The organism is Enterobacter sp. 186315 (assembly GCF_053290175.1).
The window spans coordinates 1-55,799 of sequence record NZ_JBPTTK010000021.1; the positions used below are offsets into that span (position 1 = coordinate 1).

General features: G+C 55.6%; 60 protein-coding genes (1 of these 60 running past the window's edge). 41 read left to right on the plus strand and 19 right to left on the minus strand.

Annotated elements, in window-relative coordinates; translation table 11 throughout:
* The 5 genes from ACSVHP_RS18685 to ACSVHP_RS18705 form a co-directional block, all read left to right on the plus strand.
* Positions 1 to 446, plus strand: a 446-nt coding sequence (locus tag ACSVHP_RS18685) for an RHS repeat-associated core domain-containing protein (RefSeq protein ID WP_447552673.1), incomplete at its 5' end; no start/stop codon positions are given.
* Positions 443 to 955, plus strand: a complete 513-nt coding sequence (locus ACSVHP_RS18690; protein WP_447552674.1) for an Imm15 family immunity protein — start codon at positions 443 to 445, stop codon at positions 953 to 955. The genes ACSVHP_RS18685 and ACSVHP_RS18690, both read left to right, overlap by 4 nt.
* Before the next feature lie 430 nt (positions 956 to 1,385).
* Positions 1,386 to 1,973: an RHS domain-containing protein gene (locus ACSVHP_RS18695; protein ID WP_447552675.1), complete on the plus strand. Its 588-nt coding sequence runs from the start codon at positions 1,386 to 1,388 to the stop codon at positions 1,971 to 1,973.
* Positions 1,900 to 2,430 carry an RHS repeat-associated core domain-containing protein gene (locus ACSVHP_RS18700; RefSeq protein WP_447552676.1) on the plus strand — a complete coding sequence of 177 codons (531 nt, stop codon included), beginning with the start codon at positions 1,900 to 1,902 and terminating at the stop codon, positions 2,428 to 2,430. Before ACSVHP_RS18695 ends, ACSVHP_RS18700 begins: the two co-directional genes overlap by 74 nt.
* Positions 2,427 to 2,873, plus strand: coding sequence for a hypothetical protein (locus ACSVHP_RS18705; RefSeq protein ID WP_447552677.1), 447 nt, complete (start codon positions 2,427 to 2,429; stop codon positions 2,871 to 2,873). Before ACSVHP_RS18700 ends, ACSVHP_RS18705 begins: the two co-directional genes overlap by 4 nt.
* 1,639 nt (positions 2,874 to 4,512) lie before the next feature.
* Here the strand turns inward: ACSVHP_RS18705 and ACSVHP_RS18710 are convergent.
* From ACSVHP_RS18710 to ACSVHP_RS18720, 3 genes are all read right to left on the minus strand, one after another.
* Entirely contained in the window at positions 4,513 to 4,887 is a 375-nt protein-coding gene (locus ACSVHP_RS18710) for a MysB family protein (protein ID WP_234673513.1), read from the minus strand.
* A gap of 97 nt (positions 4,888 to 4,984) precedes the next feature.
* On the minus strand, positions 4,985 to 6,223 hold the full coding sequence (gene mdtG / locus ACSVHP_RS18715; protein WP_447552678.1) for a multidrug efflux MFS transporter MdtG: 1,239 nt from the start codon (positions 6,221 to 6,223) through the stop codon (positions 4,985 to 4,987).
* 139 nt (positions 6,224 to 6,362) lie between these two features.
* Positions 6,363 to 7,289: a Kdo(2)-lipid IV(A) acyltransferase gene (locus tag ACSVHP_RS18720; protein ID WP_447552679.1), complete on the minus strand. Its 927-nt coding sequence runs from the start codon at positions 7,287 to 7,289 to the stop codon at positions 6,363 to 6,365.
* 223 nt (positions 7,290 to 7,512) lie between these two features.
* Between ACSVHP_RS18720 and trhO the strand changes: the two genes are divergently transcribed.
* Complete coding sequence (gene trhO, locus ACSVHP_RS18725; RefSeq protein ID WP_447552680.1) at positions 7,513 to 8,562, plus strand: oxygen-dependent tRNA uridine(34) hydroxylase TrhO; 1,050 nt, start codon at positions 7,513 to 7,515, stop codon at positions 8,560 to 8,562.
* Between the two features lie 34 nt (positions 8,563 to 8,596).
* On the opposite strand, the gene ACSVHP_RS18730 is transcribed toward trhO, so the two are convergent.
* The 9 genes from ACSVHP_RS18730 to mdtH form a co-directional block, all read right to left on the minus strand.
* Complete coding sequence (locus tag ACSVHP_RS18730; RefSeq protein WP_447552681.1) at positions 8,597 to 9,172, minus strand: YceI family protein; 576 nt, start codon at positions 9,170 to 9,172, stop codon at positions 8,597 to 8,599.
* A gap of 1 nt (position 9,173) precedes the next feature.
* Complete coding sequence (locus ACSVHP_RS18735) at positions 9,174 to 9,740, minus strand: cytochrome b (RefSeq protein ID WP_447552682.1); 567 nt, start codon at positions 9,738 to 9,740, stop codon at positions 9,174 to 9,176.
* A 228-nt stretch (positions 9,741 to 9,968) separates the two neighbouring features.
* Entirely contained in the window at positions 9,969 to 10,082 is a 114-nt protein-coding gene (locus ACSVHP_RS18740) for a DUF2770 family protein (RefSeq protein WP_234673519.1), read from the minus strand.
* Positions 10,083 to 10,138: 56 nt separating this feature from the next.
* Complete coding sequence (solA, locus tag ACSVHP_RS18745; RefSeq protein ID WP_447552683.1) at positions 10,139 to 11,257, minus strand: N-methyl-L-tryptophan oxidase; 1,119 nt, start codon at positions 11,255 to 11,257, stop codon at positions 10,139 to 10,141.
* A gap of 114 nt (positions 11,258 to 11,371) precedes the next feature.
* On the minus strand, positions 11,372 to 11,626 hold the full coding sequence (gene bssS / locus ACSVHP_RS18750; RefSeq protein ID WP_234673521.1) for a biofilm formation regulator BssS: 255 nt from the start codon (positions 11,624 to 11,626) through the stop codon (positions 11,372 to 11,374).
* A gap of 280 nt (positions 11,627 to 11,906) precedes the next feature.
* Positions 11,907 to 12,152, minus strand: a complete 246-nt coding sequence (gene dinI / locus ACSVHP_RS18755; RefSeq protein ID WP_234673522.1) for a DNA damage-inducible protein I — start codon at positions 12,150 to 12,152, stop codon at positions 11,907 to 11,909.
* 75 nt (positions 12,153 to 12,227) lie between these two features.
* Entirely contained in the window at positions 12,228 to 13,274 is a 1,047-nt protein-coding gene (pyrC, locus tag ACSVHP_RS18760) for a dihydroorotase (protein WP_447552684.1), read from the minus strand.
* Between the two features lie 127 nt (positions 13,275 to 13,401).
* Positions 13,402 to 13,962, minus strand: coding sequence for a lipoprotein (locus ACSVHP_RS18765; protein WP_234673524.1), 561 nt, complete (start codon positions 13,960 to 13,962; stop codon positions 13,402 to 13,404).
* Positions 13,963 to 14,082: 120 nt separating this feature from the next.
* Positions 14,083 to 15,291 (minus strand): multidrug efflux MFS transporter MdtH, encoded by a 1,209-nt coding sequence (gene mdtH, locus ACSVHP_RS18770; RefSeq protein ID WP_447552685.1) that lies wholly within the window; start codon positions 15,289 to 15,291, stop codon positions 14,083 to 14,085.
* A gap of 237 nt (positions 15,292 to 15,528) precedes the next feature.
* Between mdtH and rimJ the strand changes: the two genes are divergently transcribed.
* The 4 genes from rimJ to murJ all read left to right on the plus strand — a co-directional run bounded on the left by rimJ (position 15,529) and on the right by murJ (position 19,360).
* Positions 15,529 to 16,113, plus strand: a complete 585-nt coding sequence (gene rimJ / locus ACSVHP_RS18775; RefSeq protein WP_234673526.1) for a ribosomal protein S5-alanine N-acetyltransferase — start codon at positions 15,529 to 15,531, stop codon at positions 16,111 to 16,113.
* A gap of 9 nt (positions 16,114 to 16,122) precedes the next feature.
* Entirely contained in the window at positions 16,123 to 16,770 is a 648-nt protein-coding gene (locus ACSVHP_RS18780; protein WP_447552686.1) for a YceH family protein, read from the plus strand.
* Positions 16,771 to 16,772: 2 nt separating this feature from the next.
* Positions 16,773 to 17,696 (plus strand): Gfo/Idh/MocA family protein, encoded by a 924-nt coding sequence (locus ACSVHP_RS18785; RefSeq protein WP_234673528.1) that lies wholly within the window; start codon positions 16,773 to 16,775, stop codon positions 17,694 to 17,696.
* Between the two features lie 128 nt (positions 17,697 to 17,824).
* On the plus strand, positions 17,825 to 19,360 hold the full coding sequence (gene murJ, locus ACSVHP_RS18790) for a murein biosynthesis integral membrane protein MurJ (protein ID WP_447552687.1): 1,536 nt from the start codon (positions 17,825 to 17,827) through the stop codon (positions 19,358 to 19,360).
* Between the two features lie 59 nt (positions 19,361 to 19,419).
* Here the strand turns inward: murJ and flgN are convergent, their stop codons facing one another.
* The 3 genes from flgN to flgA all read right to left on the minus strand — a co-directional run bounded on the left by flgN (position 19,420) and on the right by flgA (position 20,896).
* Positions 19,420 to 19,845, minus strand: a complete 426-nt coding sequence (flgN, locus tag ACSVHP_RS18795) for a flagella biosynthesis chaperone FlgN (protein ID WP_447552688.1) — start codon at positions 19,843 to 19,845, stop codon at positions 19,420 to 19,422.
* Positions 19,846 to 19,849: 4 nt separating this feature from the next.
* Positions 19,850 to 20,143: a flagellar biosynthesis anti-sigma factor FlgM gene (gene flgM / locus ACSVHP_RS18800; protein WP_234673531.1), complete on the minus strand. Its 294-nt coding sequence runs from the start codon at positions 20,141 to 20,143 to the stop codon at positions 19,850 to 19,852.
* Positions 20,144 to 20,236: 93 nt separating this feature from the next.
* Positions 20,237 to 20,896: a flagellar basal body P-ring formation chaperone FlgA gene (gene flgA, locus ACSVHP_RS18805; RefSeq protein WP_447552689.1), complete on the minus strand. Its 660-nt coding sequence runs from the start codon at positions 20,894 to 20,896 to the stop codon at positions 20,237 to 20,239.
* Positions 20,897 to 21,054: 158 nt separating this feature from the next.
* Here flgA and flgB point away from each other — a divergent pair, with 158 nt between their 5' ends.
* The 11 genes from flgB (at position 21,055) to flgL (ending at position 30,966) form a co-directional block, all read left to right on the plus strand.
* Positions 21,055 to 21,471: a flagellar basal body rod protein FlgB gene (flgB, locus tag ACSVHP_RS18810; RefSeq protein WP_234673533.1), complete on the plus strand. Its 417-nt coding sequence runs from the start codon at positions 21,055 to 21,057 to the stop codon at positions 21,469 to 21,471.
* Between the two features lie 3 nt (positions 21,472 to 21,474).
* Positions 21,475 to 21,879 (plus strand): flagellar basal body rod protein FlgC, encoded by a 405-nt coding sequence (gene flgC / locus ACSVHP_RS18815; RefSeq protein ID WP_234673534.1) that lies wholly within the window; start codon positions 21,475 to 21,477, stop codon positions 21,877 to 21,879.
* An 11-nt stretch (positions 21,880 to 21,890) separates the two neighbouring features.
* Positions 21,891 to 22,595, plus strand: coding sequence for a flagellar hook assembly protein FlgD (flgD, locus tag ACSVHP_RS18820; protein ID WP_234673535.1), 705 nt, complete (start codon positions 21,891 to 21,893; stop codon positions 22,593 to 22,595).
* 26 nt (positions 22,596 to 22,621) lie between these two features.
* Positions 22,622 to 23,890, plus strand: coding sequence for a flagellar hook protein FlgE (gene flgE, locus ACSVHP_RS18825; RefSeq protein ID WP_447552690.1), 1,269 nt, complete (start codon positions 22,622 to 22,624; stop codon positions 23,888 to 23,890).
* Positions 23,891 to 23,910: 20 nt separating this feature from the next.
* Positions 23,911 to 24,666 carry a flagellar basal body rod protein FlgF gene (locus ACSVHP_RS18830; RefSeq protein WP_447552691.1) on the plus strand — a complete coding sequence of 252 codons (756 nt, stop codon included), beginning with the start codon at positions 23,911 to 23,913 and terminating at the stop codon, positions 24,664 to 24,666.
* 11 nt (positions 24,667 to 24,677) lie between these two features.
* On the plus strand, positions 24,678 to 25,460 hold the full coding sequence (gene flgG, locus ACSVHP_RS18835; protein ID WP_008500810.1) for a flagellar basal-body rod protein FlgG: 783 nt from the start codon (positions 24,678 to 24,680) through the stop codon (positions 25,458 to 25,460).
* 57 nt (positions 25,461 to 25,517) lie between these two features.
* The gene (gene flgH / locus ACSVHP_RS18840; RefSeq protein WP_234673538.1) at positions 25,518 to 26,216 is read left to right on the plus strand and encodes a flagellar basal body L-ring protein FlgH; all 699 of its coding nucleotides are present in this window, start codon (positions 25,518 to 25,520) and stop codon (positions 26,214 to 26,216) included.
* A 12-nt stretch (positions 26,217 to 26,228) separates the two neighbouring features.
* On the plus strand, positions 26,229 to 27,326 hold the full coding sequence (locus ACSVHP_RS18845; protein ID WP_447552692.1) for a flagellar basal body P-ring protein FlgI: 1,098 nt from the start codon (positions 26,229 to 26,231) through the stop codon (positions 27,324 to 27,326).
* Entirely contained in the window at positions 27,326 to 28,282 is a 957-nt protein-coding gene (gene flgJ / locus ACSVHP_RS18850; RefSeq protein ID WP_417315960.1) for a flagellar assembly peptidoglycan hydrolase FlgJ, read from the plus strand. Before ACSVHP_RS18845 ends, flgJ begins: the two co-directional genes overlap by 1 nt.
* A gap of 75 nt (positions 28,283 to 28,357) precedes the next feature.
* Entirely contained in the window at positions 28,358 to 29,998 is a 1,641-nt protein-coding gene (gene flgK / locus ACSVHP_RS18855) for a flagellar hook-associated protein FlgK (protein WP_447552693.1), read from the plus strand.
* Positions 29,999 to 30,012: 14 nt separating this feature from the next.
* Complete coding sequence (gene flgL / locus ACSVHP_RS18860) at positions 30,013 to 30,966, plus strand: flagellar hook-associated protein FlgL (protein WP_417315962.1); 954 nt, start codon at positions 30,013 to 30,015, stop codon at positions 30,964 to 30,966.
* 80 nt (positions 30,967 to 31,046) lie between these two features.
* Here the strand turns inward: flgL and ACSVHP_RS18865 are convergent, their stop codons facing one another.
* On the minus strand, positions 31,047 to 32,258 hold the full coding sequence (locus ACSVHP_RS18865; protein WP_447552694.1) for an MFS transporter: 1,212 nt from the start codon (positions 32,256 to 32,258) through the stop codon (positions 31,047 to 31,049).
* 109 nt (positions 32,259 to 32,367) lie between these two features.
* Here ACSVHP_RS18865 and ACSVHP_RS18870 point away from each other — a divergent pair, with 109 nt between their 5' ends.
* Positions 32,368 to 33,303, plus strand: coding sequence for a LysR family transcriptional regulator (locus ACSVHP_RS18870; protein WP_447552695.1), 936 nt, complete (start codon positions 32,368 to 32,370; stop codon positions 33,301 to 33,303).
* A gap of 40 nt (positions 33,304 to 33,343) precedes the next feature.
* Here ACSVHP_RS18870 and rne read toward each other — a convergent pair whose 3' ends face one another.
* On the minus strand, positions 33,344 to 36,511 hold the full coding sequence (gene rne / locus ACSVHP_RS18875) for a ribonuclease E (protein ID WP_447552696.1): 3,168 nt from the start codon (positions 36,509 to 36,511) through the stop codon (positions 33,344 to 33,346).
* Positions 36,512 to 37,080: 569 nt separating this feature from the next.
* Here rne and rluC point away from each other — a divergent pair.
* Complete coding sequence (gene rluC / locus ACSVHP_RS18880; RefSeq protein WP_234673546.1) at positions 37,081 to 38,028, plus strand: 23S rRNA pseudouridine(955/2504/2580) synthase RluC; 948 nt, start codon at positions 37,081 to 37,083, stop codon at positions 38,026 to 38,028.
* A gap of 75 nt (positions 38,029 to 38,103) precedes the next feature.
* On the opposite strand, the gene ACSVHP_RS18885 is transcribed toward rluC, so the two are convergent.
* Positions 38,104 to 38,688: a Maf family protein gene (locus ACSVHP_RS18885; RefSeq protein WP_447552697.1), complete on the minus strand. Its 585-nt coding sequence runs from the start codon at positions 38,686 to 38,688 to the stop codon at positions 38,104 to 38,106.
* Between the two features lie 140 nt (positions 38,689 to 38,828).
* Between ACSVHP_RS18885 and yceD the strand changes: the two genes are divergently transcribed.
* The 14 genes from yceD (at position 38,829) to ptsG (ending at position 51,151) form a co-directional block, all read left to right on the plus strand.
* Positions 38,829 to 39,350, plus strand: coding sequence for a 23S rRNA accumulation protein YceD (yceD, locus tag ACSVHP_RS18890; protein ID WP_417315973.1), 522 nt, complete (start codon positions 38,829 to 38,831; stop codon positions 39,348 to 39,350).
* A 16-nt stretch (positions 39,351 to 39,366) separates the two neighbouring features.
* Positions 39,367 to 39,540, plus strand: a complete 174-nt coding sequence (rpmF, locus tag ACSVHP_RS18895; protein ID WP_003857964.1) for a 50S ribosomal protein L32 — start codon at positions 39,367 to 39,369, stop codon at positions 39,538 to 39,540.
* A gap of 80 nt (positions 39,541 to 39,620) precedes the next feature.
* Positions 39,621 to 40,655, plus strand: coding sequence for a phosphate acyltransferase PlsX (plsX, locus tag ACSVHP_RS18900; protein ID WP_234673549.1), 1,035 nt, complete (start codon positions 39,621 to 39,623; stop codon positions 40,653 to 40,655).
* A 6-nt stretch (positions 40,656 to 40,661) separates the two neighbouring features.
* The gene (locus ACSVHP_RS18905; protein WP_447552698.1) at positions 40,662 to 41,615 is read left to right on the plus strand and encodes a beta-ketoacyl-ACP synthase III; all 954 of its coding nucleotides are present in this window, start codon (positions 40,662 to 40,664) and stop codon (positions 41,613 to 41,615) included.
* A gap of 15 nt (positions 41,616 to 41,630) precedes the next feature.
* Positions 41,631 to 42,560, plus strand: a complete 930-nt coding sequence (fabD, locus tag ACSVHP_RS18910) for an ACP S-malonyltransferase (RefSeq protein ID WP_447552699.1) — start codon at positions 41,631 to 41,633, stop codon at positions 42,558 to 42,560.
* Between the two features lie 12 nt (positions 42,561 to 42,572).
* A complete protein-coding gene (gene fabG, locus ACSVHP_RS18915) occupies positions 42,573 to 43,307 on the plus strand; it encodes a 3-oxoacyl-ACP reductase FabG (protein ID WP_234673552.1) in 735 nt (244 codons plus the stop codon).
* Positions 43,308 to 43,461: 154 nt separating this feature from the next.
* Positions 43,462 to 43,698 carry an acyl carrier protein gene (gene acpP, locus ACSVHP_RS18920; protein ID WP_003857954.1) on the plus strand — a complete coding sequence of 79 codons (237 nt, stop codon included), beginning with the start codon at positions 43,462 to 43,464 and terminating at the stop codon, positions 43,696 to 43,698.
* Between the two features lie 89 nt (positions 43,699 to 43,787).
* Complete coding sequence (fabF, locus tag ACSVHP_RS18925; protein WP_447552700.1) at positions 43,788 to 45,029, plus strand: beta-ketoacyl-ACP synthase II; 1,242 nt, start codon at positions 43,788 to 43,790, stop codon at positions 45,027 to 45,029.
* A 118-nt stretch (positions 45,030 to 45,147) separates the two neighbouring features.
* Complete coding sequence (pabC, locus tag ACSVHP_RS18930; protein ID WP_447552701.1) at positions 45,148 to 45,963, plus strand: aminodeoxychorismate lyase; 816 nt, start codon at positions 45,148 to 45,150, stop codon at positions 45,961 to 45,963.
* Positions 45,960 to 46,982, plus strand: a complete 1,023-nt coding sequence (yceG, locus tag ACSVHP_RS18935; RefSeq protein WP_447552702.1) for a cell division protein YceG — start codon at positions 45,960 to 45,962, stop codon at positions 46,980 to 46,982. The genes pabC and yceG overlap by 4 nt, the downstream gene beginning before the upstream one ends.
* Positions 46,972 to 47,613: a dTMP kinase gene (gene tmk, locus ACSVHP_RS18940; RefSeq protein WP_447552703.1), complete on the plus strand. Its 642-nt coding sequence runs from the start codon at positions 46,972 to 46,974 to the stop codon at positions 47,611 to 47,613. Before yceG ends, tmk begins: the two co-directional genes overlap by 11 nt.
* Positions 47,610 to 48,614: a DNA polymerase III subunit delta' gene (holB, locus tag ACSVHP_RS18945; protein WP_447552704.1), complete on the plus strand. Its 1,005-nt coding sequence runs from the start codon at positions 47,610 to 47,612 to the stop codon at positions 48,612 to 48,614. Before tmk ends, holB begins: the two co-directional genes overlap by 4 nt.
* Before the next feature lie 10 nt (positions 48,615 to 48,624).
* Entirely contained in the window at positions 48,625 to 49,419 is a 795-nt protein-coding gene (locus ACSVHP_RS18950; protein ID WP_417316049.1) for a metal-dependent hydrolase, read from the plus strand.
* A 298-nt stretch (positions 49,420 to 49,717) separates the two neighbouring features.
* On the plus strand, positions 49,718 to 51,151 hold the full coding sequence (ptsG, locus tag ACSVHP_RS18955) for a PTS glucose transporter subunit IIBC (protein ID WP_234673559.1): 1,434 nt from the start codon (positions 49,718 to 49,720) through the stop codon (positions 51,149 to 51,151).
* Between the two features lie 140 nt (positions 51,152 to 51,291).
* Here ptsG and fhuE read toward each other — a convergent pair whose 3' ends face one another.
* A complete protein-coding gene (fhuE, locus tag ACSVHP_RS18960) occupies positions 51,292 to 53,511 on the minus strand; it encodes a ferric-rhodotorulic acid/ferric-coprogen receptor FhuE (RefSeq protein ID WP_447552705.1) in 2,220 nt (739 codons plus the stop codon).
* Between the two features lie 353 nt (positions 53,512 to 53,864).
* On the opposite strand from fhuE, the gene hinT reads away from it, so the two are divergent.
* The 4 genes in view from hinT to thiK are tightly spaced (at most 13 nt apart) and all read left to right on the plus strand, a layout consistent with a single transcriptional unit that may run on beyond the window.
* Positions 53,865 to 54,224 carry a purine nucleoside phosphoramidase gene (hinT, locus tag ACSVHP_RS18965; RefSeq protein WP_006809243.1) on the plus strand — a complete coding sequence of 120 codons (360 nt, stop codon included), beginning with the start codon at positions 53,865 to 53,867 and terminating at the stop codon, positions 54,222 to 54,224.
* A gap of 1 nt (position 54,225) precedes the next feature.
* Positions 54,226 to 54,600 (plus strand): YcfL family protein, encoded by a 375-nt coding sequence (locus ACSVHP_RS18970; protein ID WP_447552706.1) that lies wholly within the window; start codon positions 54,226 to 54,228, stop codon positions 54,598 to 54,600.
* Between the two features lie 13 nt (positions 54,601 to 54,613).
* Complete coding sequence (lpoB, locus tag ACSVHP_RS18975; protein WP_447552716.1) at positions 54,614 to 55,264, plus strand: penicillin-binding protein activator LpoB; 651 nt, start codon at positions 54,614 to 54,616, stop codon at positions 55,262 to 55,264.
* Positions 55,245 to 55,799, plus strand: the 5' portion of a protein-coding gene (gene thiK, locus ACSVHP_RS18980; protein ID WP_447552707.1) for a thiamine kinase. It continues 270 nt past the right edge of the window; only the first 555 of its 825 coding nucleotides appear in the window; the start codon lies at positions 55,245 to 55,247; its stop codon lies beyond the right edge, outside the window. Before lpoB ends, thiK begins: the two co-directional genes overlap by 20 nt.

The window sequence follows — 55,799 nt, forward strand, 5'->3', positions numbered from 1 at the left end:
GCCTGCGTTTTCCGGGGCAGTACGAAGATGCGGAATCAGGGCTGTACTACAACCGCTTCAGGTACTATGATGCTGATTCGGGTCAGTATTTGTGTGCGGATCCGATTGGATTGGATGGTGGAATTAATCCTTATGGGTATGTGCCGGATCCGCTGAGTTGGATCGATCCTCTTGGATTAGCCAAGATATGTAGTGGTGGCTCACCAAAAGATGCGCAGAAAAAAATTGATAGAGGGCAAGGGCCAAAAGATATTAAACGTATAGATGAGCCAGAGCCTGAAAGTGTGCCTGGTAGTCAGTGGCATGCTCATCAAAAAAAACCTGTTAAAGGGAAAAACCCAGCATTGAATCAGGATGGTTCGACTCATGATGGTCCACCATCATTTTCAAAAAAAACACTTAGATGGTTGAAAGATCATGGATGGAATGTGGATGATTGGCTATGAGTAAATTAGATTCTAAAATAAAAAAGATCATACAAAATGAAGGGTTTACTAATGATGAAATATTTTATGCTGACTATGATTCATTCGAAGAGATACCCTTGTTTTCTAGATGGAAAAGCATTGCCTTTTTGAAAAAAACACCATTTGATGAGAATAATAAATTGTTAATCTTACATGCGGTTAAATTGGCAGAGCATGCTAGGGAAATTGCATTTATTAATACAAAAGAAGATGTTCACAAGGATTTTTTTTGTTGTGTAACGCTAACGAAATGGGATTGCATAGACGAAATAAATTGCATTACTCCAAATATCTATATAACAAGAAGACGAAAATGGCTTTTCACATATGTGAAACTTAAGCAAACCTCTTCTGAAGAAGAAATGCTGGCAATGAAATATATTAATGAACTTGGTTTAACTAACTATAGTGTGTATATTTCAGAGGGTAATGGTAATGGTAATGGTAATGTTAGTAGGGTGTATATTATAAATAATACATATGGGTAAATTAAAATCTCTATTGAAATTATTAGAACACTCCTTTAAAAAATCTTGATTGTTTTAAGGGGCATGGTTGAATACTACCTAAGTGAGGTTTTTTTTAAAGATATATAGTTATCCCCTCAGGCAATGAACATATAAATAGCTGCGCCGAATCGTGGATCATTTTGAGGGAACTTTGGCACGATGCTTCGAACTGAGCAGTCGCTAAAAAGGAACAAACCATAAACCGGACTGGTAAATGACTATTAAGCAGCAATTGCCTTAATGAACGACTCCTAATGCGAAAAGTAATCAGTAACGAACAATAAATTTATGTCAGCAGGCAAGCCTTTATGCTGATATTGCATTGGTAAGTATTCCCGTACCCTTTATAGAGTGCTGGATTAGGGGGTTTGCACTATATACCACCTCCCGCATCTACCCCGGCAGCGGAATGCCCGAATCCGGCAGGTTCGTCCGGGTCATCCGCGACGAACGGACCACATGGAAATACGACGTTAACGGCCGCCTGGTGGAAAAACAGGTCGACAAAGGGGGCTACCGCCCGCTTATCTGGCGCTACCGCTGGGATGCCAAAAGCCAGCTCACCGGACTGGAAACGCCTGAGGGAGAGCGCTGGTCATATCAGTACGACCCGTTCGGACGGCGCATCAGCAAGCGCTGCATCAACCGGGACAGGCCGGGCACGGATTTTCACTGGAACGGCGACCAGCTGTGTGAGGAAATCCCGGTCGGGACGGACGGGACGCCGCTGTATAAAAGCGCCATCCGCTGGATATACGAGCCGGACAGCTTCACGCCGCTGGCGCGCCATGAGAACGGGGAGCTGCACTATGTGGTGACCGATACCCTCGGGCGCATCCAGGAGCTGCTGCGCGAAGACGGCACCCTCGCGTGGCGCGGGGAGCAGCAGCTGTGGGGCCGGGAAACGGGCCGCCAGAAAGCGGATGCGCCTGCGTTTTCCGGGGCAGTACGAAGATGCGGAATCAGGGCTGTACTACAACCGCTTCAGGTACTATGATGCTGATTCGGTTCAGTATTTGTGTGCGGATCCGATAGGATTGGATGGTGGGATTAATCCTTATGGGTATGTGCCGAATCCGCTGAGTTGGATCGATCCGCTGGGTTTAAATGGAGAATCGATAGGCAGTGAGAACAATCCATTTGATTCTTCTCGCGCTGCTCGTCGTGAAGCTATGAGGCAAGCAGGAATACCTACAAGTCAGCAGCCGATCGGCCAATCACAAAATAGCTCTGGGCGAGAATATTCTTACGAAACACCAAAACCAGGTGGTGGCACTGGCTTATCATCCGTACAAGAGCAAACGATGGATATTAGTCATCCAGATAAGCCTCATTGGGAAGCAGGAAAAGTTAAAACAGATGACTTTGGGAATCCTCGAATGAATAAATATGGGCGGCCTCAATTGCGTAATGGTAAAGGGAAAGCATATTATGGTAAAGGAGGATGCAAATGAGAGTGTCTGAATACAAACGAGCACTGCTCTATAGAAAAGCTCAGGCTAATATATGCAAAAATGATTATTTTAATAAAATACAATCATTTACAAATAATATTGTTATAGAGAGTGATTTTCTTACCTTAGAAGAAACTGATAATATTATAAAACATCTTAACGACAAAAAAATAAATTCAAAGATTAAGGTGGAGATTGATAACTACCAGCAAGTTGTTGCATTTATCAAAGAGAAAGGTGCAGGCTTTTCATCTTATTTATTAATTGATGGAGAATGGAAACTTTGTGGAATGTATAAGTTAAGTAGTCAGCTTTCAAGTGATTATAACTTTGATGAATTACATTCAGACGAGATAAGATTAATATCTTCCGATCTATCTTTTCAGATTCAAATAGACTACGACCACAACCAAATAGAGTGTGAATATATCATGTATGAATAATGTTAGATTGAATATGGATTCATGTGTAATATCTTTTCACTGAAAATATTTTAACTACCCAGTCAATGACCCTTGAGGTTTTGACTGGGATTATGCGAATATACGGTAGAAATTTTGATCTTACGATTGATATGGGCCATACCTACACAGCCAACTTTAAGACAGCTCTGGCTTTGAAATTTTTTTTACTTAATCAAATGATTTAAAACGAAAAAACATTACTGAAAGCTCAACTTATAAGGGTGTGAGTATTAACTAAGATGCAAAGAGTTTGATAATTTACATACGAAAAATGACTGCACTATCCACCTTTCAGTTCAACTTAAAAAGCTCGAACATCTTCCAATCATAGGGGCGGTATTAATGATGTCCATAAGGTACCCCAAGCCACGGTAAAAGGCTATCGATTGGCTTAAAGGGCATGGATGGTAGCCCCCCTGAATAAGGATATTCCTAATGAAGTATAAGGTTAATTATCTGAAAATGAAGCTGTAATTTCTTTGAAAGAATTTACGCTGCAAGCATCAATTGACGAGCTAAATAAACTGGTTAATTTTATTAAAATATAATTAATTTAATGGAAAAATATAAAAACTTTGGAATTTAACTTTTAGATTTTTTTATTAAAATCATCTGAGGCAATGGTTAGTAACACAGTCCATTGAATTAAAGTAATATAAAAAAGAAAGGTGTCTTCATCTTCCCGGCTTATATTTTTCCATCTTCATTTGAAAGGTTGGCGCGTCTTTGAACTGCTCATCAAAAATTTAGAGCTAATGAAGCTACTCATATTGCACTTGCACCTTTTTATGGCCAACAATCAGCACAATATTTGGCTTTTGGTCTGCATAATTTAACTCATTCCCGTGCCCATTTGAGCCAGCAGATATCAGCATAGACAATATACTGACATCAGAACCAACCATAATGTATTTAAACCGTCCTGCGTATGCCCTGCGTCCTATCCTCGTATCACGAAGATAGGGGAGGTGGTGATGGTCATTCCCTCCGTTAAATTTACGGATGCTCCGCTGTTATTCTCGATACAAAGCATGACTCCTCAGGCACATGACGACAAAATTAGGGTGGCAAAAACGATTAGTAGCGGTATCGTTGGTTACATTTGCTAGCCTCATGAGCAAAGTCATTTAGTGCTGTTTGGCGATAAACTCGTGCAGCGGTATGATAATTTAATAATTAATCCCTCATAAACAAACGGTACACCATCAGTCTGATTATTGGTCAACATATTACAAGAGGGATGACCTTCTATGAATCGAAAACAGAAAAGGAATGAAAGTAGCGGTGCGCTACAGACAGGGCTGGATCTTATCAGCTTTATTCCCATTTTCGGTATTTTTGCCGACTATGCTTCATGGGGTATAAGGGCAGGGAGGGATGACTTTGTCTATGCGGCATTTCATTATTTGCGGCCATTTCGAGGGTGGCGGTGCTGCCGCCGCCAATAAGGTGCTGATGAAAGTACAGAAAACGGTAAAAGCCGCCCCACGTCAGAAAGGCGGCAATTCGTAATTGCTTCGAAGAAAGCATATCCAGAATTATATAAAGCTAAAGTGAATATCCATCTTAATTCCGGACACGCTGGTATTCGCACAGCACGGCCCTTACGAATAAGAGCTTACCGCTCGTCCCACTCATCAGCTGCGGTCTGGCCTTCTTCGGTATCCAGCGGAGGTTCGAGCTGGAACTCACCTTCATCCCACTCGTGCAGGGTATTCTCCTCCAGCCACTCCTGACGCAGTTCGATTTCGTCGTAGTCGCCGTCGAACACCGCCTGCGCGCCTTCACCGCTCAATACCGGCAAACATTCCCCTTCATCGCCATCGTCGGCGAAGAATTCGGCCTGCCACATAATATCCCCGTCCTGAAGGACATATTTTTGAATATTGAGCTGCTGCACGTCGGCGTCTTCTTCCTCAACGCCCGGATTATTGGCGAGGAACTCTTCGCGTGCGGCATCAATAGCTTCTTCCAGCGTGGCGTACATGGTCATCGTTTGCTCCCTGTTTTCGATAGGTATTCAGGGAAAGAATAGCTGATTATCCGATCCTGCAAGTATGAATGAGACAAATTGCCGTCACGCATTCAGCTTATTCCTGGACAGGTGCCTTGCGTCCGCCTGCCGGGCGCAGGGTTCTGGACAGGCTAAACCACGAGTAGACGGCATTGAAAAGCACCACGCCTGCCGTGACCAGAAAGACCGCGCGGAAGCCGAAGCTGGCGGACACGCTCGCCCCCACCAGCGGCCCGGTAACGTTGCCGATATCGCGAAACGACTGGTTATAGCTAAAAATACGTCCGGCGATCTGGTTGGTGGAGTTATAGACCAGCAGGGTCTGCACGGCGGGAAGCAGCGCGCCGTCCGCCGCACCCAGCAGGAAGCGCAGCACGCCAAGCTGCCACGGGGCTTGCACAAACGACATCGGGACCAGCAGCAGCACGGAAATCACCAGCGCGCAGATCAAAATCTTCTCGGGGCCAATCCTGTCCCCCAGTTTTCCCAGCCGGGGGGCGCTTAACAGCGCGGCCACGCCCGGCACGGAGGCAATCATTCCGCTAATGAACGCGATGTTATTCACGTTTCCGGCCAGATCGCGAACGTAGAGCGTCAGTATCGGCGCAATGGATCCGGTGGCGACCTGAATAATCATGGTGGTGATAAACAGGCTCAGCACCAGCTTAGGATTTTTGAGCGAGGCCAGCACATCGCGGGCGTGCAGCATCTCTTTTTTGGGCACCGGGGTGAAATTCTCGCGGATGCAGAGCAGGGTGACGATAAAACAGATGAATAATACGGCGGCGGTAATAAAGAACACCGGGCGTAAGCCGTAGCTGTCCGCCAGTAACCCTCCCGCAAGCGGGCCAAGCAGCGCGCCGCTGACCGCACCTGTCGAGAGTGTTCCCAGCGCCCAGCCGCTCTTATGGCGGGGGATTTGCGTGGCGATCAGGGCGTTAGCGTTCGGGACAAACCCACCGAGCAGGCCCAGCAGCGCGCGCAAAATTAAGAACTGCCAGACGTTTTGCGCCACGCCCATCAGCAGCATGATGACGGACATCCCCAGCGCGGAGCGCAGCAGCATGATTTTTCGGCCTTTACGGTCGGCAAGGCCACCCCAGAACGGCGATGCGATAGCAGAAAACAGAAACGTAATGCTGAACACCAGGCCAGACCACATGTTTAGCGCGCTGTGGCCCGTCACGCCAAGCTGTTCGACGTACAGAGGCAGGAAGGGCATAACCAGGCTAAAGGCGGCGCCGGTAAGAAAACAGCCGAGCCAGGCAACGGTGAGGTTTCGTTTCCAGTTTATGGGGGCATCTGAGGGTGACATAACAATCCGCATAAGGAGGTGCAGGGCACAATTGAGTGAGGTAATAAGCCTGCTAATTATGCGCCTGGGTTATGATTGTCGCAATGCGGGGGAGCTTTTAAAGCTAAAACGCGATGCGGCCACGAGGGCCGCATGAGGATCAGTAGCGAGAGGGCATACCCTTAGGGCGGGTCTTGAAGCGGCGATGCAGCCACATGTACTGTTCCGGTGCTAGCATAATGCACTGCTCCACGATGCCGTTCATCCAGCGTGCGGTGGTTTCGGCGTCGTCCAGCGGCGGCGTCATTTCCGGTTCGAGCATGATCAGCTGATAGCCTGAGCCATCCGGCTTACGGCGCGGCACGAAGGGAACAATCGCCGCTTTGGACATGCGCGCCAGCATCCAGGTGCCGGTGGTGGTGGCCGCCTCGCCAACGGCAAAGAAGGGGACAAACACGCTGGCCTGCGGGCCGTAGTCGTGATCGGGCGCATACCACACCACTTCGCCGGACTTGAGCGCGCGGATCATGCCTTTCAGATCTTTACGGTCAATCATGCTTTTATTGGAACGCATACGGCCATTGGTCTGAACCAGATCGATAACCGGGTTATCGTTAGGGCGGTAAACGCCAATGCCGGGTGCCTGCATCCCGAACATGTGCGCGCCGATCTCCAGGGTCAGGAAGTGAACGCCAATCAACAGCACGCCGGTTTGATTCTGCTGTAATGTATTCACCGGATCCATGCCTGTGCCGCAGACTTCGGTCCAGCGCGCCATGCGCTTGTCTGACCAAAACCACGCCATGCCGGTTTCCAAAAGTCCCATACCGACGGACTCGAAGTTTTTTACCACCATTTCATGACGCTCTGCCTCGCTCATCTGCGGAAAGCAAAGCTCAAGGTTGCGGTAGGCAATCCTGGCGCGACGCTTCATCACCATCAGCGCCAGACGGCCCAGCCCTTTACCAAGGCGGAAGAGTATCGGATAAGGGAGTTGTACAAGAAGCCATAAAAAGCCAACGCCAAGCCAGGTCAACCAATATCGCGGATGCAAAAGGGCGGCAGTAAATTTGGGTAACTGGGTCATGTCTTTCCTGTTTTTTTTACGTCCTGAAGGTCTATTGTCTCATTTTTTAAGAAATAGCCAAAATGTCTAACAGCGAAACGCGCAGTAATGCGGCAATTGTTAAGTATGATTTAATCAGACCGGATGAAATGTAGCGTAAATTGTGTGGATGTAAATTGTTATTGTTTGCTATATGATGCGGACCGCTTTTTCTTTCTCCTAACGATTGCAGGACTTGTACACCATGCCAGTGTTACACAACCGCGTATCGAACGAGATGCTGAAGGCGCGCATGTTGGCTGAAACCGAGCCGCGCACCACCATCTCGTTCTACAAATACTTCACGATTATCGATCCACAGGCGACCCGCGACGCACTCTATCAGGCCTTTACCGCGCTGAACGTGTTCGGACGCGTCTATTTAGCGCGTGAAGGGATCAACGCCCAGATCAGCATTCCGGAAAGCAACGTCGACGCCTTCCGCGAGGTGCTCTACGCCTTCGATCCGGTGCTTGACGGCCTGCGCCTGAACGTGGCGCTGGATGATGACGGTAAATCCTTCTGGGTGCTGCGCATGAAGGTGCGCGAGCGCATCGTTGCCGACGGCATCGACGACCCGACCTTCAACGCGGCGGACGTGGGGGAATACCTCAAGGCCGCAGAAGTGAATGCGATGCTCGATGACCCGGATGCGGTGTTTATCGATATGCGTAACCACTACGAATATGAAGTCGGTCATTTCCAGAACGCGATGGAAATTCCGGCGGACACCTTCCGCGAACAGCTGCCAAAAGCGGTTGAGATGATGCAGGAACATAAAGATAAAAAGATCGTTATGTACTGCACCGGCGGGATCCGCTGCGAAAAAGCCAGCGCGTGGATGAAGCACAACGGCTTCAACAAGGTGTGGCACATCGAAGGTGGGATCATTGAGTATGCCCGCCGCGCCCGCGAGCAGGGGCTGCCGGTGCGCTTTATCGGCAAGAACTTCGTCTTCGACGAACGTATGGGCGAGAGGATTTCAGACGACGTGATTTCCCAGTGCCACCAGTGCGGTGCGCCGTGCGATACCCACACCAACTGCAAAAACGATGGCTGCCATCTGCTGTTTATCCAGTGTCCGGCCTGTGCCGAGAAGTATCACGGCTGCTGTAGCGAGCTGTGCAGCGAAGAGAGCGTGTTGCCCGAAGAGGAGCAGCGCCGCCGCCGCGCGGGTCGTGAAAACGGCAATAAGATCTTCAATAAGTCCCGTGGCCGCCTGAATACCCGCCTGGGCATTCCCGACCCGGAATAATGAAAAAGGCCCGACGCACTCGCCGGGCCTTTTTTTACTTCTGCTGAACGCCTTCCACGGAAATAATCAGCTCCACATCCTGAGAGGCCGGGCCTAAATCGGTGGTGATATTAAAGTCTTTCAGATGAATTTTGCCGCTGGCTTCAAAGCCCGCACGTTTACCGCCCCACGGATCGTCACCCTGACCGATTAATTTCGCCGCCAGCGTCAACGGTTTGGTTACGCCGTTCAGGGTCAGGTTGCCGGTAATATCCAGCTGCTCACCCTCTTTTTTTACCGCCGTTGAGGTAAACGTCGCCTGCGGGAATTTCGTCACGTTAAGGAAATCCGCACTGCGTAAATGTTTATCGCGCTCGGCGTGGTTGGTATCCAGGCTGTTGGTATTAATGGTCACGTTCACTTTATCGGCAGCAGGATTTTTCTCATCGAAGGTGAATGTCCCGTCGAAATCCTTGAAGGTGCCATATAACCAGCTGTAGCCAAGATGCTGAATACGGAAATTGACGAAGGCGTGCTGACCCTCTTTATCAATTTTATAATCAGCGGCTACCGCAGAGCCGGTGGTAAATAACAGCGAACCTAAGGCGATACCCAGCAGGTGTTTTTTCATTTTATGCTCCAGAGTCAATAGACGAACGACCGAGCATCCGCTTCAGCGTGTCGTCTTTATCAATAAAGTGATGTTTCAGGGCGGCAAGCCCGTGCAGGACGGAAAAAATCACCACGCTCCAGGCGAGCCACAGATGGACAACGCCAGCGATATCGGCCTGAGCGCCGGCATCGCTCAACGTCGCGGGAACCTCGAACAGCCCGAAGACGCTAATCGGTTTACCGTCCGCCGTGGAGATCAGATAGCCGCTGATCAGGATGGCAATCAGCAGGGCGTAAAGAGCTATATGGGCGCTGGTAGCGGCCAGGCGCGTCATTTTACCGTGGCTTTTGGGGGCCGGAGGCGGCGGGGAAACATGTCGCCAGATAAGGCGAAACACCAGCCCCAGCATCAGCAGTACGCCAATGCTTTTGTGCAGCTCCGGGGCCTGGTGATACCAGCCGTCATAATAGCTGAGCGTCACCATCCAGAGCCCGAGACCGAACATGGCATACAAGGCCAGGGCAAATACCCAGTGCAGCGTCATGGATATTATGCCGTAGCGCGAGGCAGAATTACGCAATTGCATAAGAATGACCAACAATAAATTAACCGTGCGCTAAAATGGCCTGTGTAAGAGGATATTGCAACTGAAATAATTGAATAACGATTATTAATTAATTTATTTCAGCAATTTTGAAAAGGATCGCAAAAGGTAATTCAACTGGTTCGAGCAAGGGAATTAAAATAGAAAACAAGCCGTTTGTCGGATATTAAATTAATCCATATTTGTGTCAATAATTGTCAGCGATGATGCTCAATAAAAGACAATATACGCCACGTCGATGGCGGCAAGTAATAGCCACAGCAAAATATAGAGCATTAAATGCTCGCGAATATTATTGATGAGATAGCCAACGATCCTGCGCATAATTCCCCATAAAGCGTAATGATAAAAGGCTCCGACGAGTCGGAGCCTGTCGGGTATTATCCGTTAAAACGGGCGAGGGAGAAGGGGGCCAGATCAAACTGAGGGGTAATCCCCTGCGCAAACTGTGCGGCAATTTCACCGAGCACCGAGGCGAATTTAAACCCGTGACCGCTCAGGCCGGTGACGAGCAGCGTATTGGGGTGGCCCGGCAGGGTATCGATAATAAAGTCTTCGTCCGGCGTGTTGTCGTAGGTACAGGCCGCGCCGTACAGCAGCCCGCCGATGCCCGGGAGGATATTACGCAGGAAGGTAAAGGCTTCCGAACCGTCCGTCGGGTAAGCGCCGAACGGCTTGCGCTCTTCCGCAGAGGCAATAGCCTGTCCGCCGTTGTGCTTGCCAATCTTGAGCGCGTCTTTCTCGGACGGGAAACCGTAGAACTGATCGCCGTTCGGCAGCTCGCCGGTGAAGGCCGGGAATTTGTTCTGGCTGCTGTATCGGCCGTCGGCCTGGAACCAGGAGAAGACCTTACGCACCGGCTGAACCGGCAGATCGGGCAGCAGTTTTGTCACCCAGGTGCCCGCGCTGATCAGCAGGCGCGACGCGGAATAGTCCCCGTCCGGGGTGGTGACGGTCACGCCGTCCTCATGATGGCTGATGGCCTCTACCGGGCAGTTAAACAGCTGCGCGCAGCCTGCCTGCTCGGCCAGATCAACCCAGGTTTTGATGGCGTTTTCGCAGTGCAGCACGCCGGAGTTGGCCTCAAACAGCCCGATATAATCGTCCGGCACGCGGATTTCGGGCCAGCGCGTCATGATGCCCGCAGCGTCAAGACGCTCTACGTCCAGGTTAAACTCCCGCGCGCTCTGTTCCACCGTGGCGAGAAACGCGGAGTGCGCCGGACCGAGGTTAACGACGCCGGTCCGCTCGAAGATACGTTCCTCGGTCTGGCGAGCCAGCTCATCCCACAGCGTCTGGGCGCGTAACACCAGCGGAACGTAGCGTTCACCTTCGCCGTAAGCGTGACGGATCAGGCGGGTATCGCCGTGGTGGCTGCCCTCTGAATGCGGCGGGCGATGGGCGTCGATCATCAGTACTTTCAGACCCGCCTGAGTGGCGTAATAACCGGCGGCAGAGCCAACCGAGCCGCTACCAATAATGATTAAGTCGTATTTCATAGGGATCTCTTCACTAACGCTTTGTTAGCAGAGTAATTAACATCGGAGGGTTACACAAGGGAGAAATAAATAAGGCACCGCGAGGGTGCCTGTTGAGTGAAAAGTGGGCAAAGACTAGTGCCGTTTATACTCATTTTCCTGGTAATCGCCAGATTCTATTTTTGCAATGCCTGCTTCCAGAATAGAAATAAACTGACGTGCAACGTCTGTGGTGAGCCACAGCGTCTGGCCAATTTCCGCTTCATCACGGTTTGGCTGATTCGGGGTCTGGTAGTGCAAACGCAGCATCAGGGCATCGTAGCTATCTACGGTACTGATATCCCAGCCGACAAGCGGGTGGGTCTGGATGACTTCGCTATTCTTTTCCATTATAACCCCCTTAATACGTGTTTAAAGACAACGACTTTGAGGTTCAATGCATGTTTTTCTAAAAGCAATTTCAGTATATCAATAAATAAGGGCGCGTAACGAAAAATTAAAGGGTTAGCGGCAAAAATACTGATTTTTAGGATTATTAGAGCCATTAAATGCGAAAAAGCCCGCTTTGTTCACGCTTTTTTAAGAAGATGCTGAATTAATTTGAACTTATTTATTCTGGACGAAAAAAAGCCGGGGCGACCCGGCAAAAAACACAATGAGGGAGCACGTTTTAATCTGTGATGAACCAGTCGTCGGCGCTTTCCCAGGTTTCCTGGAGGATTTCGCTGATGCGCTCTTTATCTTCTCTGGCGCCGCCAATGACGGACAGATTATTCGCAGCGGCGTAACGGACGGTTACGGCGCTGTCGTTTTCGGGAAAGCTGTGGTGAATACGGCGGGATAGTTCACCCACCAGCGCATCCAGCGCGCCAGCAGGCAGAACGGTTGTTTTGGCAATGGTCACTTCAATACGCATAAATGCCCCCTGTGTAATATACTGTTTATTTATACAGGTATATTATAGGTTTGACAACAAGGGGCTGCGAATTTTTTAGCGTTTAACCGTCCAGTTCACGGTTTCCCCGGCCAGGAACGGGATCAGCGTATCATCCGTCAGGGCAATAGATTCCTCCACCTGGCTCGCTTTACGCTCCAGTTCGATAAAGCTTTCATTCACCGGAAGACCGTAGAAACGTGGGCCGTTCAGGGAGCAGAAGGCTTCAAAGTGCGCCAGCGCGTTCATCTCGTCGAACACCGTCGCGTAGCTGGCAAGGGCGGTCGGGGCGTTAAAGCAGCCCGCACAGCCGCAGCTCGCCTCTTTACGATGACGCGCGTGCGGCGCGGAGTCGGTGCCGAGGAACGCGCGGGTAAAGCCGCTCGCCACCAGCTCACGCAGCGCCTGCTGGTGGATATTGCGCTTGAGGATCGGCAGGCAGTACAGATGCGGACGCACGCCGCCCACCAGCATGTGGTTACGGTTGAACATCAGGTGCTGCGGGGTGATGGTCGCGGCAATCAGGTCGTTGCCGTCGCGAACGTATTCGGCGGCGTCTTTGGTGGTGATGTGTTCAAACACCACCTTCAGCGCGGGCAGACGCTGGCGCAGCGGCTCCATTACGGTCTCGATAAAGCGCGCTTCACGATCGAAAATATCAATCTCGGCGTGGGTGACTTCGCCGTGAACCAGCAGCGGCATTCCCAGCTTTTGCATTCTCTCCAGCACCGGCATGATGGCGTCGATGCTGGTGACGCCGTGGCTGGAGTTGGTGGTGGCGTTCGCCGGGTAAAGTTTGGCGGCGGTGAACACGCCTTCGTTAAACCCGCGCTCCACTTCGTTGGGGTCCAGTGAATCGGTCAGGTAGCAGGTCATCAGCGGGGTAAAGTTATGTCCCGCCGGAACGGCGTCAAGGATACGCTGGCGATAGCTGATTGCGGCATCCACGGTGGTGACTGGCGGAACCAGGTTAGGCATAACAATCGCGCGGCCGTAAATTTCGCTGGTATAAGGCACGACGGTTTTCAGCATATCGCCATCGCGCAGATGGATATGCCAGTCGTCAGGGCGGCGGATTTTAAGAACCTGGGATTGTGCAGTCATGGAAGCTCCGGCTTGTGAGAAATCAGTCATTAGGCTGGCTGTTTTTGCCGGACACAAATCATATGCGGAAACGTTTTCGTTTGCACTTTATTCCGTAAAAAAATAGGGCGCCTGAGCGCCCCTTAGGTTAATCGGTGAAGGGAATGACAATCTCTCCCGGCTTCACCTCTATCCCTTTCGCGTATTTCTTCGCCAGGGATTCGCCCTTGCTCTTGTCTTCGCTCAGCACATAGGCGGGCTGCTGGTTGAAGTAGCTGCGCAGCGACTGGTTCAGGTAGGGCATCAAAGTCTGGATCACCGGTTTCATTTTCTCCGGCGTCACCTGCGCGTCCACCACCTCCATCTCTTGCAGGAAGATTGCACCTTTCTCTTTATTAAACACCGGCAGCGCTTTGAGCTTCAGCTTGATATTGGCTTTCTGATTGCCAAACAGCGAGGTCATATCCAGATCGGCATCCCCGGAAAGGGTGACTTTGTTCGGCTCTTCGCGGCCAATCTGACTGCTCAGTTTGCTGAGCACGATATGCGCGTCGGCTAAGCCCGGCACGCCAATGTCTTTAGAAAAGTTATTATGCTTTTCCAGCGCCTGATTAATCTCCTGCTCGCTGACGGTATATTGCGTAAGCTGGTTACAACCCACCAGCAGGCCGCTGACGACTAAGGCTGCGGCAATGACAATCTTCTTCATGGGGTTCCTCAAAATGAAGGCGCTTCTGTCCTGTTGCGACAGTATGTCAGTGTGAAATGGCGCAGACCAGCAGAAAAAACTGATAAACGGGGCGGGAGAGGCTCCCGCCGAAAGGAAAGGTTATGCGCCGGGTTCGAGCATTCCGCTGGCGCTGCGCTTCTGGCTGAACTGCCACCACAGGGCGAGAAGCGTAATAAAGCCCACCACGCCGAGCATTACCCACGGCAGCTCAGGCTGGTGCAGCGCTTTACCGGCGTCAAATAGCCAGCCGCCGCCCGTGTAGCCCAGCGCGCCGCCCAGAGCCAGCCCAAGACGGCTGAACCCCATGTAGCTCCCCCGCGCCCGGGCATCCGCCAGCGACGCGCTCAGGGTTTCACGCGCCGGTTCGGCGATAATCGAGCCGATGTAGAAGGTGCAAATCAGCATAAAGAGCTGTTGCAGGGTACTCACCAGACCGATGGGCATCATGCTCAGGGTCATCAGCAGCAGGCCCGCCATCAGGCGGTGCTCCAGGCGAAAGCGGCGTTCGCTCCAGCGGGCAATCGGGTAGAGCAGCGTCAATGACAGACAGGCTTCAATGGCGTACATCCATTTCACCGCCGCCGGGGAGCCCGCAATATCGTTGACCATAATCGGCAGCATCAGCATCACCTGTACCGCCAGCATGTAGTACCCGGTCAGGGTCAGCACGTAGGTGACAAAGCGTTTGTCGTGCAGCACCCGGCCCAGACCTTCGCTGACCGGCGCTTTCACCGTCGAGAGCTTCCACGCGGGCAGGAACAGGCCGTTAAAGAGCGCGCAGAGGATAAACAGCACCGCCCCGGTGGCGCAGACCAGGCGGAAATCGTATTGCAGCAGCCAGCTTCCCAGCAGCGCGCCGATCACCGCCCCGGCGCTGTCCTGCATCATCAGAATAGAGAAGAAGCGACCCCGGTGCTGCGGGCGGATCAGTTTAACCACCAGCGCGGTACGCGGCGGGTCGAACAGCGTGCCGCCAATGCCGGAGAGGAAGCAGGAGAACCACAGCAGCCACGGCTCGTGGGCGATCCCCATCGTGGCAAAGCCTGCCGCGCGAAGCAACATGCCGGTGACGATCATCGGTTTTGCGCCAAAACGGTCGGCGATGGCTCCGCCAAATACCCCCAGCCCCTGCTGAACAAACTGACGCAGGCCGAGCGCGATGCCGACCATTAATGCCGCCCAGCCCATTTGATCGACAAAGCGAATCGAAATAAGCGGGAACACGACAAAAAAGCCGAGCACAACCAGCATGTTATCGACTAACAGGAAATATTTACCCAGGCTCCGGGCCTGCGATACGCGGGACATTTCCCCTCCAGGGAAAAGCAGATGGTGAGCACGCTAATATATTGCGGTGTTGCAATGCCTTTTCCCACCCCGCCAGCGACAATATTTTTTTATCAAAAAGGTGCTTTGATAGAGAGTTCTCATCGAAAAAAGAGAAAACAGGTGAAAATGGTATGTCACTGTTTTCACAGACGGCGAAGGCGCAGGTATAGTAAAGCTCATGGGGTTGTACAGAATCGACGGGAAGGAGTGGTATCGATGTTTGGCTATCGCAGTAATGTGCCAAAAGTGCGCCTGACGACGGACAGGTTAGTGGTTCGTCTGGTGCACGAGCGTGATGCCTGGCGGCTGGCGGATTATTACGCCGAGAATCGCCAGTTTTTAAAACCCTGGGAACCCGTTCGGGATGAGAGCCACTGCTACCCTTCAGGCTGGCAGGCGCGGCTCAGCATGATTGCGGAATTTCACAAGCAGGGCAGCGCGTTCTACTTTGCGCTGCTGGATCCGGAAGAAAAAGAGATTATCGGCATCGCCAACTTCTCCAACGTGGTGCGGGGCTCCTTTCATGCCTGCTATCTCGGCTATTCCATTGGTCAGAAGTGGCAGGGGCAGGGGCTGATGTTTGAAGCGCTGACCGCCGCCATCCGCTACATGCAGCGCACCCAGCATATCCACCGCATTATGGCCAACTACATGCCCCACAATAAGCGCAGCGGCGATCTGCTGGCGCGCCTGGGCTTTGAGAAAGAGGGATACGCCAAAGATTATCTGCTGATCGATGGTGAATGGCGCGACCACGTGCTGACGGCGTTAACCACCCCAGACTGGACCGCAGGGCGTTAAGGAGAAAAGATGAAATATCAGTTAAGCGCTGGTGAAGCGCGCGTGATTGGCTGTCTGCTGGAAAAACAGGTCACCACCCCGGAGCAGTACCCTTTGTCCGTTAACGCGGTGACGATGGCCTGTAACCAGAAGACCAACCGCGAGCCGGTGATGAACCTCAGCGAACATGAGGTGCAGGATATTCTCGACGCGCTGGTCAAGCGCCACTATCTGCGCACCGTCAGCGGCTTTGGCAACCGCGTCACCAAGTACGAACAGCGCTTTTGCAACTCCGAGTTTGGCGATCTGAAGCTCAGCTCCGCCGAGGTGGCGCTGATTGCCACGCTGCTGCTGCGCGGGGCGCAAACGCCGGGTGAACTGCGCTCGCGCGCCTCGCGAATGCACGAGTTCAGCGACATGCAGGAGGTCGAGCAGACGCTGGAAGGGCTGGCGACGCGCGAAGACGGCCCTTACGTGCAGCGTCTGGCGCGCGAGCCGGGCAAGCGCGAAAGCCGCTTTATGCACCTGTTCAGCGGTGACGTTGCCGAACTGCCAGCGGACGCGGAGGAACCTGCGTTATCCAGCGACAGCCTGACGGCGCGCGTGGAGGCGCTGGAAGAAGAGGTTGCCGGGCTGAAACAGCGTCTGGATGCACTACTGGCTCATTTGGGGGATTAACGGTGACAAAACTACGCATTGGCGTTGTCGGACTCGGCGGCATCGCGCAAAAAGCCTGGCTGCCCGTTCTGGGCGCGTCGACCGACTGGACGCTGCAAGGCGCCTGGTCACCGACGCGCGAGAAAGCGCAGCGCATCTGCGAGACCTGGCGCATCCCGTATGCAAGCTCCCTACAGGATCTGGCCCGCGACTGCGATGCGGTCTTTGTGCATACCTCCACGGCGACCCACTATCAGGTGGTGAGCGAGCTGCTGAACGCCGGGGTTCACGTCTGCGTCGATAAACCGCTGGCGGACAACCTTCAGGACGCCGAGCGCCTGATTGAACTCGCGGCCCGCAAAAAGCTGACGCTGATGGTGGGCTTCAACCGCCGCTTTGCGCCGCTCTATCAGCAGCTTAAGGCGCAGTCCGGGGATCTGGCTTCGCTGCGCATGGATAAACACCGCACCGACAGCGTCGGGCCAAACGATCTGCGCTTCACGCTGCTGGACGATTATCTGCACGTGGTCGATACCGCCCTGTGGCTGACCAACGGCAATGCCCGGCTGCAAAGCGGGATCCTGCGAACCAACGACCGTGGCGAAATGGTTTACGCCGAACATCACTTCGCGCTGGATCATGTGCAGGTGACGACCAGTATGCACCGCCGTGCGGGCAGCCAGCGCGAATCCGTGCAGGCCGTTACCGACGGGGCGCTCTATGACATCACCGACATGCGCGAGTGGCGGGAAGAGAAGGGTAGCGGCGTGGTAACGCTGCCGGTGCCGGGCTGGCAGAGCACGCTCGAACAGCGCGGCTTTGTCGGCTGCGCCCGTCACTTTATCCACTGCGTGGAAAATCAGACGGTTCCTGAAACGTCGGGCGAGCAGGCCATTCTGGCGCAGCGCATTGTGGAAAAGCTCTGGCGCGATGCCATGAGTGAATAATCCTCGTAACATCTGCGGATAGTAATTCGTTGAAATCGCGTTAGACTAAGCGCCGCTTGTTGGCTTTGCCGGGTGGCGCTTTTGCTTACCTGGCCTACAAATCCGTATGGTTCTGGAATTTCACGTTAATGAACTTATTAAAATCGCTGGCAGCCGTCAGCTCGATGACCATGTTTTCTCGCGTGCTGGGCTTTGCGCGCGACGCCATTGTGGCGAGGGTGTTTGGCGCAGGGATGGCAACGGATGCCTTTTTCGTGGCGTTCAAGCTGCCGAACCTGCTGCGCCGTATTTTCGCTGAAGGGGCCTTCTCCCAGGCGTTCGTGCCGATTCTGGCGGAATACAAAAGCAAGCAGGGCGAAGACGCGACGCGCGTTTTTGTCTCCTACGTGTCCGGGCTGCTGACCCTCGCGCTGGCGATCGTCACGGTGGTGGGGATGCTGGCCGCCCCGTGGGTGATCATGGTGACCGCGCCCGGCTTTGCCGATACGGCGGATAAATTTGCCCTGACCAGCCAGCTTCTGCGCATAACCTTTCCTTATATTCTGCTGATCTCGCTGGCCTCGCTGGTGGGGGCGATCCTCAATACCTGGAACCGCTTCTCGGTGCCGGCCTTTGCGCCGACCTTCCTTAACGTCAGCATGATTGGCTTTGCGCTGTTCGCCGCGCCGCACTTCAACCCGCCGGTGCTGGCGCTGGCGTGGGCGGTGACCGTGGGCGGCGTGCTCCAGCTTGCCTACCAGCTGCCGCACCTGAAAAAAATCGGGATGCTGGTGCTGCCGCGTATCAACCTGAAAGATGCCGGGGCGATGCGCGTCATTAAGCAGATGGGGCCCGCCATTCTCGGGGTGTCCGTCAGCCAGATTTCACTGATCATCAATACCATTTTTGCCTCTTTCCTGGTCTCCGGCTCGGTCTCCTGGATGTATTACGCCGACCGCCTGATGGAGTTTCCGTCCGGGGTGCTGGGCGTGGCGCTGGGGACGATCCTGCTGCCGTCGCTGTCGAAAAGCTTTGCCAGCGGCAACCATGATGAATACTGTCGCCTGATGGACTGGGGGCTGCGCCTGTGCTTCCTGCTGGCGCTGCCGAGCGCCGTGGCGCTGGGGATTTTGGCAAAGCCGTTAACGGTGTCTCTGTTCCAGTACGGTAAATTCACCGCCTTTGATGCGGCCATGACCCAGCGGGCGCTGGTGGCCTATTCCGTCGGGCTGATGGGGCTTATCGTGGTGAAGGTCCTTGCGCCGGGCTTCTACTCCCGTCAGGACATCAAAACCCCGGTCAAGATTGCCATCGTCACGCTGATCATGACCCAGCTGATGAACCTGGCGTTTATCGGCCCCCTGAAGCACGCTGGGCTCTCCCTGTCGATTGGTCTGGCCGCCTGCCTTAACGCCGGGCTGCTGTACTGGCAGCTGCGCAAGCAGGATATCTTTACGCCGCAGCCGGGCTGGGCGAGCTTCCTGGTGCGTCTGGTGATTGCGGTACTGGTAATGTCTGCGGCGCTGATCGGCATGATGTACGTCATGCCTGACTGGGCGCAGGGCACCATGCCGTATCGTCTGATGCGCCTGATGGCCGTGGTGGTGGTGGGGATTGTGGCCTACTTCGCGACGCTCGCGCTGCTGGGCTTCAAGGTGAAAGAGTTTGCCCGCCGGACGGCCTAAACGACAAAAGGGGAGTTCACCTGCCGGTGCTCCCCGTTCATGGATCTGCCGTTAACACGTCAAATCGAAATCTTTTTTCCGCCCGTCACGCGCGAGGTGGATGTCTGACCATCCGCACCGTACAGCCCGGTCTCTTTATGCGGTTTTAACACCTCAAGAGCCAGCTTGTTACGCTCAATCTGTCCCTCTAACAGCCAGCCGTTGTGCTGGTTGAGGTCGCGAAGGTGTCGGGTTTTCTCGGTAATCGTCTGCCAGCGCTCAACAATTTCATCGTTCGCACTGCGCTTCGGATCTTGCTCGTCACGTCGCTGCTGCTCCAGGTAATCCAGGGTCGCCAGCAGTGAACTTTTATCTTCCGTAATACGTTGTAACGCGCTGCCGTTGAGTTGACCGGAAGAGAGGTGCTGCTGCTCCGCGTCCATAACCGTTTTCAGGTCATTCAGGACAACCGTCATGTGATCCAGTATTTCTGACAGTCGACTCATACGGTTATTTACTCTGCAAGAAGCTCTGGGCATCCTGGATCAGCGCGTCAGCAATTTTGCTGGTGTCCATTTTCAGCTCGCCGTTACGAATCGCCGTTTTCAGCTGTTCAACACGTTCCATGTTGATATCGCTGCTGCCCGGCTGCATCAGTTTTGCCTGGGCGTCGCTCAGGGTTACGCTGGTGCTGTTGGCCGTGGCCGGTTTTTCCAGACGCGTTTTCTGCGGCGTCGCGTCATTCGTTTCGCGAGGTTGTACAGTGCTAACCGGCTTCAGGGCTGATGTACGATCAATGCTCATAGTGTTGTCCTCATCGAGGGTTCGCGGCGTTTGCGCCTGACATCATCATTAGTTGAATATTTATCGGCACGCGCCGCGAAATCTTTAAAAAGATTATAGGTTAATCAGAATATTCCCATCAGTACCGACGGTGCCGCTGACCACCTGGCCTGAGGACATCCGCACACGGGCATTTTGTGCCACCGCAGCGTTGTTTAACGCCTGACCTTCACTGTTGACGCTAAACCCGTCGCCGTTCGCCACCACCATCACCCGCTGGCCCGCTTTTACCCGCCACGCCTGGCGCAGCATCGAGAGCTGAATAGCCTGGCCCGGCGCGAGGTCGCGCAGGCTGACCGCGTCCTGCGCCTGGTTGATATCGAGCATGGTGCGCGGCGGCAGCTGATCCAGACGGCCACGCTTGAGCGTGACGCTGTTGGCCTGCAACTGGCTTCCCCGGGCAATCGGCTCGGCGGCGACAACATAATTGCCCGTTGCCTGGACGGCAACCTGTAAATAGCGCTTCTCGTTGGCGCAGCGCGCCAGCACGTTGACGTTGCCCCACAGCTTCGCGCTGCCGGTCACGCTGAACGAGGGCTGGTCGCAGGAGGGGTACAGGTTGGGCGGAGTGCGCACGCTAACGCTGACGTCATCGCTAAAGCCTGCCAGCTGCTGAGTAAAAAACGCCGTCAGCTGAGCCTGTAAACCGTCTGCCATCGCGAGAGGGCTTAACAGCAGCAGAGTTGCCGCCAGGCTGGTTTTTAACGTCCGCATCGCTTGTCCCACCGTTTTGAAGAATTAACAGGATTCTACAGTCAGTGCTTTTGCATCAACGCAATAAATAGCGACGCATTTTGCGCTTATTCCGTCGATAAGGCAGACGGGTTGAGATTTAAGCTGTGAACTGAAATTTTCCCATCAGCGGAGGAGACATGCTCGATAAACTCGACGCTGCCTTACGTTTTCAGCAGGAAGCGCTCAATTTACGCGCCCAGCGGCAGGAAGTGTTAGCCGCCAACATCGCGAACGCGGATACCCCCGGGTATCAGGCGCGCGATATTGATTTTTCCAGTGAGCTTAAAAAAGTGATGGAGCGTGGACGTGCCGAAGGGACGGGGGTTGCGCTCGCAATGACCTCCTCACGCCATATCCCCGCTCAGGCGATGACCGCACCATCGACCGATTTACTTTACCGCATCCCCGACCAGCCTTCGCTTGACGGTAACACCGTCGACATGGACCGGGAGCGCACGCAGTTTGCCGACAACAGCCTGCAATACCAGACGGGGCTGACCGTACTCGGCGGACAGATCAAAAGCATGATGAGCGTCCTCCAGGGGGGCAACTAATCCATGGCTTTGCTGAATATTTTTGATATCTCCGGCTCGGCGCTCGCGGCGCAGTCCAAGCGCCTGAACGTGGCCGCCAGTAACCTGGCGAACGCCGACAGCGTGACCGGCCCGGACGGACAGCCGTACCGCGCGAAACAGGTGGTGTTTCAGGTTGATGCGGCGCCAGGCGCGGCGACGGGCGGCGTAAAGGTAGCCGACGTGGTTGAGAGCCAGGCGCCAGATCGTCTGGTGTACGAGCCGGGTAACCCGCTCGCGGATGCCAGCGGCTACGTCAAAATGCCAAACGTGGACGTGGTCGGCGAGATGGTCAACTCCATGTCCGCTTCGCGCAGCTATCAGGCTAACGTCGAAGTGCTTAACACCGTGAAGAGCATGATGCTCAAAACGCTCACTCTCGGCCAGTAAAGGAGACTCGCATGTCCATCGCCGTCAACGTGAATGATACGACCAACTCGGGCGTGAACAGTACCAGCACCGGCTCCAGCTCCCTGACGGGCAGCAACGCGTCGGATCTGCAAAGCAGCTTCTTAACGCTGCTGGTGGCGCAGCTGAAAAACCAGGATCCGACCAACCCAATGCAGAACAACGAACTGACCACGCAGCTTGCGCAGATCAGTACCGTGAGCGGCATTGAAAAGCTCAACACCACGCTCGGCTCCGTGTCCGGCCAAATCGACAGCAGCCAGTCTTTGCAGGCGGCGAATCTGATTGGTCACGGCGTGATGATCCCCGGTACCACCATTCTGGCCGGGACCAGCACCACCGATGGCACCAGCACCACGTCCACTACGCCGTTTGGCGTTGAGTTGCAGCAGGCGGCCGATAAGGTCACTGCGACGATTAAAGACGCCTCCGGCGTGGTGGTTCGCACCATCGACATCGGCAAGCTGGATGCAGGCGTGCATACCTTTACCTGGGACGGCAGCGTCACCGACGGCAGCACCGCGCCGAACGGCTCGTACACCGTGTCCATCGCTGCCAGCAGCGGCACCACGCAGCTGGTGGCGCAGCCGTTGCAGTTCGGCCTGGTGCAGGGCGTTATTAAGAGCAGCGACGGCAGCAAACTGGATTTGGGTACGACCGGTACCACCACACTCGACGAAGTTCGGCAGATTATCTAAGCCTTCATACTTATCAGGAGTAAGTCATGGCCTTTTCTCAAGCGGTCAGCGGCCTGAATGCTGCGGCCACCAACCTGGACGTCATTGGCAACAACATCGCCAACTCCGCGACCTACGGTTTTAAATCCGGTTCTGCCTCGTTTGCAGATATGTTTGCCGGTTCCAAAGTGGGCCTCGGCGTGAAAGTCGCGGGCATCACCCAGGACTTCACCGACGGCACGACCACCAACACCGGGCGTGGCCTGGACGTGGCGATCAGCCAGAACGGTTTCTTCCGTATGGTCGATGCCAACGGTTCCGTGTTCTACAGCCGTAACGGCCAGTTCAAGCTGGATGAAAACCGTAACCTGGTGAACATGCAGGGTCTGCAATTAACCGGTTATCCGGTTGCGGGTACGCCGCCGTCGGTTCAGACGGGCGCAAACCCACAGCCGATCTCCATTCCGAACACGCTGATGGCGGCGAAGTCCACCACCACTGCGACCCAGCAGATCAACCTGAACTCAACGGACGATATCCCGACGGTCGCGTTTGATCCGACGAACTCCGACAGCTACAACAAGAAGGGCACCGTCACGGTCTTTGACAGCCAGGGTAACGAACATAATATGAACGTTTACTATGTCAAAACCGCTGACAACACCTGGGATCTCTACACCCAGGACGCCAGCGTAGCCGGCTCTACCGCCAGCAAAGCGGCGCAGATGAGCTTCGACAACAACGGTAACCTGAAGAACGTCAATAACTACATCGCGCAGGGTACCACCCCTGAAACCTGGAATCTGGACACCACGCCAAACACCACGCCGTCTATCAATATCGTCAGCGATTCCATCAGCGGCGCGACCCCGGCCTCGTTCAACCTGAGCTTCCTGAACTCCATGCAGCAGAACACCGGTGCCAACAACGTGGTGGCGACCACCCAGAACGGGTACAAGCCGGGCGACCTGGTGAGCTATCAGATCAACGACGACGGTTCCGTTGTCGGTAACTACTCCAACGAACAGACCCAGGTTCTGGGCCAGATCGTGCTGGCGAACTTCGCCAACAACGAAGGTCTTCAGTCCGAAGGCGATAACGTCTGGTCTGCTACCCAGTCCTCCGGCGTGGCCCTGCTGGGTACGGCCGGAACAGGTAACTTCGGTACGCTGACCAACGGCGCGCTGGAAGCCTCCAACGTCGATCTGAGTAAAGAGCTGGTGAACATGATCGTCGCGCAACGTAACTATCAGTCGAACGCGCAGACCATCAAAACCCAGGATCAGATCCTCAACACGCTGGTTAACCTGCGTTAAGCGGCTGACGGGAAAGCGCAATGGATCACGCAATATATACAGCGATGGGCGCGGCAAGCCAGACGCTCAATCAGCAGGCCGTTACCGCCAGCAACCTGGCGAACGCCTCAACGCCGGGCTTTCGTGCGCAGTTTAACGCGCTGCGCGCCGTGCCGGTAGAAGGGCTTTCGCTGCCGACGCGTACCCTGGTGACCGCATCGACCCCTGGCGCAGACATGACGCCAGGCCAGATGGATTACACCTCGCGCCCGCTGGACGTTGCCCTGCAACAGGACGGCTGGCTGGCGGTGCAGACCGCCGACGGCGGCGAGGGATATACCCGCAACGGTAATATCCAGGTGAGCGCCACCGGGCAGTTGACCATTCAGGGGCATCCGGTGATGGGCGAAGCGGGCCCGCTGACCGTGCCGGAAGGCTCAGAGCTGACCATCGCGGCGGACGGGACGATCTCGGCGTTAAACCCGGGCGATCCGGCCAACACCGTTGCGCCCGTCGGGCGTCTGAAGCTGGTGAAGGCCGACGGTAAAGAGGTGCAGCGCGGCGATGACGGCATGTTCCGTCTGACCCAGGCGGCGCAGGCCACCCGTGGCGCCACGCTTCAGGCCGATCCGACCATCCGCGTGATGTCCGGCGTGCTGGAGGGCAGCAACGTCAAGCCGGTTGAAGCCATGACCGACATGATCGCCAGCGCCCGCCGTTTCGAAATGCAGATGAAGATCATTAGCGGCGTCGATGAAAACGCGAACAAAGCTAACCAACTTCTGGCTATGAGTTAACAGGACTCCTTATGATCAGTTCTTTATGGATCGCGAAAACGGGTCTGGACGCACAGCAAACCAATATGGACGTGATCGCCAACAACCTGGCGAACGTCAGCACCAATGGTTTCAAGCGCCAGCGCGCCGTTTTCGAAGATTTGCTTTATCAAACCATTCGCCAGCCGGGCGCCCAGTCTTCTGAGCAAACCACGCTGCCGTCCGGTTTGCAGATTGGTACCGGCGTGCGCCCGGTGGCCACCGAGCGTCTGCACAGCCAGGGCAACCTGTCCCAGACCAACAACAGCAAAGACGTGGCGATCAAAGGCCAGGGCTTCTTCCAGGTGCAGCTGCCTGACGGGACCTCTGCCTACACCCGCGACGGCTCGTTCCAGGTCGATCAGAACGGCCAGCTGGTGACGGCGGGCGGTTTCCAGGTTCAGCCTGCGATCACCATTCCGGCGAATGCCCTGAGCATCACCATCGGCCGTGACGGCGTGGTCAGCGTAACCCAGCAGGGTCAGGCTGCGCCGGTGCAGGTTGGCCAGCTCAACCTGACCACCTTCATGAACGATACCGGCCTGGAAAGCATCGGTGAGAACCTCTACACCGAAACGCAATCCTCCGGCACGCCGAATGAGAGCACCCCTGGCCTGAACGGCGCGGGTCTGCTCTATCAGGGTTATGTCGAAACCTCGAACGTGAACGTGGCGGAAGAGCTGGTCAACATGATCCAGGTTCAGCGCGCGTATGAAATTAACAGTAAAGCAGTGTCGACGACCGACCAGATGCTGCAAAAACTGACGCAACTCTAAGGGGCAGGCCGGTGCGGTAAACGCCGCCCCGGCTCCCTGTTTTTGAAGATGAAGGCAATGCAAAAACACGCGGCGTTTCGTTATCCGATTATGACTCTCCTGGCCGTTTCCCTGAGCGGGTGTGCCTGGATCCCGTCTAAACCCCTGGTTGAGGGTGCGACTACCGCCCAGCCCGTTCCCGGCCCCGCGCCGGTGGTAAACGGCTCAATTTTCCAGACCGCGCAGCCGATTAACTATGGCTATCAGCCGCTGTTTGAAGACCGTCGCCCGCGTAACATCGGCGATACGTTGACCATTGTGTTGCAGGAAAACGTCAGCGCGAGCAAGAGCTCGTCGGCGAACGCCAGCCGCGATGGCAAAACCAATTTCGGCTTCGACACCGTGCCGCGCTATTTGCAGGGCCTGTTTGGCAATGCGCGTGCCGATGTGGAGGCCTCTGGCGGCAACACCTTTAACGGTAAAGGTGGCGCGAACGCCAGCAACACCTTCAGCGGTACGCTGACGGTGACGGTTGACCAGGTGCTGGTCAACGGCAACCTGCACGTTGTGGGTGAAAAACAGATTGCGATTAACCAGGGCACGGAGTTCATTCGCTTCTCCGGCGTGGTTAACCCGCGCACCATCAGCGGCACCAATACCGTACCGTCCACCCAGGTGGCGGACGCGCGCATCGAGTATGTCGGCAACGGCTACATCAATGAGGCGCAGAATATGGGCTGGCTGCAACGCTTCTTCCTTAACCTATCGCCGATGTAAGCGAGGTGACCTATGTTTAAATCCCTCTTCGCAATCGCGCTCGCGCTGGTGGCAACCTTTGCCCAGGCCGACCGTATTCGCGATCTCACCAGCGTACAGGGCGTACGAGAAAACTCACTGATTGGCTACGGCCTGGTGGTGGGTCTGGACGGCACGGGTGACCAGACCACCCAGACGCCGTTTACCACCCAGAGCCTGAACAACATGCTCTCTCAGCTGGGCATTACCGTTCCGGCGGGCACCAACATGCAGCTGAAAAACGTGGCGGCGGTGATGGTCACCGCCTCATTCCCGGCCTTTGCGCGTCAGGGGCAGACCATCGACGTCGTCGTTTCTTCGATGGGTAACGCCAAAAGCCTGCGCGGCGGTACGCTGCTGATGACCCCGCTGAAAGGGGCCGACAGCCAGGTTTACGCGCTGGCGCAGGGGAACATTCTGGTCGGCGGGGCGGGCGCTTCGGCGGGCGGCAGCAGCGTGCAGGTGAACCAGCTTAACGGCGGGCGTATCACCGGCGGGGCGATTATCGAACGCGAACTGCCTACCCAGTTCGGCTCCGGTAACACCATCAACCTGCAACTGAACAACGAAGACTTCACGATGGCGCAGCAGATTGCCGACACCATCAACCGCAGCCGCGGCTTTGGCAGCGCCACCGCGCTGGACGCCCGTACCGTGCAGATCCGCACCTCGACGGGCGGCAGCAACCAGGTGCGCATGCTGGCCGATATCCAGAATATGGAGGTGAACGTGCCGTTGCAGGATGCCAAAGTCATCATCAACTCGCGCACCGGATCGGTGGTTATGAACCGCGAAGTGTCGCTGGACAGCTGTGCCGTGGCGCAGGGCAACCTGTCGGTAACGGTCAACCGTTCCGCCAACGTCAGCCAGCCGGACACGCCGTTTGGCGGCGGTCAGACGGTGGTCACGCCGCAAACCCAGATCGACCTGCGCCAGAGCGGCGGCTCGCTGCAAAGCGTGCGCTCCAGCGCCAACCTGAACAGCGTGGTGCGTGCGCTTAACGCGCTCGGGGCAACGCCGATGGAGCTGATGTCGATTCTGCAATCCATGCAAACCGCGGGCTGCCTGCGTGCCAAAGTGGAAATCATCTAATGCTGACCGATAGCAAACTGCTGACCAGCGCGGCATGGGACGCCCAGTCGCTCAACGAGCTGAAAACCAAAGCGGGCAAGGATCCGGCGGCGAACATCCGCCCGGTCGCCCGTCAGGTGGAAGGGATGTTTGTGCAGATGATGCTTAAGAGCATGCGTGAAACCCTGCCGAAAGACGGGATGTTCAGCAGCGACTCCACGCGACTCTACACCAGCATGTATGACCAGCAGATTGCACAGCAGATGACCGCCGGGAAGGGCCTCGGTCTGGCTGACATGATTGTTAAACAGACCGCAGCCGCCCAGGGCATTCAGGGGCAGGAAGACCAGCCTGCGCAGGTACCGATGAAGTTCGACCTGGAAACGGTGACCAGTTATCAGAATCAGGCCCTGACGCAGATGGTGCGTAAGGCGATACCGAAGGCCACGGAGAGCAACGACGAGCCGCTCACCGGCGACAGCAAAGACTTCCTGGCGCAGCTCTCGCTGCCCGCGCGTCTTGCCAGCGAGCAGAGCGGGGTGCCGCATCACCTGATCCTGGCGCAGGCCGCGCTGGAGTCCGGCTGGGGCCAGCGTCAGATCCGCAAAGAGAACGGTGAGCCGAGCTTCAACATCTTCGGCGTGAAGGCGAACGCCAGCTGGAAGGGGCCCACCACCGAAATCACCACCACCGAATATGAAAACGGTGCCGCCGTGAAGGTGAAGGCCAAATTCCGCGTCTACAGCTCGTATCTGGAAGCGCTGTCGGATTATGTCGGCCTGTTAAGCCGCAACCCGCGCTACACCGCTGTGACCCAGGCGGCCACGCCGGAGCAGGGTGCGCAGGCGTTGCAGAACGCGGGCTACGCGACGGACCCGAACTATGCGCGCAAGCTCACCAGCATGATCCAGCAGCTGAAATCGATGGGCGAGAAGGTCAGCAAAGCCTATAGCACAGATCTCGAAAATCTGTTCTGAAAGTTCTCAAGTCCCGGTGGAGGCTGCCGATAACCTTCATCAGGACTCGTGTCTGAAAGTGTAAAAGGAACCCCCATGTCCAGTTTGATTAACAGCGCCATGAGTGGCCTCAGTGCTGCCCAGGCGGCACTCAATACCGTCAGTAACAATATTTCAAGCTATAACGTGACAGGTTATACCCGCCAGAACACCATTCTGGGGGCGTCTAACAGCACGCTGACAGGCGGTGGCTGGGTTGGCAACGGGGTGTATGTCTCCGGGGTACAGCGTGAGTATGATGCCTTCATCACCAACCAGCTGCGTGCGGCAGATACCCAGAGCAGCGGCCTGACCACGCGCTATCAGCAGATGTCGAAAATCGACGACGTGCTCTCGGATACCACCAACTCGCTCTCCACCACGTTACAGGGCTTCTTTACCAGCCTGCAAACGCTGGTCAGCAACGCGGAAGATCCGGCAGCGCGCCAGACGGTGCTCGGCAAAGCCGATGGCCTGATCAACCAGTTCAAAGTGACCGATCAGTATCTGCGCGACCAGGATAAGCAGGTGAATACCTCTATCTCCAGCAGCGTCGATCAGATCAATAACTATGCGAAACAGATTGCCACGCTGAACGATCAGATCTCCCGTCTGACCGGCGTCGGTGCGGGCTCGTCCCCGAACGAACTGCTGGATCAGCGCGACCAGCTGGTCAGCGAGCTGAACAAGATTGTCGGCGTGGAAGTGGCGGTTCAGGACAGCGGCACTTATAACGTTTCCTTTGCCAACGGCTACACCCTGGTGCAGGGCAGCACGGCGAATCAGCTGGCTGCGGTGCAGTCCAGCGCCGATCCTTCACGTATCACGGTAGCCTTTGTTGACGCGGCGTCCGGCAGCGTAGAGATCCCGGAAAAGCAGCTGACCACCGGTTCGCTGGGCGGGCTGCTGAACTTCCGCGCAAACGATCTGGATAACGCGCGTAACTCGCTCAACCAGATGGCGCTGGCCTTTGCCGACACGATGAACACCCAGCATGAAGCAGGCTATGACGCCAACGGCGACAAGGGCGGCAAGCTGTTTGATTTCGGCTCTCCGTCCGTGCTGAGCAACGCCAAAAACACCGGCAGCGCCTCGGCCACGGCGACCGTCACCGACAGCACGGCGGTGCAGGCCACCAACTATAAGGTGGAGTACAACGGCACCAACTGGACCGTAACGCGCCTGTCCGACAAAACCAGCTTCACGCAAACGCCGGATGCCAGCGGCAACCTGTCGTTTGACGGTCTCAGCGTGAACATCAGCGGCGCGGCGGACAAGAAGGACAGCTTCCTCGTGAAGCCGGTCAACGACGTCATCATCAATATGGATCTGGCGATCTCCGATGAGTCCAAACTGGCGATGGCCTCTGCCAGCGACAGCGGCGACAGCGATAACACCAACGGCCAGAAGCTGCTGGATCTGCAAAGCGCGAAAAAGGTCGGCGGTAACAAAACCTTTAACGATGCCTACGCCTCGCTGGTTAGCACCGTCGGGAGCACCACCGCGTCGCTGAAAACCAGTAGCGAAACGCAGACCAACGTGGTGACCCAGCTGACCAAACAGCAGCAGTCTATCTCCGGGGTTAACCTGGATGAAGAGTACGGCAACCTGCAACGGTATCAGCAGTACTACCTGGCGAACGCTCAGGTGCTTCAGACAGCCAGCACGCTCTTTGATGCGTTAATCAATATTCGCTAAGGCCGGGGTGAAAAATGCGTATTAGCACTCAAATGATGTACGAGCAGAGCATGCGTGGAGTGAGCAACTCCCAGAGCCTCTGGCTCAGCTATGGCGAGCAGATGTCGACGGGCAAGCGCGTCAACCGCCCGTCCGATGACCCGATTGCCGCGTCTCAGGCGGTGGTGTTGTCTCAGGCGCAAACCCAGAACAGCCAGTATGCGCTGGCCCGCTCTTTTGCCACCACCAAAGTCTCTCTTGAAGAGAACGTGTTGACTCAGGTGACCTCTGCTATTCAGAGCGCGCAGGAGAAGATCGTTTACGCAGGCAACGGCACGCTGAGCGATAACGACCGCGCCTCGCTGGCGACCGATCTGAAGGGGATCCGCGATCAGCTGATGAACCTGGCAAACAGCACCGACGGTAACGGCCGCTATATTTTTGCCGGTTACAAAACCGAAGCGCCTGCCTTCAATGAGACCACCGGCGCTTACGACGGCGGCGCTACGCCAATCAGCCAGCAGGTCGATTCCGCACGCTCGATGCAGATCAGCCATACCGGTACAGAAGTGTTCGATAACTTCACCAGCAGCGCCAAGCCAGAGCCGGACGGCAGCGCCCCGGAAACGAACCTGTTTAAGATCCTGGACGCGGCCATTGCCTCGCTGAATACCCCGGTTGAAGACGATCAGACCACGGCGGATGCCATGAGCGCAATCATCGACAAAACCAACCGTGGGCTGAGCAACTCGCTCGATAACGTGCTGACGGTACGTGCAGAGCTGGGGACGAACCTGAACGAGCTGGACAAGCTGGATGCGCTGGGCGATGACCGCGCGCTGGGACAAACGCAGCAGATGAGCGACCTGGTGGACGTGGACTGGAACTCGGTGATCTCGTCTTACACGATGCAGCAGGCGGCGTTGCAGGCTTCTTATAAAGCCTTCAGCGATCTGCAAGGCATGTCTCTGTTCCAGCTCAACAAGTAATGTCTTGACCTCTTAGAACATGTCTTGAAACTGGGCATGTTTTGACTGCCCAATCCGTAATGGATTGGGCATTTTTTTTATCACGCCTGTGCCGGTAACGCCTTTACCCGGGCGCTTTCAACCAGGCGAATCACCAGCGCAATAGCGCCACACAGGGTTGCCAGCGCCACCACGCCGCTCCAGCCTGCCCGGGCGTACAGATAGCTGCCCGCCACCGAGCCCAGCGCCATGCCGATAAACACCACCGTAAAGAGCAGGGCGTTCAGACGACCCCGGGCCTGCGGCTCAAGGCTGTAGACCAGATTCTGGTGCGCGACGAGGCTCGATTGCAGGCCCAGGTCAAACCCAACCGCAGAGAGCGCAATCAGGATCAGCTGGCCGTGTACGCCGAGAGCGGGCATCAGGAACATCAGGGCAAACGAGACCGTCACCAGCGCCGCGCCGAGCTGCGTGACTCTGCCCGCGCCCAGTTTATCCGCCAGCCCGCCCGCCAGCGGAGCGGCTAACGCCCCCGCAGCCCCGGCGATCCCGAACCCACCCGCTACGGCGCTGCCGAGTTGATAACGCTCAAGCAGCATCACCGCAAGGGTTGACCAGAAGGCGCTAAAGGCAATCGAGAGGAAACCTTGCGCCAGCGCGGCACGACGCAGGGCGGGGTAACGACGCCACAGGTGCTCCATCGAGCGCAGCAGGGCGGGATAGCTCAGGGTCGAGTGAATGGCAAAGCGCGGCAGCACCGCCCACATCATCACGCCGATAAAGGCGATACTGGCGGCGGCCAGCTGATACATCACGCGCCAGCCAAAGGCTTCACCCACCACGCCGCTGACGGTTCTTGATAATAAAATCCCCAGCAGCAGGCCGGTCATCACCGTGCCCACGGTTTTACCCTGTTTCCCTTCCGGGGCAAGAATGGCGGCGGCGGGAACGATATCCTGCGCCATTGTGGCGGCCATCCCGATCAGCAGGCTTGCCAGCAGCAGGGCGTGCAGCTGTCCGGTCAGGCTACAGCCGAGTAAAAAGAGGGCCAGCGCGGCGCTTTTTATCAGGATCAGCGTCCGGCGATCGTGGCGATCGCCCAGCGGCAGCAGGAACAGAATGCCCAGCGCGTACCCGGCCTGGGTTAAGGTCGGGACCAGCCCCATTCCTTCGATGCTCAGATGCAGGTCGGCACCCATCAGCGGCAGCAGCGGCTGGGCGTAGTAAATCGACGCCACGCTAAAACCCGCCCCCAGGGCCAGCATAAAAATGACCCAGCGGCTTACGGCATGGGGCGCTGTTGTTGTGTTCATAGGTAATTCCTCATTCATGGTGTACAGACATTTTTTACCATGACGGCTTGTGGCGGTAGCGGGCCCGGTGGTAAAACGCTTATACGTTTAACGTATAGCCATCAAAATAATGAAACGAACTGAGCGTATAGACAGGGTGGAGCTGATGCGCACCTTTGTGCGTATCGTGGAGGCGGGTTCACTCTCCGCGGCGGCGCGGCAGCTTAATACCACCCAGGCCACCGTCAGCCGGCGGCTACAGTCCCTGGAAACGGTACTCGGCGTGCGGCTGCTGCTGCGCACGACCCACACCACGCGACTCACCGATGACGGGGAGCGCTGCTATCAACATGCCCGCCGGGTGATCGACAGCTGGCTGGCGCTGGAAGATGAGGTAGGGCAGACGGAAGATGAGCCGGTGGGCGTGCTGCGCGTGCGTGCCCCCCACGCGTTCGGCCAGGAGCAGCTTCTGGTGCCGCTCACGCAGTTTTTGCAGCGGTATCCGCAGCTGTCCGTGGAGTGGATGCTCAACGATAAGTCGGTGGATTTCCTCGGCGATAACCTCGACTGCGCCATCCGCGTGGGGGCGGAAATCGATCCGGCGACCGTGTCGGTACTGCTGGCGGAAGTGCCTCGCTGCGTGGTGGCCTCCCCGACGTTGCTGGCGCAGTTTCCTGCCGTGAATGCTCCGGACGACCTTTCCGTACTGCCGTGGATTGCCATCAGCACCTTCTATCAGCGCCATATTGAGCTGTATAAAGAGGGCGCTTCGCCTGCGCGCGTGACCCTGACACCGCGCCTGAGCACCGACAGCCTGTACGTGGCGCGTAATACGGCCTTAAGCGGGTTAGGGGTGGCAGTGGTATCAAGCTGGACGGTGAAAGAGGATATTGCGCAGGGGCGGTTAGTGCATCTGCTGCCCGACTGGCAGCCCGCAGCGCTGCCCGTTCATCTGGTTTATCCGTGGTCGCGCTATTATCCGGCGCGGCTGCGCCGTTTTCTGGAGATGATGCGCGAGGTGATGCCGGGTATTGCGGGGATGCGAAAACCGACGCGTGAGAAATAAAAAAGCCGACCCGAGGGTCGGCTTTTTTTATCGCACAATCTTAGTCAGACTGCGGGCGGGTAGCAGGTGCAGTCGCCTGATGCGTTGCGCTGTGGCCACCGGCAGAGCCTTTACCTTCGAAGTTGAAGGAAGGACGTACCCAGTCGCTGCTGCGCGGCGCTTCCGGAACATATTCCGGAGCCGGGGCTCGCGTCATCGGTGCCGTCGCGACGTGAGCCGGAGCAACGTCAGCAGCAGGAGCCGCTTTCACTTCTGGCGCTTTCACTTCCGGCACTTTCACTTCGGCAGCTTCGCGAACAGGTTCGACGTCGACAGCGACTTCCGGCACCACTTCTTCAGCAACCGTTTCGACCACAGCCTCAGCCTCTTCAACAACGGCTGGCTGTGCTTCTTCGACAACCTCTTCAGCGACTACGGCATCTTCTTCGGTAACGATCTGCGGAGCAGCGTCAACCGGCGCGGCAATCACTTCAGGGTGCGAGGTCTCAATCTCAGCCTGAGGTGCATTTTCAGTAAGATCGGGCGCAACAACCTGCGGGTCAACCACCTGAGGCTCCGCAACCGCTGGCGCTTCGGTGACAACCTCTTCAACGGCGGCGACAGGCGCTACCGGTGCAATCACCTCTTCGGTAACCGGCTGTTCTTCAACAACCTGCTCCGGACGGGCAACCGGGTAGCGGATCCAGACTTTACCGGATGCCATTTCCGGTGACGCACAGGCCACGGCTAACGGCATTGGTGACTGAGTCGGGTAACGCTCGTCACGGTAACGACGACGGCGCTGGCCGCTGACGCGCAGGTGACGCGGAGAGCGACGGGAGCGACGCGGCATGCCTGCGTTATCACGGCCTTCGCTGCTATCGTCCTGCTCAACGTTGTTTTCGACTACCGCTGGCAGATCAACCTTCGCCAGCTGGGTGTTCGGTGCAGCCTCAGCGACAGGCTCGGCGGCGACGATTGCGGTCTCTTCGGTTTGCTCTGCGGACGCGAAGCGAACTTTCTGTGACAGCTGGCGCTGCTTACGACGTGGCATAACCTGAGTACGTTCTTCCTGCTCGGTCTCCTGCTGTTCAGCCGGGACTTCGCGGTTCAGGCTCTTCACTTCCTGCTGCGCCTGACGCTTCTCGTCGTTACGACGACGGTTGCGTTCACGGCGAGGCTGCTGCTCGTCACGCTGTTTGCCCTTCTCGGACTCGTCGCCCGCCTGCTGGCGAATGTCGCGATCTTCAACATTCTGCTGTTGCTTCTCACGACGGTTGCGACGGTTGTCTTCGCGCTGCTCGCGGCCTTCGCCGTTTTCAGAACGATTGTCACGGCGTTCGTTACGATCGCCACGGTCATTGCGGTCGCCGCGCTCGTTACGGTCGCGACGGTTGTTCTGACGCTTACGACGATCCTGCTGACGCTCTGGCTTCGCCTCTTTCGGTGCTTCTTTCGGCTGTTCCGGCTGTGCTTCTTCGCCAGCGAACATTTTCTTCAGCGCACCCAGGATACGGCTCAGCAGACCCGGCTGTGCAGGTTCAGCTTTCGCCGCTTCTGCCGCTGGTTTTTGCGCCGCAGGTTTCGCTGCTGGTTTTTCCATTGCCGCTTCTGGCGGTGCTTCCGGCATGATGAAGGTCGCTAACGCAGGCTGCTCTGGCAGTTTACGCTCGGCAGGCTCTTCATCGGACGGCAGCGCCATCTCTTCTTCATGCAGCTTCGGCAGCAGGTAGCTGAGTGTGGACGTTTCTTCACCCTTACGCACGCGCAGTACGTGGTAGTGCGGGGTCTGCATCTGGTCGTTTGGCACGATAATGCAGCGAACGCCGCCCTGACGCGATTCAATCGCACTTACCGCGGCACGTTTTTCGTTAAGCAGGTAAGAGGCAACGGGCACCGGCACAATGGCGTGAACTTCTTTGGTGTTCTCTTTCAGCGCTTCTTCTTCAATCAGACGCAGAATAGAGAGGGACAGGGATTCGTTATCACGCACGGTACCTGTACCGGAGCAGCGCGGGCAGACGTGATGGCTGGACTCACCCAGTGACGGGCTCAGACGCTGACGCGACATTTCAAGCAGGCCAAAGCGAGAGATATGGCTGATCTGGATACGCGCACGGTCCTGACGCACCGCTTCGCGCAGGCGGTTTTCGACCGCACGCTGGTGACGAACCGGGGTCATGTCGATGAAGTCGATAACAATCAGACCGCCCAGGTCGCGCAGACGCAGCTGGCGAGCGATCTCATCGGCCGCTTCGAGGTTAGTGTTGTAGGCGGTCTCTTCGATATCGCCACCGCGCGTTGCGCGTGCGGAGTTGATGTCGATAGCGGTCAGCGCTTCAGTGGTATCGATAACGATAGAACCGCCGGACGGCAGACGCACTTCACGCTGGAAGGCGGACTCAATCTGGGATTCAATCTGATAGTGGCTGAACAGCGGGATTTCACCGGTGTACAGTTTGATTTTGCTGGTGAAATCCGGACGGCCCAGCGCGGCGATGTGCTGGCGAGCCAGCTCAAGCACTTTCGGGTTATCAATCAGAATTTCGCCGATGTCCTGGCGCAGATAGTCGCGGAACGCACGCACGATAACGTTACTTTCCTGGTGAATCAGGAAAGGAGCAGGGCGGTTTTCAGCGGCTTTCTGGATAGCTTCCCAGTGCTTCAGGCGGAAGCTTAAGTCCCACTGCAAGGCTTCGGCAGATTTGCCAACGCCTGCGGTACGAACGATAAGGCCCATGCCGTCTGGAAGTTCCAGGCTTGCCAGCGCTTCTTTCAGCTCGGTACGGTCGTCGCCTTCGATACGGCGAGAGATACCCCCCGCACGCGGGTTGTTTGGCATCAGTACCAGATAGCTGCCTGCCAGGCTGATAAAGGTGGTCAGCGCAGCGCCTTTATTGCCGCGTTCTTCTTTATCGATCTGAACGATAACTTCCTGACCTTCGCGCAGAACATCTTTGATGTTTGGACGACCGTGGGAGTTATAGTTGGCAGGGAAATATTCGCGGGCAATTTCTTTAAGAGGTAGGAAACCATGACGCTCAGCACCGTAATCGACAAATGCGGCTTCAAGGCTTGGTTCAATGCGGGTGATCTTACCTTTGTAAATGTTCGCTTTTTTCTGTTCGTGTCCAGGACTTTCGATATCCAGATCGTACAGGCGCTGCCCATCCACAAGGGCGACACGCAACTCTTCTTGCTGAGTTGCGTTGATTAACATTCTTTTCATCGTAACTTACTCGTTATTCTTACATTGACGACAAAGCTGCGGGCAAGGTGACGCTTTCCGGGGTATGAACCGATGGCCTCGTGTCTATTCACGTCGCCAACCTCACGGTTGTCGCTCGCTTAAGAGGCGCAGAGTGTCGGTTGCCTGTGTGTCATACGGAAACACAGCGCAATTATCAGGGGAACAGCCTGGGTAAAACTCTCCAGAGAAGATTCCATTTACCGGGAAGTACTGCAACCCGCAGCCCGCTAACTGTCTGAAAGATCATTACGTCTTACGCCATTGCTGCGTGGATGATCGGTCAGACAAAACTGGTCATTCCGTCAGTTTCCTGATTAACCAGGATTTAACACGGAAAACGGCCTCATTATTCCACTGCTCGCCGGGTTATAGCAAGATGACTTTTGCCATTTATCACCCGGTTACTCACAGTTTCTCCACTTAAGTGCAGCGATTGGTTTAATATCCACCAAATCGATTGCGTGAATGAAAGCGCGCCGGACGAAAGTAAATATAAGCATAGAAAAATGAGTGGCGCTAATGCGTGACGATATTTAGAATCGCCAACCATGAAAACAGAGACTCCAGCCGTAAAAATGGTTGCCATTACCGATGATGAAGCGGGGCAACGTATCGATAACTTTTTGCGTACCCAGCTGAAAGGCGTACCGAAGAGCATGATTTATCGCATCCTGCGTAAAGGCGAGGTGCGGGTTAACAAAAAACGCGTGAAACCTGAATATAAACTCGAAGCGGGCGACGACGTGCGTATCCCGCCGGTTCGCGTTGCCGAGCGCGAAGAAGAGGCGGTTTCACCGAAGCTGCAAAAAGTCGCCGCCCTGAGCGATGTGATTTTGTATGAAGACGATCATATCCTGGTGCTGAACAAACCCTCGGGTACTGCCGTTCACGGCGGGAGCGGCCTGAGCTTCGGCGTGATTGAAGGGTTGCGTGCCCTGCGACCGGAAGCGCGTTTCCTCGAACTGGTTCACCGCCTCGACCGTGATACCTCCGGCGTGCTGCTGGTGGCGAAGAAGCGTTCCGCGCTTCGTTCCCTTCACGAGCAGCTGCGTGATAAAGGTATGCAGAAAGATTACCTGGCGCTGGTGCGCGGGCAATGGCAGTCCCATATAAAGGTGGTTCAGGCGCCCTTGCTGAAAAACATCCTGCAAAGCGGCGAGCGTATTGTGCGTGTGAACCAGGAAGGCAAACCTTCCGAAACGCGCTTTAAAATAGAAGAGCGTTATGAGTTTGCCACGCTGGTACGCTGTAGCCCGGTAACGGGACGCACCCACCAGATCCGTGTGCATACGCAATATGCCGGACACCCTATCGCGTTCGACGATCGCTATGGCGACCGTGACTTTGACAAGCAGCTGGCGGGCACCGGGCTATCGCGTCTGTTCCTGCACGCTGCGGCGCTTAAGTTTACCCATCCGGGAACGGGTGAGGTGATGCGCGTCGAGGCGCCGATGGACGATCAGTTAAAACGGTGTCTTAAAGTTCTGCGCGGCTAAGTATGCCTTCCTCCCTCTCCCGGTGGGAGAGGGTCGGGGTGAGGGCATCAGACCGCAAAGATCAGGTCGCAAAGATCACGCCGTCAACGGATTACACTCTTCGCGTCTTAACATCTGAGACAGCGCAATCAGCGGCAGCCCAACCAGCGTGTTCGGGTCGCGGCCTTCCAGCCTTTCAAACAGCGCGATGCCCAGTCCCTCACTTTTAAAACTGCCCGCGCAGTTCAGAGGGCGTTCTTTACGCACGTAATCGACAATCTCCTGCTCGCTCAGGTGCCGGAAATGCACGTCAAACGGCTCGCATTCGGTTTGCAGATGCCCGTTTGCCGAGTTGTAAAGCGCAAGGCCGGTATAAAAGGTGACAATATTGCCCCGCGCCCGCAACAGCTGCTGAATCGCATTCTCTTCGGTATGCGGCTTTCCGGTAATCACCCCATCCAGTACGCAAACCTGATCGGAGCCTATAATCAGATGAGCAGGGTAGCGTGCGGCCAGCGACTGCGCTTTTTCCTGCGCAAGGCGTGTCACCAGATGGCGCGGCGACTCTCCCGGTTGCGGGGTTTCGTTCACGGCAGGAGCGGCACATTCGAACGGGATCCCGAGCTTCTCAAGCAGCATTCGGCGGTAGGATGAGGTGGAACCGAGAACGAGATTTGGCATATTTTTATCACCAGATATAGCGTAACGATGCCAGCCATTTTAAACTACAGGCCGCAATGTGTGCGAATAATTGGCAAAAGGCAGCTCTGGTTGCCTTTTTCTTTGACTCTATGACGTTACAAAGTTAATATGCGCGCCCTATGCAAAAGGTAAAATTACCCCTGACTCTTGATCCGGTTCGTACGGCTCAAAAACGCCTCGATTATGAAGGAGTTTATTCTTCCGATCAGGCCGAGCGTATCGCCGAATCCGTAGTCAGTGTGGACAGTGATGTGGAATGCTCCATGTCGTTCGCTATCGATAATCAGCGCCTTGCCGTTATTACCGGTGATGCAAAGGTTACGGTAACGCTCGAATGTCAGCGTTGCGGGAAACCGTTCGTACAGCACGTTCACACAACGTATTGTTTCAGTCCGGTTCGTTCAACCGAACAGGCTGAAGCACTCCCGGAAGCGTATGAACCGATTGAGGTTAACGAATTCGGTGAAATCGATCTGCTGGCTTTGGTAGAAGATGAAGTGATCCTCTCCTTACCAGTAGTTCCGGTGCATGATTCTGAACACTGTGAAGTGTCCGAGGCGGACATGGTCTTTGGGGAACTGCCTGATGAAGCGCAAAAACCAAATCCATTTGCCGTATTAGCCAGCTTAAAGCGTAAGTAATTGAGGAGTAAGGTCCATGGCCGTACAACAGAATAAACCAACCCGTTCCAAACGTGGCATGCGTCGTTCCCATGACGCGCTGACCGCAGTTACCAGCCTGTCTGTAGACAAGACTTCTGGTGAGAAACACCTGCGTCACCACATCACCGCTGACGGTTTCTACCGCGGCCGCAAGGTTATCACTAAGTAATCACGCGTCAGCGTGATTAAGCTTAGTGAGGATTTCCCCGTGCAAACGGGGAATTTACCGAACCAGGCTGTGACGATACCTTGACACGTCTAACCCTGGCGTTAGATGTCATGGGGGGAGATTTTGGCCCTTCCGTGACAGTGCCTGCGGCATTGCAGGCACTGAATTCTAATTCGCAACTCACACTTCTTTTAGTCGGCAATCCCGACACAATCACGCCATTACTTGCAAAAGCTGACTTCGAACAACGTTCACGTCTGCAAATTATTCCTGCGCAGTCAGTTATTGCCAGTGATGCCCGACCCTCGCAGGCTATTCGCAATAGCCGCGGCAGCTCTATGCGAATCGCGCTGGAGCTGGTGAAAGAAGGGCGAGCGCAGGCTTGCGTCAGCGCCGGGAATACCGGTGCGCTGATGGGGCTTGCGAAATTACTGCTCAAACCCATCGAAGGGATTGAGCGTCCTGCGCTGGTGACGGTCTTACCGCATCAGCAAAAGGGCAAAACGGTGGTGCTCGATTTGGGCGCTAACGTCGATTGTGATAGTACAATGCTGGCTCAGTTTGCCGTGATGGGATCGGTGCTGGCAGAAGACGTGGTCGGGATCGCTAACCCGCGCGTTGCGTTATTGAATATTGGTGAAGAAGAGACCAAAGGCCTGGACAGCATTCGTGACGCTGCCGAATTGCTCAAACAGGTTCCCTCCATCAACTATATTGGTTATCTCGAAGCCAATGAGTTGCTGACGGGCAAAACGGATGTATTAGTGTGTGATGGCTTCACCGGTAACGTAACGCTGAAGACCATGGAAGGGGTCGTTCGGATGTTCCTTTCCTTGCTTAAGTCGCAGGGAGAAGGTCAAAAAAGGTCCTGGTGGCTGATTTTATTAAAGCGTTGGTTACAAAAAAGCCTGACGCGGCGATTCAGTCACCTCAACCCCGACCAGTATAATGGCGCCTGTCTGTTAGGATTGCGCGGTATTGTGATTAAGAGTCACGGTGCGGCCAATCAGCGAGCTTTTTCCGTCGCGATTGAACAGGCAGTGCAGGCGGTGCAGCGACAAGTCCCCCAGCGGATTGCCGCTCGCCTGGAATCTGTATTAGCTAAAAGTGACTGAGCGTACATGTATACGAAGATTATTGGTACCGGCAGTTATCTGCCAAAGCAGGTGCGAACCAACGCCGATCTGGAAAAAATGGTAGATACGTCTGACGAGTGGATTGTCACGCGCACAGGTATCCGTGAACGTCGTATTGCCGCGCCAGACGAAACCGTTTCAACCATGGGTTACGAAGCCGCACAGCGCGCTATCGAAATGGCCGGCATCGATAAAGATCAGATTGGTTTGATCGTCGTGGCGACCACTTCGTCGACCCATGCTTTCCCAAGCGCAGCGTGCCAGGTGCAGAATATGCTCGGCATTAAAGGCTGCCCGGCATTTGATGTGGCTGCGGCCTGTGCAGGTTTTACCTACGCACTTAGCATTGCCGATCAGTACGTGAAATCCGGCTCCGTGAAGTATGCGCTGGTGATCGGGGCTGACGTGCTGGCACGTACCTGCGATCCTACCGATCGCGGCACGATCATTATTTTTGGTGATGGCGCCGGTGCGGTACTGCTTGGTCAGTCCGAGGAGCCGGGGATCATCTCCACGCATTTACATGCTGACGGCAGCTACGGCGAGCTGTTAACCCTGCCAAACGCGGATCGCGTTAACCCAGACAACTCTATTTACCTGACAATGGCGGGTAATGAAGTGTTCAAAGTGGCAGTGACCGAGCTTGCTCACATCGTTGACGAAACGCTGGAAGCGAACAATCTTGAACGCTCCGCGCTCGACTGGCTGGTGCCGCATCAGGCGAACCTGCGCATTATTAGCGCAACAGCGAAAAAGCTGGGCATGTCGATGGATAACGTTGTGGTGACGCTGGATCGTCACGGCAATACCTCTGCGGCGTCGGTACCTTGCGCATTCGATGAAGCGGTACGCGACGGACGAATCAAACGGGGCCAGCTGGTCCTGCTTGAAGCCTTCGGTGGTGGGTTCACCTGGGGTTCCGCGCTGGTTCGTTTCTAGTATAAGGATAAAAAGATGACGCAATTTGCATTTGTGTTCCCGGGACAGGGCTCTCAAACGGTTGGGATGTTGTCTGAAATGGCGGCAACCTACCCGGTTATCGAAGAGACTTTCCGTGAAGCCTCTGACGCTCTGGGCTATGATCTTTGGGCGTTGACCCAGCAGGGTCCAGCCGAAGAGCTGAATAAAACCTGGCAGACTCAGCCAGCACTGCTGACCGCATCCGTTGCGCTGTGGCGCGTATGGCAGCAGCAGGGCGGTAAAGTGCCAGCGCTGCTCGCCGGTCACAGCCTGGGTGAATACTCTGCGCTGGTCTGTGCGGGTGTGATTGCGTTTGCTGATGCCGTGCGTCTGGTTGAGCTGCGCGGTAAGTTCATGCAGGAAGCGGTTCCAGAAGGGACGGGAGGCATGTCTGCCATTATCGGTCTTGATGATGCGTCCATTGCGAAAGCCTGTGAAGAGTCAGCAGAAGGCCAGATTGTTTCTCCTGTGAACTTTAACTCGCCGGGCCAGGTTGTTATCGCGGGCCACAAAGAAGCGGTTGAACGTGCGGGTGCAGCCTGTAAAGCAGCGGGCGCAAAACGCGCACTGCCACTGCCCGTTAGCGTGCCATCTCACTGCGCGCTGATGAAGCCAGCAGCGGACAAACTGGCCGTTGAACTGGACAAAATTACCTTTAACACACCGACGATTTCCGTTGTGAATAACGTTGATGTGAAATGCGAAACCGCGCCAGAGGCTATCCGCGCTGCGCTGGTTCGTCAGCTTTATAGCCCGGTACAGTGGACCAAAACCGTTGAGTTTATGGCGTCACAGGGCGTTGAGCATCTGTATGAAGTCGGCCCTGGTAAAGTCCTCACCGGTCTGACAAAACGTATTGTTGACACCCTGACCGCATCGGCGATTAACGAGCCGGACGCGATGTCAGCGGCACTCTCGCAATAAAAGAGGAATACCATGAGTTTTGAAGGAAAAATCGCACTGGTGACCGGCGCAAGCCGCGGTATCGGGCGTGCAATTGCTGAAACACTGGTTGCGCGCGGCGCGAAAGTGATTGGTACAGCGACCAGCGAGAATGGCGCTCAGGCCATCAGCGACTATCTGGGTGCGAACGGTAAGGGTCTGGTACTGAATGTGACCGAGCCTGCATCTATCGAATCTGTTCTGGAAAATATTCGCGCAGAATTTGGCGAGATCGATATTCTGGTAAATAATGCTGGGATCACTCGCGATAACCTGCTGATGCGAATGAAAGATGACGAGTGGAACGATATTATCGAAACCAACCTGTCATCGGTATTCCGTCTGTCAAAAGCGGTAATGCGCGCTATGATGAAAAAGCGTCATGGTCGTATTATCACTGTTGGTTCTGTGGTTGGTACCATGGGAAATGCTGGTCAGGCTAACTACGCTGCGGCGAAAGCAGGTCTGATCGGTTTCAGTAAATCGCTGGCACGCGAAGTTGCGTCCCGCGGTATTACTGTAAACGTTGTTGCTCCGGGCTTTATTGAAACGGACATGACGCGTGCGCTGACCGATGATCAGCGTGCGGGTACACTGGCGGCAGTTCCTGCGGGGCGTCTTGGCGACCCTAAAGAAATCGCCAGTGCGGTTGCATTTTTAGCCTCTGACGAAGCGGGTTACATCACTGGTGAAACCCTCCACGTCAACGGCGGGATGTATATGGTTTAATCACGATCGAAAATATTTGCGTTATTAGGGCGAATGGCCTCAAAATAACGTAAAATCGTGGTAAGACCTGCCGGGATTTAGTTGCAAATTTTTCAACATTTTATACACTACGAAAACCATCGCGAAAGCGAGTTTTGATAGGAAATTTAAGAGTATGAGCACTATCGAAGAACGCGTTAAGAAAATTATCGGCGAGCAGCTGGGCGTTAAGCAGGAAGAAGTTGTGAACTCCGCTTCCTTCGTTGAAGACCTGGGCGCAGATTCTCTTGACACCGTTGAGCTGGTAATGGCTCTGGAAGAAGAGTTTGATACTGAGATTCCGGACGAAGAAGCTGAGAAAATCACCACCGTTCAGGCTGCCATTGATTACATCAACGGTCACCAGGCGTAAGTGAACATCTCCAGGCGGTCATTCGACCGCCTGAGTTTTATCTTTTTTAGTCCCACGAATCCCTTTTTATCCCTCCCTGGAGGACAAACGTGTCTAAGCGTCGTGTAGTTGTGACCGGACTTGGCATGTTGTCTCCTGTCGGCAATACCGTAGAGTCCACCTGGAAAGCTCTCCTTGCCGGTCAGAGCGGCATCAGCCTAATCGACCATTTCGATACTAGCGCCTATGCAACGAAATTTGCTGGCTTAGTAAAGGATTTTAACTGTGAAGAGATCATCTCGCGCAAAGAACAGCGCAAGATGGATGCCTTCATTCAATATGGAATTGTCGCTGGCGTTCAGGCCATGCAGGATTCTGGCCTTGTCATTACGGAAGAGAACGCAACCCGCATTGGTGCCGCTATTGGCTCCGGGATTGGCGGTCTTGGCCTGATCGAGGAAAACCATACCTCTCTGGTAAACGGTGGTCCGCGTAAAATCAGCCCATTCTTCGTTCCGTCGACGATTGTTAACATGGTGGCAGGTCACCTGACCATTATGTTCGGCCTGCGTGGCCCAAGCATTTCAATCGCTACTGCCTGTACGTCTGGTGTGCATAACATCGGTCAGGCCGCGCGTATCATTGCCTATGGCGATGCTGATGCGATGGTGGCGGGCGGTGCCGAAAAAGCCAGTACCCCGCTGGGTGTTGGTGGTTTTGGCGCAGCGCGTGCGCTCTCTACCCGTAACGATAATCCTCAGGCGGCAAGCCGTCCGTGGGATAAAGACCGTGATGGTTTCGTACTGGGTGATGGCGCGGGCATGATCGTACTGGAAGAGTACGAACACGCTAAAAAACGCGGCGCGAAAATTTATGCTGAAGTCGTCGGCTTCGGTATGAGCAGCGATGCGTATCACATGACGTCACCTCCAGAAGATGGTGCGGGTGCAGCGCTCGCGATGGCTAATGCTATTCGCGATGCGGGCATCACTCCGGCTCAGATCGGCTACGTTAACGCCCACGGTACTTCGACACCGGCAGGCGATAAAGCAGAAGCTCAGGCTGTGAAATCTATCTTCGGTGAGTCTGCCAGCCGTGTGATGGTCAGCTCCACGAAATCCATGACCGGTCACCTGTTGGGTGCGGCGGGTGCGGTAGAGTCAATCTACTCCATTCTTGCGCTGCGCGATCAGGCTGTTCCGCCAACCATCAACCTGGATAACCCGGATGAAGGTTGCGATCTGGACTTCGTACCGCACGAAGCACGCCAAGTAAGCGGTATGGAATACACCCTGTGTAACTCCTTCGGCTTTGGTGGCACTAACGGCTCTCTGATCTTCAAAAAGGTCTGATCCTGCTGCCTGATGGCGATAAAAAGGTCCGCTTGTCGGACCTTTTTTATTCAGTTTTATCCCCTTGTTTGATTTTAAGCCCATTGCCACACTGTACGACCACGCGTAAGGAGCCAGTATGTTTCTGATTAATGGCCTTGAGCAGGATTGTCTTCCTGCGAGCGACAGGGCGACGCAGTTTGGCGATGGCTGTTTTACCACCGCGCGTATCACCGACGGGGATGTCGTATTTCTCACAGCCCATCTTCAGCGTTTACAGAACGCCTGTGAAAAACTCCTGATCCCCTTTACCGAGTGGGAAACCCTTGCGTACGAGATGACGCAGCGGGCCGCAGGGCACACCAGCGGTGTGCTGAAGGTCATCATCAGCCGGGGTAGCGGCGGGCGGGGTTACAGCGGTGCAAGCTGTCAGGAGCCCACGCGGATCCTCTCTGTTACCGCCTATCCCGCACAGTATGAACGCTGGCGGCGCGACGGCATTACCCTCGATCTCAGCCCGGTACGTCTTGGACGAAACCCGATGCTGGCCGGAATTAAGCATCTCAACCGTTTAGAGCAGGTGTTGATCCGCGCTCATCTTGAGCAGTCGGACGCGGACGAAGCGCTGGTTCTTGACAGCGAAGGGGTCATTACTGAATGCTGTGCGGCTAATTTATTCTGGCGGCAGGGCAGCGATGTCTTTACGCCGAAGCTCGATCAGGCTGGCGTAAACGGTATTATGCGCCAGTTTTGTTTGCAGCAGCTGGCACGCTCGGCTTTCCGTGTTGTCGAAGTCAACGCAGTAGAAGATGCGCTGTTAGCGGCAGACGAAGTGGTTGTCTGCAATGCGCTGATGCCCGTTGTGCCCGTTCGCGCCTGGGGCCAGATGCAATGGTCATCCCGCGAGCTGTATCAATTTTTAGCCCCGTTATGTGAGCAAACCAGAAACTCATGAAGAAAATGTTGCGCTTTATCCTCCTCCTGATCGTCGTGCTGGGTCTCGCTGGCGGAGTCGGAGTGTGGAAAGTTCGCCAGCTGGCGAACAGTAAAATCCTGATTAAAGAAGAGACTATCTTTACCCTGAAAGCGGGAACCGGACGTGTGGCGCTCGGCGAGCAGCTTTATGACGATAAAGTCATAAACCGCCCGCGCGTATTCCAGTGGCTGCTGCGCGTTCAGCCTGAGCTGTCTCACTTTAAAGCAGGGACGTACCGCTTTTTGCCGGGCATGACGGTTAAAGAGATGCTGCAACTGCTGGAAAGCGGCAAAGAAGCGCAGTTCCCGCTGCGATTTGTCGAGGGAATGCGCCTGAGCGATTACCTCAAGCAGCTGCGTGATGCCCCTTATCTCAAGCATACCCTGAAAGACGATAGCTATAAGACGGTTGCCGAGGTGCTTAAGTTTGAGAACCCGGAGTGGGTTGAAGGCTGGTTCTGGCCGGACACCTGGATGTATACCGCAGGCACCACGGACGTGGCTATCCTGAAGCGCGCGCATAAGAAGATGGTCGCCGCCGTGGATGCCGCGTGGGAAGGGCGGGCTGATGGCCTGCCGTACAAAGACAAAAACCAGTTTGTCACCATGGCCTCGATTATCGAAAAAGAGACCGCCGTGGCCGCAGAGCGCGATCGGGTCGCGTCGGTGTTTATCAACCGACTGCGTATCGGAATGCGCCTGCAAACGGACCCGACCGTGATCTACGGGATGGGCGAGAGCTATAACGGCAAGATTTCACGAAAAGACCTTGAAACGCCGACGGCGTATAATACCTATGTGATTAGCGGCTTGCCGCCTGGCCCGATTGCGACGCCGGGCAACGCGTCCCTGAAAGCGGCCGCGCATCCGGCCAAAACGCCGTATCTCTATTTTGTGGCGGATGGAAAAGGCGGGCATACGTTCAACACTAACCTTGCCAGCCACAATCGCTCTGTTCAGGACTATCTGAAGGCACTTAAGGAAAAAAATGCGCAGTAAATACATTGTCATTGAGGGGCTGGAAGGCGCGGGTAAAACCACCGCGCGCGATCTGGTGGTGGAAACGCTTAAAACGCTGGGCGTTGATGAGATGGTGTTTACCCGCGAGCCGGGCGGCACGCAGCTGGCGGAAAAACTGCGAAGCCTGGTGCTGGATATCAAATCCGTTGGCGATGAAGTCATTACCGATAAAGCCGAAGTCCTGATGTTTTACGCCGCGCGCGTGCAGCTGGTGGACACGGTGATTAAACCGGCGCTGGCGGAAGGTAAATGGGTGATTGGCGATCGTCACGATCTCTCGACTCAGGCCTATCAGGGCGGCGGTCGCGGTATCGATCGGGGGATGTTAGCGACCCTGCGCGACGCGGTGCTGGGAGATTTCCGCCCGGACCTGACGCTGTACCTCGACGTGACGCCTGAAGTGGGCCTGAAGCGCGCCCGCGCGCGCGGCGAGCTGGACCGCATTGAGCAGGAGTCGCTGGACTTCTTTAACCGCACGCGAGCGCGCTATCTGGAACTGGCCGCGCAGGACAGCTCGATTCGAACCATCGATGCCACCCAGTCGCTGGACGAGGTGACCCGTGCCATCCGTGAAACCGTGACCCGGTGGGCACAGGAGCAGCAGGCATGAAATGGTACCCATGGTTGCGCCCGCACTTTGAACAGCTGATTGGCAGCTATCAGGCCGGACGGGGGCATCATGCGCTACTGATTCAGGCGTTGCCCGGCATGGGTGATGATGCGCTGATATACGCGCTGACCCGTTTTTTGATGTGCCAGCAGCCGGAAGGGCATAAAAGCTGCGGCAAATGCCGCGGCTGTCAGCTGATGCAGGCGGGTACCCATCCTGATTACTACACGCTTGAGCCGGAAAAGGGCAAAACGACCCTCGGCATTGACGCGGTGCGTGAGGTCAGCGAAAAGCTGTACGAGCACGCGCGTCTGGGCGGGGCGAAGGTGGTCTGGCTGAAAGACGCCGCGCTGCTGACCGAAGCGGCGGCCAACGCCCTGCTGAAAACGCTGGAAGAGCCGCCGGAAAAAACCTGGTTCTTCCTCTCCTGCCGCGAGCCGGGCAGGCTGCTGGCAACGCTGCGCAGCCGCTGTCGCCTTCATCATCTCTCGGCTCCTCAGGAAGCATGGTCGTTAAGCTGGCTTGGGCGAGAGGTGACAACGTCACACGAGGCGATGCTGACCGCGCTGCGCCTGTGCAGCGGCGCACCGGCGGCGGCCCTTGCGCTGCTTCAGCCCGAGAGCTGGGCAAAGCGTGAGGCGCTTTGTGGTGCCGTAGGGTCGGCGCTGGACAGCGGCGACTGGCTGAGCTTGCTGGCGACGCTGAACCATGACCATGCCGCCGAGCGGCTGCACTGGCTGGCCTCCATGCTGCTGGACGCGCTAAAAATTCAACAGGGCGCAACGCTGTTATCGAACGTGGATGTCTGGGCGTTGACCAATACCCTGGCGAACCGGTTATCCGGCAACACGTTGCGCGCCATTCTTCACGACGTTTGCCAGAGCCGTGAACAGCTTTTAACGGTAACCGGTCTTAATCGCGAGCTAGTACTGACCGATCTGTTACTGCGTATCGAACATTACCTGCAACCAGGCGCCGTGCTGCCTGTTTCCCATCTCTGAGAGAGACATTATGTTTTTAGTCGACTCACACTGCCATCTTGATGGCCTGGATTACCAATCCCTGCATGAAAACGTGGACGATGTACTGGCGAAAGCCGCCGCCCGCGACGTGAAATTCTGCCTTGCCGTAGCCACCACGCTGCCGGGGTATCGCTCGATGCGTGACCTTGTGGGCGAACGCGATAACGTGGTCTTCTCCTGCGGCGTTCATCCGCTGAATCAGGATGAAGCGTACGATGTTGAGGATCTGCGCCGTCTGGCGGCGGAAGAGGGCGTTGTCGCGATGGGTGAAACCGGGCTGGACTATTTTTACACCCCGGAAACGAAACCGCGCCAGCAGGAGTCCTTCCGCAACCACATCCGTATTGGTCGCGAGCTGAACAAGCCGGTTATCGTTCATACCCGTGATGCGCGCGCCGATACGCTGGCGATCCTTCAGGAAGAAAAGGTGACGGATTGCGGTGGCGTACTACACTGTTTCACAGAAGACAGAGAAACGGCGGGTAAGCTGCTTGACCTGGGGTTTTATATCTCGTTTTCGGGGATTGTGACGTTCCGTAACGCCGAGCAGCTTCGCGATGCGGCGCGCTATGTCCCCCTCGATCGTATTCTGGTGGAAACAGACTCTCCTTATCTGGCACCGGTACCGCATCGCGGTAAAGAAAATCAGCCAGCCATGACGAGGGATGTGGCTGAGTATATGGCCGTGCTTAAGGGCGTCAGCATTGAAGAGCTGGCTCGCGTGACCACGGAAAACTTCGCCAGCCTGTTCCACATCGACCCCGCCCGCCTCCAGTCTGTCTGAAATACCTGTTTTTTTTAGGCTCGTAATTAATAAACAAAGCGAGTAAAGTTCACCGCCTTATTTAGGGCGGTGACGGTGTTTTTAGACACATCCAGACATAACTTTTGTAAATATCTGAAAGTTTTTGATTCGTCTTAAGCCGAAACGTGATAGCCGTCAAACAAAGTCGCAGGGATTTATTTTACTCTGTGTAATAAATAAAGGGCGCTTAGATGTCCTGTCCACGGCACGGTACTCCCCCCGGGCCAATGCGTGAAAAGCGTAAAAAAAGCACAAATACTCAGGAGCACTCTCAATTATGTTTAAGAATGCATTTGCTAACCTGCAAAAGGTCGGTAAATCGCTGATGCTGCCAGTATCCGTACTCCCAATCGCAGGTATCCTGCTGGGCGTCGGTTCTGCTAACTTCAGCTGGCTGCCAGCCGTAGTTTCCCACGTGATGGCAGAAGCAGGCGGTTCTGTTTTTGCTAACATGCCGCTTATCTTCGCTATCGGTGTTGCTCTGGGCTTCACCAATAACGACGGTGTATCCGCACTGGCCGCAGTGGTTGCTTACGGCATCATGGTGAAAACCATGGCTGTGGTTGCGCCGCTGGTTCTGCATTTACCTGCTGAAGAGATCGCAGCTAAACACCTGGCGGATACCGGTGTTCTCGGCGGTATCATCTCCGGTGCGATTGCAGCCTATATGTTCAACCGCTTCTATCGCATCAAGCTGCCTGAGTATCTGGGCTTCTTCGCGGGCAAGCGCTTTGTTCCGATTATCTCCGGTCTGGCAGCGATTTTCACTGGCGTGGTCCTGTCCTTCATCTGGCCACCAATCGGTTCTGCCATCCAGACCTTCTCTCAGTGGGCGGCTTACCAGAACCCGGTTGTGGCGTTTGGTATTTACGGCTTCATCGAGCGCTGCCTGGTGCCGTTTGGTCTGCACCACATCTGGAACGTTCCATTCCAGATGCAGATTGGTGAATACACCAACGCAGCAGGTCAGGTGTTCCACGGCGATATCCCACGTTACATGGCAGGCGACCCAACCGCAGGCAAACTGTCCGGTGGCTTCCTGTTCAAAATGTACGGCCTGCCGGCTGCTGCGATTGCGATCTGGCACTCTGCTAAACCAGAGAACCGTGCAAAAGTGGGCGGTATCATGATCTCCGCCGCGCTGACCTCGTTCCTGACCGGTATCACCGAGCCGATCGAGTTCTCCTTCATGTTCGTTGCGCCAATCCTGTACATCATTCACGCTGTACTGGCTGGCCTGGCGTTCCCAATCTGTATCCTGCTGGGTATGCGTGACGGTACGTCCTTCTCACACGGTCTGATCGACTTTATCGTTCTGTCCGGTAACAGCAGCAAGCTGTGGCTGTTCCCAATCGTGGGTGCGTGCTACGCGGTGGCTTACTACACCATCTTCCGCGTGCTGATCAAAGCGCTGGACCTGAAAACCCCAGGTCGTGAAGATGCAACCGAAGACAGCAAAGCGGGCGCGACCAGCGAGATGGCGCCAGCTCTGATCGCTGCTTTCGGCGGTAAAGACAACATCACCAACCTGGACGCGTGTATCACTCGTCTGCGCGTGAGCGTTGCTGATGTGGCGAAAGTCGACCAGCCTGGCCTGAAAAAACTGGGCGCGGCAGGTGTGGTTGTTGCAGGTTCTGGTGTTCAGGCAATCTTCGGTACTAAATCCGATAACCTGAAAACTGAGATGGATGAGTACATCCGCAACAACTAATCAGTGACAGGGGAGACTAAGGCAGCCGAATGGCTGCCTTTTTTATTGGGTGCGGCACAGGCCGGGTAAACGACGCGCCACCCGGCAAAAACGCGCACAAAAAAAGGAGCCTCCCGGCTCCTTTTGTCATAACTGACCGCTTAGAAACTATAGGTTCCGCTCACCGAGAAGTTACGCGGTGCGCCGTACACGCCGTAGGTACCCAGATAGTCATAGTACTCTTCGTCGAACACGTTGTTCAGGTTGCCCTGTACCGCAAAGTTTTTGGTGACCTGATAGCGGGCAAAGAGATCGACAACGGTATAACCGTCCTGGGTGATCTTCGTGACGCCCTGCGGCCCTGGGGTTTCAAAGTCATACCAGGTTTTATTCTGCCAGCGCGCGCCGCCGCCGACGGCCAGTTCAGGCAGCATTGGCAGCTGATAGCGGGTAAACAGCTTAAACGTGGTACGCGCCTGCTGAGGGTTAACCGCGTTACCGTCTTCATCTTCGGCAATGTAGCGGCTTCCGCCGAAGGTCAGCTGCCAGTTGTCGGTCAGCGCGCCGTTCAGCTCGAACTCGATACCTTTGCTGACCGTGCCATCAACGGATTTATACGCCGTTTGTCCACCTGAGCCAGGAATGGTCGTGCCTGTTGATACCGCCACGTTGTCCTGCTCCAGGCGGAAGACCGCGACGGAGGCGGTGAGGCGGGTATTGAACCAGTCGCCTTTCACGCCCGCTTCATAGCTCTTACCGGTGGTCGGATCGATGAACTTGCTGTTCACATCACGCTGACCGCTCGGCTGGAAGATAGAGGTGTAGCTGGTGTAGACGGACCAGGTATCGTCAATATCGTAGATCAGCCCGGCGTACGGGGTGACGTCGTGGAACTTCGCGTTGCGGATTTCGTCCGGCTTGCGCTCAAGGTTATATTTCGCGCTCCATTCCGTATAACGCGCGCCCAGAATCAGGTGCAGCGGATCGGCAAGAGAGAGTCGGGTCGCGGCGTACACCGATTTCTGGCGGATCACGTCGCGCTGATAAAGCGCAAAATCAGACCAGGCAGGGTTGGCCAGCTTACCGTTGTAGTCGTAGATATTGCCCACGTCCATCAGGCCGTAGTTATCGTTGACCGGGTAGGAGTTGTCGTAGTTATTGCGCTGGCGGCTGTAGCTCCCGCCCAGCATCAGCTCGTGCTGGCGGCCGAGAAGATCGTACCCGCCGCGCACGAAGGCGTCCACGGAGTCCTGCTTACGCTCGCCCCGGTTCCAGCCGCCCCATGCGCCCTGGAAAAGGGAAGAGTCGTACAGGCCGGTCGTTTTGTCCGGATACCCGTCGATGTACATCAGCTTGCTGTCGAAGTTCGTTTCAGCATGCATGGCGTTCACTTTAGCTTCCCAGCCGTTATCGAAGCGCTGGCTCAGGTTGGCAAAGACTTTCGTGGAGTCCTGGTTAGAGTACGTCCAGTCGGCGGCGGTGTTAAAGCCACGGCGGAAGTGCGTTTTGCTGCCGTCGCTAAACAGGGAAGGGAAGCCGCCCCAGGTTGGGCTGTCCTCTTCGCTTTCCTGATAGTCATACCCCAGAGAAAGGGTGGTGGAGTCGGTCAGATCCGCATCGACAACGCCGTAAACGAACTTTTTACGGTAGTGGTTACGCTCAACCCAGGAGTCTTTATCTTCATAGCCCGCGATCGCACGACCGCGAACGTTGCCGGATTCGGTGAGCGGAGCCTGAACGTCCAGCACGTAGCGCTGCTTGTCCCAGCTACCGTAGGTGGCGGACACCGAGCCTTTAAACTCTTTGCTGTCGGCGTGCTTGCGCACCATGTTCACGTACGCGGACGGGTTGCCCGTACCGCTCATCAGCCCGGCCGCGCCGCGCACCACTTCAATTTTGTCGAAGATGGCCGTATCGCCCGCCGTATCGCCAAAGTTCCAGCGGTTGTCGAGGAAGGTCGGCATATCTTCATACGCAAAGTTGCTGATGAAGAAGCCGCGCGCGTAATAGTTGGTGCGGCTGGTATCAATGTGGGACGCGCTCACGCCAACCGTGTTATCCAGCACCTGGCCGATGGTATTCAGCTCCTGATCCTGCATACGCTGCTGGCTGATCACGCTGACGGACTGGGGGATATCGCGCGGGACTAACAGCAGTTTGGTCCCGGTGGTGGTGGTTTTTACGCTGTAATCCTGGGCCTGGCCCTCCAGCGGATCCTGTGCGTTATCAAACCCGCCGTCGACGACAACGGTGTCCTCTGCGGCGGCGGTCTCGGCGAAACTTACGGTTGGCATCAATGCCATAGCAATGCAGGCAGCCAGCACGGAAGGCGCGGTGGCAGGCATACGTTGCCCATCCCTGGTGTGATTAATGAAAGACATCATCAAACCCTTAATGAATGGTGAAGGTTGTGTGCGTCAGTCCCGCAGGCGCGGGCTGAAGTCGTTTTCTATGTTTAAAATGCGCATGAAAATGCAAATGCGAAATATACGCATTGAGATTATCGCTGTAAACAGATGTTTCAAATGCAAATGAAATTATGTTTCATAGAATTGGTCTGTAAGAGTGCTCACTCTCCAGCCAGCTGTCGGATAATAAGGAAAGAAATCACGGGAGAAGGTTGAAAGGACAGGAGAAAGTCGCTCATACTCTTGAGTTGTGTCACACCGTAATAGCACCATTGTGTGTTACCGGCAGGCACACCACGCCAGATTAAACAAAAAAGGAAAAGGTCATGGCTGAAGAAACGATTTTCAGTAAAATTATCCGTCGCGAAATTCCGTCGGATATCGTGTATCAGGACGAGCTGGTCACAGCATTCCGGGACATCTCACCTCAGGCACCGACGCACATCCTTATTATTCCCAATATTCTGATTCCAACCGTAAATGACGTGAAAACCGAGCACGAAGTGGCTTTAGGTCGTATGCTCACTGTGGCTGCAAAAATTGCGGAGCAGGAGGGGATTGCGGAAGACGGCTATCGCCTGATCATGAACTGTAATCGCCATGGCGGTCAGGAAGTTTATCACATTCACATGCATCTGCTGGGTGGACGTCCGCTGGGGCCGATGCTGGCACATAAAGGTCTTTGACATGCTTAGAGGGCGTTTTGCTGCGCTTGTAATGGTGCTGGTGCTCGCGGGATGCAGTGCGCGTCCGGCGATCCCGGTCAGTGACGAACAGACGCTGGTGATGGAATCCTCCGCTCTGGCCGCAGGGATTACGGCAGAACCACCTTCGTTGACGATGAGTGAAATTCAGGCTTCCGCGTCCTCCAGGCTTTATAACGAAAGAAATGAACCAGTAACGGTGAACTATCGTTTCTACTGGTATGACGTCAGAGGCCTTGAAATGCATCCACTGGAAGCGACGCGCACGGTGACCATTCCGGCAAGGGCGTCGGTCACGCTGTACGGCAGCGCGAACCAACTGGGTGCTCATAAGGTGAGACTGTATCTTTATCTTTAAGGGGTGATCCTTGATTAAAAATATGAGCCGCTATGCGCTCCTGAGCGTTTTCGCACTCGTTCTTGCCGGGTGTGTGACCCTCACGGAAGAACCAGCGCCTGTCGATCAGGCCAAACCGGGTACGGAACAACCTGCCCAGCCAACGCCTGAGCAGCCGGTGCCGGTCGTTCCATCGGTGCCGAGTATTCCGACGCAGCCTGGCCCGATTGTGAATCCGGATGCCACGGCGCAGCCTGCACCGCGCGTTCGTCATTACGACTGGAACGGTGCAATGCAGCCGATGGTGGGCAAAATGTTGCAGGCGCAAGGCGTCACGCCGGGCAGCGTGCTGCTGGTGGACAGCGTCAACAACCGCACTAACGGTTCGTTAAATGCGGGTGAAGCAACGGAAACCCTGCGCAATGCGCTCGCCAACAACGGCAAGTTCACGCTGGTTTCCTCGCAGCAGCTGTCCGTGGCGAAGCAACAGCTTGGCCTGTCGCCGCAGGATAGCCTCGGTTCCCGCAGCAAGGCGATGGGGATTGCCCGTAACGTTGGCGCACAGTACGTGCTGTACTCTAACGCCACCGGGAATGTGAACACGCCAGCGCTGCAAATGCAGCTGATGCTGGTGCAGACGGGCGAAATTATCTGGTCAGGTAAAGGTGCCGTTTCGCAACAGTAACGGTACGCGTGACGCGATCCTGTCACGCTATTTCCCGCAGTACCGCCTTCTCGCGCCGCAGGCCCCTTCCGGGCTTGGCGGCGCGAGTTGCATTATTGAGCAGGGCGAGCACCGGCTGGTGCTGCGCCAGCACCACGACAGCACTGCGCCATCCTCCCACTTCCGCCGCCAGTTTCGCGCGCTCAGGCGTCTTCCCGCCGATATCGTTCCTAAACCCTGTTTCTTTATGCAGGGCTGGATGGCGGTCGCGTTTGTTGCGGGTGAGATCAAATCCGGGCTGCCGGAGCCTGCCGTGCTCGCGGACATGCTGTATCATCTGCACCGGCAGCGGCGGCTGGGCTGGCGGGTAACGCTGTTGCCGCTGCTCGAACAGTACTGGCAGCAGGCATCCCCCTCACGGCGAACGCCGTTCTGGCTCAGGCAGCTCAAAACGCTTCGCAAAACGGGGGAGCCGCAGCCGCTACGGCTGGCACCGCTGCATATGGATGTCCATGCCGGGAATATCGTTCACACAGCAAATGGGCCACGGCTCATC

Excerpts from the sequence above, each read along its gene's own strand:
- ACSVHP_RS18690 (WP_447552674.1), top strand. The coding sequence starts at position 443 with ATGAGTAAATTAGATTCTAAAATAAAAAAGATCATACAAAATGAAGGG.
- ACSVHP_RS18695 (WP_447552675.1), top strand. The coding sequence starts at position 1,386 with ATGCCCGAATCCGGCAGGTTCGTCCGGGTCATCCGCGACGAACGGACC.
- ACSVHP_RS18700 (WP_447552676.1), top strand. The coding sequence starts at position 1,900 with ATGCGCCTGCGTTTTCCGGGGCAGTACGAAGATGCGGAATCAGGGCTG.
- ACSVHP_RS18705 (WP_447552677.1), top strand. The coding sequence starts at position 2,427 with ATGAGAGTGTCTGAATACAAACGAGCACTGCTCTATAGAAAAGCTCAG.
- ACSVHP_RS18710 (WP_234673513.1), bottom strand. The coding sequence starts at position 4,887 with ATGACCATGTACGCCACGCTGGAAGAAGCTATTGATGCCGCACGCGAA.
- mdtG (WP_447552678.1), bottom strand. The coding sequence starts at position 6,223 with ATGTCACCCTCAGATGCCCCCATAAACTGGAAACGAAACCTCACCGTT.
- ACSVHP_RS18720 (WP_447552679.1), bottom strand. The coding sequence starts at position 7,289 with ATGACCCAGTTACCCAAATTTACTGCCGCCCTTTTGCATCCGCGATAT.
- trhO (WP_447552680.1), top strand. The coding sequence starts at position 7,513 with ATGCCAGTGTTACACAACCGCGTATCGAACGAGATGCTGAAGGCGCGC.
- ACSVHP_RS18730 (WP_447552681.1), bottom strand. The coding sequence starts at position 9,172 with ATGAAAAAACACCTGCTGGGTATCGCCTTAGGTTCGCTGTTATTTACC.
- ACSVHP_RS18735 (WP_447552682.1), bottom strand. The coding sequence starts at position 9,740 with ATGCAATTGCGTAATTCTGCCTCGCGCTACGGCATAATATCCATGACG.
- ACSVHP_RS18740 (WP_234673519.1), bottom strand. The coding sequence starts at position 10,082 with ATGCGCAGGATCGTTGGCTATCTCATCAATAATATTCGCGAGCATTTA.
- solA (WP_447552683.1), bottom strand. The coding sequence starts at position 11,257 with ATGAAATACGACTTAATCATTATTGGTAGCGGCTCGGTTGGCTCTGCC.
- bssS (WP_234673521.1), bottom strand. The coding sequence starts at position 11,626 with ATGGAAAAGAATAGCGAAGTCATCCAGACCCACCCGCTTGTCGGCTGG.
- dinI (WP_234673522.1), bottom strand. The coding sequence starts at position 12,152 with ATGCGTATTGAAGTGACCATTGCCAAAACAACCGTTCTGCCTGCTGGC.
- pyrC (WP_447552684.1), bottom strand. The coding sequence starts at position 13,274 with ATGACTGCACAATCCCAGGTTCTTAAAATCCGCCGCCCTGACGACTGG.
- ACSVHP_RS18765 (WP_234673524.1), bottom strand. The coding sequence starts at position 13,962 with ATGAAGAAGATTGTCATTGCCGCAGCCTTAGTCGTCAGCGGCCTGCTG.
- mdtH (WP_447552685.1), bottom strand. The coding sequence starts at position 15,291 with ATGTCCCGCGTATCGCAGGCCCGGAGCCTGGGTAAATATTTCCTGTTA.
- rimJ (WP_234673526.1), top strand. The coding sequence starts at position 15,529 with ATGTTTGGCTATCGCAGTAATGTGCCAAAAGTGCGCCTGACGACGGAC.
- ACSVHP_RS18780 (WP_447552686.1), top strand. The coding sequence starts at position 16,123 with ATGAAATATCAGTTAAGCGCTGGTGAAGCGCGCGTGATTGGCTGTCTG.
- murJ (WP_447552687.1), top strand. The coding sequence starts at position 17,825 with ATGAACTTATTAAAATCGCTGGCAGCCGTCAGCTCGATGACCATGTTT.
- flgN (WP_447552688.1), bottom strand. The coding sequence starts at position 19,845 with ATGAGTCGACTGTCAGAAATACTGGATCACATGACGGTTGTCCTGAAT.
- flgM (WP_234673531.1), bottom strand. The coding sequence starts at position 20,143 with ATGAGCATTGATCGTACATCAGCCCTGAAGCCGGTTAGCACTGTACAA.
- flgA (WP_447552689.1), bottom strand. The coding sequence starts at position 20,896 with ATGCGGACGTTAAAAACCAGCCTGGCGGCAACTCTGCTGCTGTTAAGC.
- flgB (WP_234673533.1), top strand. The coding sequence starts at position 21,055 with ATGCTCGATAAACTCGACGCTGCCTTACGTTTTCAGCAGGAAGCGCTC.
- flgC (WP_234673534.1), top strand. The coding sequence starts at position 21,475 with ATGGCTTTGCTGAATATTTTTGATATCTCCGGCTCGGCGCTCGCGGCG.
- flgD (WP_234673535.1), top strand. The coding sequence starts at position 21,891 with ATGTCCATCGCCGTCAACGTGAATGATACGACCAACTCGGGCGTGAAC.
- flgE (WP_447552690.1), top strand. The coding sequence starts at position 22,622 with ATGGCCTTTTCTCAAGCGGTCAGCGGCCTGAATGCTGCGGCCACCAAC.
- ACSVHP_RS18830 (WP_447552691.1), top strand. The coding sequence starts at position 23,911 with ATGGATCACGCAATATATACAGCGATGGGCGCGGCAAGCCAGACGCTC.
- flgG (WP_008500810.1), top strand. The coding sequence starts at position 24,678 with ATGATCAGTTCTTTATGGATCGCGAAAACGGGTCTGGACGCACAGCAA.
- flgH (WP_234673538.1), top strand. The coding sequence starts at position 25,518 with ATGCAAAAACACGCGGCGTTTCGTTATCCGATTATGACTCTCCTGGCC.
- ACSVHP_RS18845 (WP_447552692.1), top strand. The coding sequence starts at position 26,229 with ATGTTTAAATCCCTCTTCGCAATCGCGCTCGCGCTGGTGGCAACCTTT.
- flgJ (WP_417315960.1), top strand. The coding sequence starts at position 27,326 with ATGCTGACCGATAGCAAACTGCTGACCAGCGCGGCATGGGACGCCCAG.
- flgK (WP_447552693.1), top strand. The coding sequence starts at position 28,358 with ATGTCCAGTTTGATTAACAGCGCCATGAGTGGCCTCAGTGCTGCCCAG.
- flgL (WP_417315962.1), top strand. The coding sequence starts at position 30,013 with ATGCGTATTAGCACTCAAATGATGTACGAGCAGAGCATGCGTGGAGTG.
- ACSVHP_RS18865 (WP_447552694.1), bottom strand. The coding sequence starts at position 32,258 with ATGAACACAACAACAGCGCCCCATGCCGTAAGCCGCTGGGTCATTTTT.
- ACSVHP_RS18870 (WP_447552695.1), top strand. The coding sequence starts at position 32,368 with ATGAAACGAACTGAGCGTATAGACAGGGTGGAGCTGATGCGCACCTTT.
- rne (WP_447552696.1), bottom strand. The coding sequence starts at position 36,511 with ATGAAAAGAATGTTAATCAACGCAACTCAGCAAGAAGAGTTGCGTGTC.
- rluC (WP_234673546.1), top strand. The coding sequence starts at position 37,081 with ATGAAAACAGAGACTCCAGCCGTAAAAATGGTTGCCATTACCGATGAT.
- ACSVHP_RS18885 (WP_447552697.1), bottom strand. The coding sequence starts at position 38,688 with ATGCCAAATCTCGTTCTCGGTTCCACCTCATCCTACCGCCGAATGCTG.
- yceD (WP_417315973.1), top strand. The coding sequence starts at position 38,829 with ATGCAAAAGGTAAAATTACCCCTGACTCTTGATCCGGTTCGTACGGCT.
- rpmF (WP_003857964.1), top strand. The coding sequence starts at position 39,367 with ATGGCCGTACAACAGAATAAACCAACCCGTTCCAAACGTGGCATGCGT.
- ACSVHP_RS18905 (WP_447552698.1), top strand. The coding sequence starts at position 40,662 with ATGTATACGAAGATTATTGGTACCGGCAGTTATCTGCCAAAGCAGGTG.
- fabD (WP_447552699.1), top strand. The coding sequence starts at position 41,631 with ATGACGCAATTTGCATTTGTGTTCCCGGGACAGGGCTCTCAAACGGTT.
- fabG (WP_234673552.1), top strand. The coding sequence starts at position 42,573 with ATGAGTTTTGAAGGAAAAATCGCACTGGTGACCGGCGCAAGCCGCGGT.
- acpP (WP_003857954.1), top strand. The coding sequence starts at position 43,462 with ATGAGCACTATCGAAGAACGCGTTAAGAAAATTATCGGCGAGCAGCTG.
- pabC (WP_447552701.1), top strand. The coding sequence starts at position 45,148 with ATGTTTCTGATTAATGGCCTTGAGCAGGATTGTCTTCCTGCGAGCGAC.
- yceG (WP_447552702.1), top strand. The coding sequence starts at position 45,960 with ATGAAGAAAATGTTGCGCTTTATCCTCCTCCTGATCGTCGTGCTGGGT.
- tmk (WP_447552703.1), top strand. The coding sequence starts at position 46,972 with ATGCGCAGTAAATACATTGTCATTGAGGGGCTGGAAGGCGCGGGTAAA.
- holB (WP_447552704.1), top strand. The coding sequence starts at position 47,610 with ATGAAATGGTACCCATGGTTGCGCCCGCACTTTGAACAGCTGATTGGC.
- ACSVHP_RS18950 (WP_417316049.1), top strand. The coding sequence starts at position 48,625 with ATGTTTTTAGTCGACTCACACTGCCATCTTGATGGCCTGGATTACCAA.
- ptsG (WP_234673559.1), top strand. The coding sequence starts at position 49,718 with ATGTTTAAGAATGCATTTGCTAACCTGCAAAAGGTCGGTAAATCGCTG.
- fhuE (WP_447552705.1), bottom strand. The coding sequence starts at position 53,511 with ATGTCTTTCATTAATCACACCAGGGATGGGCAACGTATGCCTGCCACC.
- hinT (WP_006809243.1), top strand. The coding sequence starts at position 53,865 with ATGGCTGAAGAAACGATTTTCAGTAAAATTATCCGTCGCGAAATTCCG.
- ACSVHP_RS18970 (WP_447552706.1), top strand. The coding sequence starts at position 54,226 with ATGCTTAGAGGGCGTTTTGCTGCGCTTGTAATGGTGCTGGTGCTCGCG.